Raw genomic sequence first — 56521 nt, forward strand, 5'->3', positions numbered from 1 at the left:
GCGAAGGAGTCCGTGTCCGCGCCCCGGCTCGCCGTGTTCAAGACCTACAAGCTGTACGTCGGGGGCAAGTTCCCCCGCAGCGAGAGCGGCCGGGTGTACGAGGTGACCGACTCCGAGGGCCAGTGGCTGGCCAACGCCCCGCTGTCCTCCCGCAAGGACGCCCGTGACGCGGTGGTCGCCGCGCGCAAGGCCTTCGGCGGCTGGGCGGGCAGGACCGCGTACAACCGCGGGCAGATCCTGTACCGGGTCGCGGAGATGCTGGAGGGGCGCCGCGAGCAGTTCGCCGCCGAAGTGGCCGCGGCCGAGGGCCTGTCGGCCGAGGCGGCGGCCGCCGAGGTCGACGCCGCGGTGGACCGCTGGGTCTGGTACGCGGGCTGGACCGACAAGGTCGCGCAGGTCGTGGGCGGCGGCAACCCGGTCGCCGGACCCTTCTTCAACCTGTCGGCCCCGGAGCCGTCCGGAGTGGTGGCGGTGCTCGCCCCGCAGGAGTCCTCGCTGCTCGGCCTGGTCTCGGTGCTCGCCCCGGTGATCGCGACCGGCAACACCGCCGTACTGGTCGCCTCCGCCCAACACCCGTTGCCCGCCCTGTCGTTGGGCGAGGTCCTGGCCACCTCCGACCTGCCCGGCGGTGTGGTCAACATCCTGTCCGGACGCACCCAGGAGATCGCGGGCCCGCTCGCCGCCCACAGGGACGTCAACGCACTCGACCTGACCGGAGCCGAGGACGAGCAGCTCGCCAAGGCCCTGGAGATCGCGGCGGCGGACAACCTCAAGCGGGTACTGCGCCCCGACCTCGACGCCGACTGGCACACCGACCCCGGCACCCGCCGCCTGACCGCCTTCCTGGAGACCAAGACGGTCTGGCACCCGACGGGCTCCCTCGGCGCCTCGGGCTCGGCGTACTGAGCCCAACTCCCCGCCCGTCAGGGCGCTTTGGCCAAAAGCCCCGGTTCCTCCGCTTTCCCCCGGGCGGAGGAGCGGGGGCTTCCTCGCCGCTGCGGCAAGCCGCGTTCCCGGTCAGCCCCGCGCCAGCAACTTGCCCACCACCGGCAGCTCCGACAGCGAGGCGCCCTCCGACAGCGGCCCGGTGACCGTCCTCGTACCCACCGGCTTGAAGTCGGCGACCTGGGTCTCCACACCGTTGTCCAGCGGGTCGACGCCGGTATTGGCGAGAGGGTTGATCTGCAGGCCGGTGATCGAGTCGAGCGCGGTCGGCACGTCCGGGGCGCTGACCTTCGTACCGCTGCCGCTCACGTCGCCCTTGGCCTCGGCCCCCGTCGGAGCCGCGCTCGCCCCGGCCGCACCCGCGGCGAGCGCCGCACCGGCCGCGCCGAGGGTCAGCCCCGCGCGCAGAAGGGTCCGGGCTGCGGGGGAGTTCCTGCGGGCCGCGTGTCGGGCCATGTGCTTGCCGCCTCTCGATCTGCCCCCGGGCCACCGCCGGGGATACTCGGCCCAACGAATCCCGGGCGGAGCGGTCACGCGAGACGGATCACGCCCAACCGGACCATCACACAAGCGGATTGCGTACGCGCGGACTGGCGGAGAGATCACGCGATACGGCCACGGTTCCTCCTCGGCGCCCCGCCTTTCGTACCGCGCGCCCGTGTGACACCCACTGCATTGTCCGCGGAACCGGTCCAGGGGCTCGGCCAACCGCCCAAGATGGCGCACACTGGACTCTCGTGAGTTCCCATCCCCCCATACCTACGCGCGTCGTGCTGCTCTGCGGCCCCTCCGGCTCCGGAAAGTCCTCGCTGGCCACCCGCTCAGGACTGCCGGTGCTCGCCCTCGACGACTTCTACAAGGAGGGCGACGATCCCACCCTCCCGCGGCTGACCGGCACCGACGCCGCGGACTGGGACTCCCCCGCCTCCTGGGACGAGGAGAGTGCCGTCGCCGCGATCCTGGCCCTGTGCCGCACCGGACGTACCCAGGTGCCGGTCTACGACCTCGCGAGCAGCAGCCGTACGGGCAACAGGGCGCTGGACATCGGCCGTACGCCACTGTTCGTCGCGGAGGGGATCTTCGCCGCGGAAATCGTGGAACGCTGCCGCGAACTCGGCGTCCTCGCCGACGCGCTGTGCCTGCGCGGCCGCCCCACCACCACCTTCCGCCGCCGGCTGCTGCGCGACCTGCGCGAGGGCCGCAAGTCGACCCTGCTCCTGCTGCGCCGCGGCTGGCGCCTGATGCGCACCGAACGCGCCATCGTCGCCCGGCAGACGGCACTCGGCGCCCACCCCTGCGCCCGCGACGAGGCCCTCGGCCGCCTCGCCGCCGCGGCGGCGGGCCACTGCGCGGGCGGCCGCGCCCGCAATGCCCGCACCGGCGAGGCGCCGCGCATCCCGGCACAGGCCGACGTCGAGAACGCCTCCGCCAGGGCCGCCGACTCCGTCGAGGCTCCCGGTACGGCGAGCACGGCCAGTGCAGCGAGTACGGCGGGCACGGCCGGTACGGCCAGTGCCGCCGAAGCCACGCACGCCACCGGCGCACCGCACTCCGCCAACTGAACCGGGCGGAAGCGGAAAAGGAGTCGAGCCAAAGCTGTTGGGCTGAAGCTGTTGGGCTGAAGGACCAGCAGCCCGGCCGCGACGCGGATAACCGGTCAAACTGGCCCATACTCCCGGAAAGCAACATCCGGAGAGTCCGGAAAAAGCAACAAGACCGGAAAGGCCCCCCAGCCCTCCGGTCCTGCGCTCTCCACCCCCGTGGATTCCCCCGTGTTCCCCCGGTCCCCCGTTCTTCTCCGTGTTCCCCCGATACCCCTCGGGCCGCGTCGGGCCCCCCGGCCCTCGGCATCTCGCCCGTTCTCGTCCCGGGGCAGTGACGCCACCGTTCCCCCACGAACGGCGACGTCAATTCGCCCCAGGCTCCCCCGGTTTCCCCCTGTTTTCCCCCACGCCGGGTCTCCCCGGCGCCCCCGTGTTTCCCCCGTAGACCTTCGAAGTGGGCTCAGGCAACGAGCTCTTCGAAGGACTCCTCCTCGTCACGGCCGAAGCTGAGCACCTCGTCCTCGCGCAGCCTGCGCAGCGAACGCCAGATGCTGGACTTGACCGTGCCGACACTGATGTCGAGGATGTCCGCGATCTCCGGGTCGGTACGGCCCTCGTAGTAACGCAGGACCAGCATCGTCCGCTGGAGTTCGGGCAGCCGGGCGAGCGCCTGCCACAGGACGGCGCGCAGTTCGGTGCCGCGCATCGCGTCCGTGTCGCCGGCGGTCTCCGGCAGTTCCTCGGTCGGGTACTCGTTCAGCTTGCGCCTGCGCCAGGCGCTGATGTGCAGGTTGGTCATGGTGCGGCGCAGGTATCCGCCGACGGCGGCCTTGTCGCTGATCCGGTCCCAGGCCTTGTAGGTCGAGAACAGCGCGCTCTGCAGCAGGTCCTCGGCCTCGAAGCGGTCACCGGTCAGGTGGTACGCGGTGGCGTAGAGGGAGGCGCGGCGCTCCTGGACGTAGGCCGTGAACGCCGCCTCGGCGTCCGCCCCGCCCGCGACGGTGCGCCGCTCCCCCGCGGCCTCCCCGTACGTCTGGCCCCCGCGCGTTACCCCTTCGTGTGCGTCAACCACCGTCATGTACGCGGTGTGCTGACGCCCGGTGCCGCGAGCGCACCCCCGCCCGCTCACGGCACCGGACTTCTCGGTGTTTCCAGCGGTTGTGAAGTTCGTGGAGTTCGTGGTCTTGGTGCCGGCGTTCGCAGCGGCCTTCATGGCGCTGCGCCCGACGGCGTCGTGCAGACGCGTGACAACTGCGCCAGTTGTGGTGCTGTGCAGTGTGTTCATCGTGCGCCCCCCGTCGTCGGTGTCTGCCGTTCCTCGCCTTGTGACCACAACCTTGCCGACCCCACTTCATGGCGGTGTCCGCCGACTGTCACAGGGCTGTCACAGGCCCCGGGGGCCCTTCCGGAGGTGTGGGTGCGGTGAGAGTGAACTCAGGAGGTCGAAAGACCGGCACCCCATGGGACAGAATGGCGCCGTGCCTTCCCTGTTGCTGATCGAGGACGACGACGCCATTCGTACGGCCCTGGAGCTGTCGCTGACCCGTCAGGGTCACCGTGTGGCGACCGCTGCCACGGGCGAGGACGGTCTGAAACTGCTGCGCGAGGCGCGGCCCGATCTGATCGTCCTCGACGTCATGCTGCCCGGTATCGACGGCTTCGAGGTGTGCCGCCGCATCCGGCGCACCGACCAGCTGCCGATCATCCTGCTCACCGCACGCAGCGACGACATCGACGTCGTGGTGGGGCTGGAGTCCGGCGCCGACGACTACGTGGTCAAACCCGTACAGGGACGGGTACTCGACGCGCGTATCCGCGCCGTACTGCGCCGTGGCGAGCGCGAGGCCAACGACGCCGCCTCCTTCGGCAGCCTGGTCATCGACCGGGCCGCGATGACGGTCACCAAGAACGGCGAGGACCTCCAGCTCACGCCCACCGAACTGCGGCTGCTCCTCGAACTGAGCCGACGGCCCGGACAGGCGCTGTCCCGGCAGCAGTTGCTGCGGCTCGTGTGGGAGCACGACTACCTGGGCGACTCGCGGCTGGTCGACGCCTGTGTGCAGCGCCTGCGCGCCAAGGTGGAGGACGTACCGTCCTCGCCCACCCTGATCCGCACCGTACGGGGCGTCGGCTACCGCCTGGACACCCCGTCATGAGCGAGGCACATCCAGCGAACGGCGGGGCACACCAGGCGAGTACGGCGGGCGGCCGCCGCACGTGACACAGCCGCAGGACACGACGCACGACACGTCATCCGGCAGTACGCAGGACTCCCCGGCGGACGGCACCGCGGGCAAGACGGGCGGCTGGGCCGCCGCGCGCAAGGCGATACTCGCGGGCCTGCGCTTCACCAGTCTGCGGCTGCGCCTGGTCGTGGTCTTCGCCCTGGTGGCGCTCACCGCGGCGGTACTGGCCTCCGGCATCGCGTACTGGCTGAACCGGGAAGCCGTCCTCACGCGTGCCCAGGACGCCGCGCTCAACGACTTCCAGCAGGAGATGCAGAACCACGCGAGCGCGCTGCCCACCCATCCGACCCAGTCCGAACTCCAGCGCACCGCGGGGGTGATGGCCCAGAGCAGCCAGCACTTCAGCGTGCTGCTCATCGGTACGGACGAGGACGGCAACACGGTCGTCGGCAACTCCGACCTGGACCGCTTCACGCTGGAGGACGTACCGCGGTCGCTGCGGGACGCGGTGAACCGCAAGCAGAACCTCGGCGAGCACAACTCCTCGGCGTACCACCTGTACTGGCAGCGCACCGAGGAGGGCGGTACGCCCTATCTCGTCGGCGGCGTCAAGGTGATCGGCGGCGGTCCGACCGGCTACATGCTCAAGTCCCTCGAACCCGAGGCCGAGGACCTGGACTCGCTGGCCTGGTCGCTCGCCATCGCCACCGCGCTCGCCCTGGTCGGCGCGGCGCTGCTCGCCCAGGCCGCCGCGACCACGGTGCTCAGGCCGGTGCACCGCCTCGGCACCGCCGCCCGGCGCCTCGGTGAGGGCAAGCTCGACACCCGGCTGCGGGTCTCCGGCACCGACGAACTCGCCGAACTGTCAAGGACGTTCAACCGCACCGCGGAGGCCCTGGAGAAACGCGTCGCCGACATGAGCGCGCGCGACGAGGCCTCGCGCCGGTTCGTGGCGGACATGTCGCACGAGCTGCGCACCCCGCTGACCGCGATCACCGCCGTCACCGAGGTCCTGGAAGAGGAACTCGACGCCGAGACCGGCAGCGTGGACCCGATGATCGAGCCCGCGGTACGGCTGGTGGTCAGCGAGACCCGGCGCCTGAACGACCTCGTCGAGAACCTGATGGAGGTCACCCGCTTCGACGCCGGTACGGCCCGTCTCGTACGCGACGACGTCGACATCGCGGACCAGATCACCGCCTGTATCGACGCCCGCGCCTGGCTGGACGCGGTCGAACTCGACGCGGAGCGCGGGATCATGGCGCGGATCGACCCGCGCCGCCTCGACGTGATCCTGGCGAACCTGATCGGCAACGCGCTCAAGCACGGCGGCTCGCCGGTACGGGTCTCGGTGCGCACCGAGGACGACGGGGTGGACGACGTGGTCATCGAGGTGCACGATCACGGCCCCGGCATCCCCGAAGAGGTCCTGCCGCACGTCTTCGACCGTTTCTACAAGGCCAGCGCCTCCCGGCCGCGTTCCGAGGGCAGCGGCCTCGGCCTGTCCATCGCCCTGGAGAACGCGCACATCCACGGCGGCGAGATCACGGCCGCCAACTCCCCCGAGGGCGGTGCGGTGTTCACCCTGCGCCTGCCGCGCGACATTCACCCCGAGCCGGTGGCGGGCGAGGAGAACGGCAGGGACGGCGCCGGGAGTGCGGCACGTCCGGCGGGCTCCGGCGGGGCCGACGGCACGGGCGGCGCCTCCGGGAGCGGCGGTGGTCGCGGGAGCGGCGCCGCCGGGAGTGACGCCGGGGGCAAGGGCACCGAGGGCGAGGACCAGGAGAAATGACCAGGCGAGTGCTGCCTCGGACGCGTGCTCTCTCGCGTGCCCGGGCCCTGACCGCGCTGCGCGCCGCCACGGGCGTCGCCGCCGCCGGTCTGCTGCTGGGTGCCTGTGGGATCCGGCCCACCGAGGTGCCGACCGACTTCGGCCCCGCGCCCTCGCGCGCGCCGTGCGCGCTGTCCGGTCCCGACGAGGAGGCCAAGGCCGCCCCGGAGGGCATCCCGGTCCAGGTCTTCCTGGTCTGCGCCACTCAGCTGGTGACCGTGGACCGTGCCGTACGGCTGCCCACCCGGCCCGAGTCCGCGGACCGGCTGCGGGTGGCGCAGGCCCTGCTCGGACAGCTCCGGCGGATGCCGTCCGAGGCGGAGCGCGAGGCCGGTTACAAGACCGAGGTCCCGCAGGAGACCCGGGTGAGCGGCCCGCGCGAGGGCGACCCGGACAGCGCCCTGCGGCTGAGCATCCAGCCCGAGGACCTCTCCACGTACGCGCTGGCGCAGCTGGTGTGCTCGTACACCGCCTCGGCCGCCGCCGACGAGGGCCACGGCATCGTCCTCGGCGGCCCCGATCCCGAGCCGCTGCGCCGCTACGAGTGTCCGGAGGAGCTGCGCGCCCGGCCGGGTACGCAGGTGCCGCCCGACTCGGTGGTGGAGCGGGACTGACCCGACTCCGTGGTGGAGCGGGACTGAGGGTTGGGCCCTGGCCCCTCGGGGCTCATCCGCGCCTTTCGCCGTGCGACCCGCGTACGCCGTGGGCGCGCGACCCCGGTCGCACTCCACGGTCACCCGTCCCACCTGTTGACACACTGTCTGAGACCTGCCCCGAGCAGGGAACCGATCCAGCCCGGGCGTACGTCCTTGGGGTCGTGCAGCGTCAAGGCTCGGGCGACGACAGCGTCGCGGTACCACTGCGCGCGGCGGGAGTCGTCCTCCTGGCCGCGCATCTCGCGCTCGTCGCCTGGACCAGTCTGCGCCCGGTGGACGTCGCCTGGGTCAGCGCGACGAATCTGCGTCCGCTGGAAGGCATCCGCGCCGACTTCGAGCTGGGCTGGTGGCAGGGCGCCCGCCGGGTCGTCCAGGACCTGCTGATGCTGGCGCCGCTGGGCTTCCTGCTGCCGCTCATCGGCGGACGGCTGCGCGCCTCGTGGTTCTTCTCGCTGGTGCGCTGCACGGCGGCCGGTGCCCTGGTGTCCATGTGGATCGGGCTGCTGCAGACCTACGTACCCGGGCAGGTCGTGGACATCGACTCGCTGCTGCTCAACAGCCTCGGGGTACTGCTCGCGCATCTGGCCGTGGTGCCCTGGGCCAGGTCCGCGCTGCGCAGGCGCCGCGCGGCCGGTGCGCAGGAGGTCGTTCCGGTCGCCGAGGAGGCTCAGGGTCCGACCCCGACGATTGCCGGGGTCGGGTTCGCTCCGTGGGGCGAGGCGCTGCGGCGCCCCTGACCCGTACCGTCGAAGACAGCCGACCGAACGATCCGGTCCGGAGATCCGAGGCTCAACCGTGTGCGGCTCCGAGGCTTCAACCGCCTCGAAACCGAGAAGCCTCGGAGCGTGGGCCCCGTCGACGGGCCCGCGGCAGGTCTCCGCAGAGTTGCGGCAGAGCTGCGGCAGGCGTCGACAGGCCCGCGAGACGGGACGTCGTCCTTCCGGACCCTGGACTTTTAGGAGAGCGTCATGAGTGCCCTTGTCCGCCCCAGGAACGGCCGGATGATCGGCGGCGTCTGCGCCGCCCTCGCCCAGCGCTTCGGCACCTCGACCCGCACGATGCGGCTGATCTGGGTGGTCTCCTGCCTGCTGCCCGGACCGCAGTTCCTGCTCTACCTCGCGCTGTGGATCTTCCTGCCCGACGAGTCCAAGGCCCCGGCGCCCTGGTGATCCCGGCCTTTCGGTGATCGCGGCCTTGCGCTGATCCCGGCCCTTCGGTGAGCCCGTCCCGTACGCGGGCGCAAGACGCCGGCGGGGCGCACGGCAGATGCCGAGCGCCCCGCCGCAGGGCCACGCGCCGAAAGCCCGTGGCCCGGACCGAAGTCAGCCGTCAGCCGAGCAGACCGGCGACCGGGAGGCCGCCGAGGAGCTGGCCGACCGGGCTCTGGGCGCCCATCAGCGAGTCGTCCTGCTGCTTGCCCTGCTGGCCCTGCTTGCCCTGCTGGCCCTTCTCCCCGCGCTCGGCCGCCTGCTTGCGCTCCGCCTCCTCGGCGAGGGCGCGCGTGGACTCGTAGCCGTCCTTGATCTGGTGCAGCGGAGCCGTCTCGTTCACGCCGTTCACGACGTCCTGCGGGACGCCGAGGACCTGGTTCACGCCTTCGGCCGCCGGGAGCGTCCCGGGGACCTCGGGTGCCTGGACGGCACCGGTGACGTTCCCGAGGGCGTCGGTGTCGGCCGGGGCGGCGTTGGCGGCACCCGCACCGGCGGCGGCGAAGGCGGCACCGAGCGCGGCGACACCGAGGGTCTTGACTGCAGACTGCTTCATGGTGAATGCGTCCTTGTGACGGGGAACTGAGCGGTCCAAGAACGTATCGAGGTGTTTACCCGCCCGCAAACACCGAATCGCGCTCGGAAAAACGAATCACCCGCCCCGCAACAAGGACGACAATCAGCCTTGTTCTCCGGAGAGTTACCTGGTCACGGCGGTCTGACGGAAGAGCCACTCCGACTTGAGTTCCGCATAGCCGGGCTTGATGACGTCATTGATCATGGCCAGCCTTTCATCGAAAGGAATGAAAGCTGATTTCATCGCATTGACGGTGAACCACTGCATGTCGTCGAGCGTGTAGCCGAAGGTGCCGACCAGGTGCTCGAATTCGCGGCTCATGGTGGTGCCGCTCATGAGCCTGTTGTCGGTGTTGACCGTGGCCCGGAAGTGCAGCCTGCGCAGCAGCCCGATCGGGTGCGCCGCATAGGAATCGGCCGCCCCCGTCTGGAGGTTGGAGGTCGGGCACAGCTCCAGCGGGATGCGCTTGTCGCGTACGTACGAGGCGAGCCGCCCGAGCGTGACGGTGCCGTCGTCGGCGACCTGGATGTCGTCGATGATCCGCACCCCGTGCCCGAGCCGGTCGGCGCCGCACCACTGGAGCGCCTGCCAGATCGACGGCAGTCCGAAGGCCTCGCCCGCGTGAATGGTGAAGTGGTTGTTCTCGCGCTTGAGGTACTCGAAGGCGTCGAGGTGGCGGGTGGGCGGGTACCCGGCCTCGGCACCGGCGATGTCGAAGCCGACGACGCCCGAGTCCCGGTAACGGTTGGCCAGTTCGGCGATTTCCAGGGCGCGCGCGGCGTGCCGCATCGCGGTGAGCAGGGCGCCGACGCGGATCCGGTGACCGTTCTCGCGCGCCCGCTGCTCCCCTTCCCGGAAGCCCTCGTTGACCGCCTCGACGACCTCTTCGAGGCTGAGCCCGCGCTCCAGGTGCTGCTCGGGGGCGTAGCGCACCTCCGCGTACACCACGCCGTCCTCGGCGAGGTCCTCGGCGCACTCGGCGGCGACCCGGCGCAGTGCGTCCTTGGTCTGCATGACGGCGCAGGTGTGGGCGAAGGTCTCCAGATAGCGTTCCAGCGAACCGGAGTCGGCGGCCTCGCGGAACCACAGGCCGAGTTTGTCGGCGTCCGCCTCGGGCAGCCCCTCGTAGCCCGTCTCACGGGCGAGATCCACCACGGTTCCTGGGCGCAGGCCCCCGTCGAGGTGGTCGTGCAGCAATACCTTGGGGGCTCGGCGGATCTGCTCGGCTCCCGGTCCGGAGAAAGTCTGGCTCGTCATCTCGGCACTCTAACGCCTACGCGCGTAGATCGCTTACCTCTCGCGCCCGTGGTCGATACGTAACAGTGATCGCCAGGAGGGGTGGCGTACACCGGGGCTTCTGACACTGTTCTGTCATGGGTTCAGTCAAGTCACAATCGACGGCGGCCCGTGCGGCACGGCTCTCGGGCCCGATCGGCCCCGCGCCGTCCTCGGTGAGCGGCGTGGTGCTGTTGCTGCCGGGCGGCGAGGAGGTCTCCGCGCGCAGACCCCTGCCGTTCGCCGCTGCGGGGATGCGGGCGCTGGGGCGGCATCTGGCGCGCGCCGGGCGCACGGACGGGCTCGCCGCACATGTCGTGCAGTACCACCAACGCGGCTGGAACGGCAGCGAGGCACAGCTCGCCAAGGCCGCCACCTGGGCCGCGGACGAGGCCGTACGCAGATACGGGGACGTTCCGGTGTGCCTCGCGGGCACGGACATGGGCGCCCGGGCCGCCCTGCACGCCTCGGGTCACGCCGCCGTCAACTCCGTACTGGCACTGGCGCCTTGGCTGCCCGAGGACGACGTCGCCGTACCGCCCGAACCGGTGAAGCAGTTCCACGGCCGCACCGTACTGATCGTGCACGGCACCAACGACGAACGCACCGACCCCGAACTCTCCTTCCGGCTCGCAGCCCGCGCCAAGAAGGCACACCGCGACATCGCCCGCTTCGAGGTCCACTCCGACGGCCACCGCCTGAGCCAGCACCGCAGCGAAGTCCTCGCCCTGGCCGCCGACTTCGTCCGCGGCACCCTCTTCGGCCACGCCTTCGCCCGCCCCGTCCAGGACGCCCTGGCCGCACCCCCGCCGATCGGCCTGCGGATGCCACTCGCCTCCGGGTTCGGGAGCACACTGGGCACGCCGAACGGACGAGGGAACGGACGAGGAAACGGGCGAGGGAACGGACGCCGGAAGTAACGTGCCCGTGGGGGTGGCGAGTTGGTCTCGGGCGGGCACAACACTTCCCTGCTGTTGCTGACTACTTGGCAGTCGTCGCCGCTCATCCGCCAACCACTACTTCCTATTTGCCACTTGCTCAGTGCTCGCGCAGCAGTCGGCCGCGCCGTGAGAGCAGGAAGCGTTTGAAGGCGGCCACCGGCACCGTGTCGGGGTGGCCGTCCAGCCAGGCCACACCGATCTGACGGACCGCGCGCGGCGCCGTGACGGCCAGATCGACAACTCCCGGGCGGGGAAAGGCCGGTGGCGGCAGCAGAGCCACGCCGAGTCCGGCCGCGACCAGGCCGCGCAGGGTCTCGGCCTCCTCACCCTCGAAGGCGATCCGGGGCCGGAACCCGGCCTGGCGGCACAGGTCGTCCGTGATGCGCCGCAGCCCGTAGCCGGACTCCAGGGTCACAAAGGCCTCCTCGGCCGTCTCGGCGAGACGCACCCGGCGCCGTCCGGCCAGGCGGTGGTCCTCCGGTACGACGAGGTTGAGCCGCTGCTCCCCGAGCGGGCGGGCGACCAGATCCGGGGCGTCCGGCACCGGCGAGGTGAGGCACAGGTCGAGCTCACCCGCCCGCATCCGTTCCAGCATGGCCTCGCCGTACGTCTGCACCAGGCTGAAGCGGACCCGCGGATGCTCGGCGCGGAAGGCGCGCAGCAGGCCGGGCACGGTCTCGGAACCCATGGTGTGCAGGAAGCCGAAGGCCACCTTGCCGGAGGTCGGATCGGCGTCGGCGCGTACCTCCTCCGCGGCGCGTTCCACCTCGCCGAGGGCCCGCTCCACGGAACCGAGGAAGGTCCGCCCCGCGGGCGTCAGCGACAGGGCCCGGCCCCGGCGTGCGAACAGGTCGACGCCCAGGTCCTGTTCGAGGCGTACCAGTGCCCGCGACAGGGTGGACTGCGGGACCTCCAGGTCCAGGGCGGCCCGGGTCACGTGCTCGGTGCGCGCGACTGCGGCGAACTGGGCGAGCCGGGGCGCGAGTACCGCCGCCCAGGACCCGGGTTCGAGGGCGACGGCGGAACCCGGGGCCCCCTCGCCGGACGGCGCCGCCTCCTCGGTGGCCGTTCGCCCATTCCTCCGGGAGGCGTTTCCCGTACCTTCCGACCCGCCCTCCGCACCCGCTGACCTCGGCTCATGCTTCATGGCATCGATTATGCCGATTCCATGCATTGGACGCATGAGCGGCGGCTCTCCTAGGTTCGGGGGCATGAAGCCTGCCAGTAGCCAGGCGTCCGGCAGCGGACCGGACGCCCTCGCCCCCGCCACCGTCCCCGACCCGTCGCCCGCCCACGGACAGGCCGACCGGCCGCAGGGGCCCGACACCCGGCTCGCGCCCGGCGACGCCGGCTACCGCAGGATGAGCTTCGCCCTGTTCCTCGCGGGCGTCGCGACCTTCGCACTGCTCTACTCCACCCAGGCCCTACTGCCGCTGATCTCCGCCGAGTTCGGCGTCACCGAGAGCGCGGCGAGCTGGTCCGTCTCGGCCGCGACCGGCGCCCTGGCCCTGTGCGTGCTGCCGCTCAGCGCGCTCTCCGAACGCTACGGACGGCGCACGCTGATGACCGTGTCGCTCGTGGTCGCGGTCGCGGTGGGCCTGCTGGTGCCCTTCGCGCCGAATCTCCCCGTACTGGTGGCACTGCGCGCCGTGCAGGGCGCCGCCCTCGCCGGGCTGCCCGCCACCGCCATGGCCTTTCTCGCCGAGGAGGTACGGCCGCGCGCCCTAGTCGCCGCGATCGGCCTGTTCGTCGCGGGCAACAGCATCGGCGGCATGAGCGGCCGGGTCGTCGGCGGCTGGAGCGCGCAACTGTGGGGCTGGCGCGCGGCGCTCGCGGTGATCGGACTGCTCGCCGTGGTCTGCGCCCTCGCCTTCCGCGCGCTGCTCCCCGCGCCCCGGCACTTCAGGCCCGCCCCGCTCGACCCGCGCTCGCTGGCCCGCACCGTACGCGGCCACCTCGCCAACCCGCTGCTGCGGCGCCTCTACGCGATCGGGGCGCTGTTCATGGCGGTGTTCGGCGCGAGCTACACCGTGATCGGGTACCGGCTCAGCGAGGCACCGTTCTCACTGCCGCAGGGCGTGGTCGGCTCGGTGTTCCTCATCTACCTGGTCGGTACGGGCACCTCGGCCACCGCCGGACGGATGGTGGCCCGGCTCGGCAGGCGCGGCGCCCTGTACCTGGGCGGAACCACCGCGGCCACCGGACTGCTCCTGACGCTCGCGGGCTCACTGCCGCTGGTCCTGCTCGGCCTGGTCCTGATCACCGCGGGCTTCTTCACCGGACACGCGGTGGCCTCCTCGGCGGTGAGCCGGACGGCCACCGAGGGGCGCGCGCAGGCCTCGGCGCTGTACACCTCCGCGTACTACATCGGCTCCAGCGCGGGCAGCACGCTCGGGGCGATCGCCTACCGGTCCGACGGCTGGGCGGGAACCGTCTGCCTGGGCCTGCTCGCGGTGCTCGGCGTGGTCGCCATCACGGCACTCGGCACCCGCGCCGCCCGCGCACAGCAGCTCAGGGCGGCGCGCGCCTGACCCACGCACGCCCGGGGCTCGGCGCCTCGGCCGGGGCGGCGGACTCTCCCGCCGCCCCGGCTCCCGTACGCACGCTCCCGTACTCACCGTCCGTACGGCCTGCCTGACCATCCGTACCGCGCGTTCGCCCCGGCGGTCGGGCCGCGCCAGTATCGGGGCAGGGAGCTCTTCACGGGCGGATTTCCCCACTCGGGTCGCATTGTCAGTGCCGTCCGGTAACTTCCGTGAGTGCCGCCGCCGTCCGGGGCGCCGGCCGAGCCTCCGGGGGTGTGAGTGATGACGGACACGGCGACAACCGATCTCGACCAACGGCTCGAGGAGTACCGGGTCGAGCTGACGGGCTACTGCTACCGGATGCTGGGCTCCTCCTTCGAGGCCGAGGACGCGGTACAGGAGACGATGGTGCGCGCCTGGCGCAGCCACGACCGCTTCGAGGGCCGCTCCTCGCTGCGCTCCTGGCTGTACCGGATCGCCACCAACGTCTGCCTCGACCTGCTCAACGCGGGCAACCGGAGGGCACGGCCGATGGACCTGACCCAGCCCGGGACGGCCGCCACCGCGGTCCTCCAGGAACGCGCCGAGCCGACCTGGCTGGAGCCGGTGCCCGACGGCCGCGTCCTGCCGGGCGGCGCGGACCCCGCCGAGACGGCGGTGGCCCGCGAGTCGGTACGCCTCGCCTTCGTGGCCGCCCTCCAGCACCTGCCGCCCAAGCAGCGCGCCGTGCTCATCCTGCGCGAGGTGCTGGCCTGGAAGGCCAGCGAGTGCGCCGAACTCCTGGAGACCTCGGTCGCCTCGGTCAACAGCGCTCTCCAGCGCGCCCGTTCGACCCTGGCGGCGACCGAGGTCAAGGCCAGCGACCCGGTGAACGAGATGGACGAGGAGCAGCGCAAGCTCCTCGACCGGTACGTCCGCGCCTTCGAGGGCTACGACATGAAGGAACTTGCCGCCCTGCTGCACGAGGACGCGGTCCTGTCCATGCCCCCGTTCGACCTGTGGCTGGTCGGCCAGGCCGAGATCGAGGCCTGGATGCTCGGCACCGGCTCCGGCTGCCGCGGCTCGCGCCTGGTGCCCACGGTCGCCAACGGCATGCCCGCCTTCGCCCAGTACCGCAGGGCCGAGAACGGCGACGGCTTCGAGCCCTGGGCCCTTCAGGTCCTGGAGATCTCAGAGGGCAGGATCACCGGGCTCAACTCCTTCCTGGACACCGCCAGGTGGTTCCCGCTCTTCGGGGTCCCCGAGCGGCTCGAAGGTGAAGCCGGGAGTACCGAGCAGACCGGCGAGACCCAGTAGCGTCCGCAGCCCGGGGGCGGGTCCGCGCAGGCCGATCCGCCCCCCGGCCCGGCGCGCCGTGAGCTGCAGCCGGGCCAGTACCTCGACGGCGCCGAAACCGGAGGCGTCGAGGTGGACCACGTCGCAGACGATCACGGGCGGGGCGCCCGGAGCCACCGCCTCGTCCGTCCCGTCGCGGGCCCGCGCCGTCCCGCCGGGCCCGGCCCGCATGTCACCGAGCCGCGCCTCCACCTCCCCGCACAAGCGCGCCAGTTCGCCCCGGCCGATCTCGCCCCGCAGGACCAGTGCGTCCGCTGTCGATGCCCTCGCCTCCACTGCCCTCTCATCCACGTCCGGTAGACCCGCGCCGGTCACGGAACTCATCGGCGGCGGGGCCATGCCACGGAGCGTGTCCACCGAAGGGCCGTCAGGATCTGGGCCGCCACCACTCGAACGCAGGAAGGGACGCCCCCTGAGCTGGTGTTAAACATTCAACATTGGGCCATTCGGGTGAACCGAAGCGAAAAGCTGTGATCGCAGAACCTGACCCTCCGTAGCGTCCTGTCCATGGTCACTTCATCCCATGAGGCGATGCATCGGGTCTTCCAGGAGGACCCGAACGTCTTCGCCCGGACCTTCCGCCGCTTCGGCCTGGAGTTCGGGGAGTTCGCCGACGCGGTAGTCATCTCCCCCGACCTGACGGAGATCAGGCCCGTCGAGCGGCGCACGGACACTCTCATCCGGTTCACGACCAGCGAGGGCAGAGAACTCCTGCTCCTGGTCGAGGCACAGCGACGCAAGGACATTAAGAAACCCCGGAGTTGGGCCTACTACCTGGCCTACACCCAGGCGAAGTACGAAAGCGCCGAAGCCACCCTGCTGGTCGTCTGCCAGGACCGGCGCACGGCCGACTGGGCCCGGGGGCCCTTCTCCCTGGGTCCCCCGCAGTGGGCCACGCTGAAGGTTCAGCCACTGGTCATCGGCCCGCAGAACATGCCCCTGATCACCGACGTGGCCAAGGCGGCCGAGGACATCACCCCTCGCGGTGCTCGCCGCCATCGCCCACGCCAATAGCCCGGAGCCCGCTGTCATACTCGAACCACTGTCCTCCGCCCTGGCAAAGGAGGACGAGGACACCAAGAGCACCTTCGCCGAACTCACCGAACTCGGCCTCGGCAAAGACAGCCGAGCAGGAAAGATCTGGGAGCACCTTATGGTCGTCGACCTCTCCTTCTTCCGGTCACCTACTTCGAACCGGTTGCGGGCCGAAGGACATGTGAAGGGCAAAGCAGAGGGCAAAGCGGAGGGCAAAGCAGAGGGCACGGTGCAAGGCCGCGCGGCGGCAAGCAAGGAGCACATCTTCAAGGTCTTCGACCGGCGCGGCATCCTCCTCACCGACGCGGACCGCGAACGCATCACCGCCTGCGAGGACCTCCAACAACTCGACACCTGGTTCGACCGCGCCTTGACCGCCGGCGCCCCGGCCGACCTCTTCACGACAGCCGAACCAGCCGACGCGGCCATGGCCCCGGACGAAGAGCCGACCGCCGAACAGTCCTCCGCCGAGGGGCTCTCGTGAGCGACAACGAACAGGCGACGTCCGCCAAGTCCGCCAAGGAAGCGGAGAAGCAGCCCATCGACCTCTCCTTCTTCCAGTCCCCCACGTCACAGCGCAAGCGAGCCGCCGGCTGCATGGAGTACTACATCAAGAAGGTCCTCGAGTTCAGCGAAATCGAACCCACCCCAGCGGAGTGGGAACGCCTCCACAACTGCTGGGACCTCGCTGTGCTGGGAACCTGGTTCGAGCGAAGCATGCAGGCCAGCACCTCCGCCGACATCTTTGACGAGGAGTGCCCCACACCGCGCCGCTCAGCGATCTCCTGACACTCGGGCGGCGGAAGCTCTGAGCCCCTCGGCTCAGGGCTTCCGCCGCCATCCTGCCATCGTCATTCCCTTGCACCCGATCCCACCGCCTCCCCCAACACCCCACCCCCACAAGGAAGTCACCACCCGGGCACCCCTCCTGCACCACCTCGTCCCGATGCAAGGCTCCGCGCCCAACGCCGCTATCGTGACGAGGCCATGACGGCGGGACCGGGGGCGGTCGTGGCGGTCGCAGTTGGGGGACAGAGGGGTCCAGGGGTGCGGAACAGTGCGGGCGCGGACGCGGGGCCCGAAGCGGGGCGGCTGGTCGCGGGGCGTTACCGGCTTCTCGAGCGGATCGGCGCCGGGGGCATGGGAACCGTATGGCGTGCGGGGGACGAGCTGTTGGGGCGCGATGTCGCGCTGAAGAAGCTGCACGTACCGCCGCATCTCTCGGACGGCGAGCGGGAGCGGCTGTACGAGCGGACACGGCGGGAGGCGCGCAGCGCGGCGCGGATCGCGCATCCGAACGTGATCGTGGTGCACGACGTGGTCGACGACGGCGGGCTGCCCTGCATCGTCATGGAGTACGTGCCCTCGCGCACCCTGGGCGACGTACTGAAGGAGAACGGGACGCTGTCGCCGCAGGAGGCGGCGCGGATCGGGCACCGGACGGCCGAGGCGCTGCGGGCCGCGCACGCCGCCGGGGTGCTGCACCGTGACGTCAAGCCGGGCAATGTGCTGCTCGGCGACGGCGGGCGGGTGGTCCTGACCGACTTCGGCATCGCGGTGTCCTCCGGGGCGCCGACGCTGACCCGTACCGGCGAGATCGTCGGTTCGCTCAACTACCTTTCCCCGGAACGGGTCAAGGGCGAGACGCCCGGGCCCGCCTCGGATCTGTGGGCGCTGGGCGCGATGCTGTTCGAGGCGGTCGAGGGGCAGCCGCCGTTCCGCAGGAACACGGTCCTGGAGGCCGTGTACGCGATCGCCTCCGACCCGGTTCCGGCCCCGTACGCCGCGGGTCCGCTGACCCCGCTGATCGAGCAACTCCTCGCCAAGGAGCCGCAGTCGCGGCCGTCCGCCGAGACGGTGGAGGCCGGGCTGCGCGCGTGTGCCGCGGGGGACGGTGCCGGATTCGCGGCGGACGCCTCCGGCGGTGCGCACCGGTCCGTGCCGCAGCGAGACGGCGGCTACTGGAACGGCGCCGAGGACGACAGCAGCCGTCGCGGCAGCACCCTGCCGGACCTCGGCGGCCAGGGCGGCGCCGGGAGCGGTCCGGCGGTGGGCCGGGGCGCGGCCGCCGGTCGCAAGAGCGGCACCGTGGGCGGGCGCACGCAGCGTTCACGACGGATGCGGGTGGCCCTCGCCGCCGTCGCCGTGGTGGTGGTCCTCGCCGGAGCGGCGGGCGCCGCGGTCCTCGTCATGCGCGACGACGGTACGGAGGGGCAGGCGGCCAAGGATCCCGCTCCCGGCAACTCGTCGCCCGCTCCCGCGAGTTCGCCGCCGTCCACCTCCAAGAAGCCGGACGGTTCCGCCTCGCCGACGACGGCCGAACCCACCGGCCCGGTCGAGGAGCCGCCGCCGGTGCCCGCCGGATACCAGCTGGTGAGCGAGGAGGGCGCCGGGCTCTCGCTGCCGGTGCCGGACGGCTGGACCCGCAAGGTCCTGGAGGACGGTTCGACCGGCTTCATCGACCCCGGCGGTCTGGTCCGGCTGCAGATCGGCGCCCTGGACTTCGCCAGCTCCGACCCGCTCCAGCACTGGAAGGACGACGAGCGCAAGTCGATCGCCGAGGGCAAGCTGCCGGGGTACAAGCAGCTCCGTATGCAGGGCACGACCTTCCGCGAACTGCCCGCCGCCATCTGGGAGTTCACCTTCGAGGGCCGCGCGCGCGGCTTCCGCGCCGTCGACCTGGGCTTCGGCAAGCCGGGCGGCACCGAGTACACGGTCTACCTCTCGGCGCCGGCCCTGCAGTGGGACGAGTACAAGCCGGTCTTCGACAACGTCCTGGCGGGCCTGCGCCTGCACGAGGAACCCGGCGCGTGAGAGTGCCCCGGTCCCGCAAAGGGGCCGGGGCACTGTCACAGGCGTACGAGGGCGGCCGCCGGAGGCCACCTCACCCCGACAGCCTCAGCCCGATCACTTCACGCCGATCACTTCACCCCACCCGCCGCACCGCCGCCGCGAAGGCCCCCCGGGCCAGCCGGTGCAGCAGTTCGGCGGTGGCGTCGCGGCCCGGCAGCGAGCCGGGGCGGGCCAGGTGCGGGGTGGAGTTCAGCAGGCCGAAGACGGCGTGCACGGCGGCGCGGGCGTCGGTCTCGTCGAGGTCCGCGTACACCGCGCGTACGGCCTGCACCCACAGCTCCACGTACTGCCGCTGCAGCTGGCGGACCCGCTTGCGGTCGGCGTCGCGCAGCGTGTCGAGTTCGCGGTCCTGGATGGTGATCAGGGCGCGGTCGTCGAGGGCGAAGTCGATATGGCCCGCGAGCAGGGAGTCCAGTACGCGCTCGGGGTCGCCGTCGGCCTCCTCGGTGCGGCGTCTGCCACCGAGGAAGAGGCGCTCGCTGATGCCGACGAGCAGCTCGGCGAGCATGGCGTCCTTGCCCGCGAAATGCCGGTACAGGCCGGGGCCGCTGATGCCGACCGCGGCTCCTATCTCGTCGACGCCGACTCCGTGGAAACCGCGCTCGGCGAAGAGACGGGCGGCTTCCCCGAGGATCTGTTCGCGACGGGTCGGGGCCTCGGCTCTGCTGGTCATGCGGGTAATTGTAGACACGCGGGTTAGCGTTCGTTAACCTGATCGAAGGAGTTAACGCCTACTAACAGGACCGGACGCGATCCGCCCGGCCTTGACGGGCACGAGCAAGGGGGCTCGAACAATGCAGCAGGCACCGGTGCTGAGCAGCGCCGCCGACCCGGCGTCGGAGGCCTGGCGCGCCAATGAGGCGGCGCACGAGGCACTCGGCGAGGAGCTCCGCTCCCGCCTGAACGCGGCCCGGCTGGGCGGCGGCGAACGGGCCAGGGCCCGGCACGTGGCGCGGGGCAAGCTGCTGCCGCGTGAGCGCGTGGACGCGCTCCTCGACGAGGGCTCGCCGTTCCTGGAGCTGGCGCCGCTGGCGGCCGAGGACATGTACGGCGGCGGGGCCCCGGCGGCCGGGGTGATCGCGGGCATCGGCCGGGTCTCGGGCCGCGAGTGCCTGGTGGTCGCCAACGACGCCACGGTCAAGGGCGGCACGTACTACCCGATGACCGTCAAGAAGCATCTGCGCGCCCAGGAAGTGGCCCTGGAGAACCGCCTCCCCTGCCTGTACCTGGTCGACTCCGGAGGCGCCTTCCTGCCGATGCAGGACGAGGTCTTCCCGGACCGTGACCACTTCGGGCGGATCTTCTACAACCAGGCCCGGATGTCGGGCGCGGGCATCCCGCAGATCGCGGCGGTACTCGGCTCCTGCACGGCGGGCGGCGCGTACGTCCCCGCGATGAGCGACGAGGCCGTGATCGTGCGCGGCCAGGGCACCATCTTCCTGGGCGGCCCGCCGCTGGTGAAGGCGGCCACCGGCGAGGTCGTCACGGCCGAGGAGCTGGGCGGCGGCGAGGTCCACTCGCGGGTCTCCGGTGTCACCGACCACCTCGCCGAGGACGACGCGCACGCGCTGCGGATCGTGCGCAACATCGTGGGCACCATGCCCGCGCGCGGCGAACTCCCCTGGACCGTAAGGCCGGTTGAGGAGCCGAAGGTGGACCCGCGCGGCCTGTACGGCGCGGTGCCGGTGGACTCCCGTACGCCCTACGACGTGCGCGAGGCCATCGCCCGGGTCGTGGACGGTTCGCGGTTCTCCGAGTTCAAGGCGGAGTACGGGCAGACCCTGGTGACCGGCTTCGCGCACATCCACGGGCACCCGGTGGGCATCGTCGCCAACAACGGCATCCTGTTCTCGGAGTCGGCGCAGAAGGGCGCCCACTTCATCGAGCTGTGCGACCAGCGCGGCATCCCGCTGGTGTTCCTGCAGAACATCTCCGGCTTCATGGTCGGCCGGGACTACGAGGCGGGCGGTATCGCCAAGCACGGCGCCAAGATGGTGACGGCCGTGGCCTGCACCCGGGTGCCGAAGCTGACGGTGGTCATCGGCGGCTCGTACGGCGCGGGCAACTACTCGATGTGCGGCCGCGCCTACTCTCCGCGCTTCATGTGGATGTGGCCCGGCGCGAAGATCTCCGTGATGGGCGGCGAGCAGGCCGCCTCGGTGCTCGCGACCGTCAAGCGCGACCAGCTGGAGGCGCGCGGCGAAGCGTGGTCCGCCGAGGACGAGGAGAGCTTCAAGTCCCCGGTCCGCCAGCAGTACGAGACGCAGGGCAGTGCCTACTACGCGACCGCGCGGCTGTGGGACGACGGCGTCATCGACCCGCTGGAGACCCGTCAGGTGCTCGGCCTCGCGCTGACCGCCTGCGCCAATGCCCCGCTGCCCGAAAAAGACCCCGCGGCGCCGCACTACGGCGTCTTCCGGATGTGAGTGCCGTGACGAGGGAGACCACCGCCATGTTCGACACCGTGCTCGTGGCCAACCGCGGCGAGATCGCCGTACGGGTCATCCGGACGCTGCGCGCGCTCGGGGTGCGCTCGGTGGCCGTGTTCAGCGACGCGGACGCCGAGGCCCGGCACGTCCGCGAGGCCGACACCGCGGTGCGCCTCGGTGCCGCGCCCGCCGCCGAGAGCTATCTGTCCGTGGAGAAGATCCTCGCCGCGGCCCGCACCAGCGGGGCGCAGGCGGTGCACCCGGGGTACGGGTTCCTCGCCGAGAACGCGGAGTTCGCCCGCGCCTGCGAGGAGGCGGGACTGGTCTTCATCGGGCCGTCCGCCGAGGCGATCTCGCTGATGGGCGACAAGATCCGCGCCAAGGAGACGGTCCGCGCGGCGGGCGTCCCGGTGGTGCCCGGTTCCTCCGGCAGCGGTCTGAGCGACGCCCAACTCGCCGACTCCGCACGGGAGATCGGCATGCCGGTCCTGCTGAAGCCGTCCGCGGGCGGTGGCGGCAAGGGCATGCGGCTGGTGCGGGACGCGGCCGTGCTGGACGAGGAGATCGCCGCCGCCCGGCGCGAGGCGCGGGCCTCCTTCGGCGACGACACCCTGCTCGTGGAGCGCTGGATCGACCGGCCCCGGCACATCGAGATCCAGGTCCTCGCCGACGGCCACGGCAATGTGGTCCACCTCGGCGAGCGCGAGTGCTCGCTCCAGCGCCGCCACCAGAAGATCATCGAGGAGGCGCCCTCGGTCCTGCTCGACGAGCACACCCGGGCCGCCATGGGCGAGGCCGCCGTGCAGGCGGCGCGCTCCTGCGCCTACCGGGGCGCGGGCACCGTGGAGTTCATCGTGCCGGGCGGCGACCCGTCCTCGTACTACTTCATGGAGATGAACACCCGGCTCCAGGTGGAGCACCCGGTCACCGAGCTGATCACCGGCCTCGACCTGGTCGAGTGGCAGCTGCGGGTCGCGGCGGGCGAGCAACTCCCGTACGCACAGGGCGACATCACGCTGACCGGGCACGCCGTCGAGGCGCGGATCTGTGCCGAGGACCCGGCGCGCGGCTTTCTGCCCTCGGGCGGCACCGTGCTCGCGCTCGACGAGCCCGAGGGCGAGGGCGTCCGCACCGACTCGGGGCTCAGCGAGGGCACCGAGGTGTCCAGCCTCTACGACCCGATGCTCTCCAAGGTCATCGCGTACGGCCCGGACCGGGCGACCGCGCTGCGCAAGCTGCGCGCCGCGCTCGGCCGTACGGTCACCCTCGGTGTGCAGACCAATGCCGGTTTCCTGCGCCGCCTGCTCGCCCATCCGGCCGTGGTGGCGGGCGAGTTGGACACCGGCCTGGTCGAGCGGGAGGCCGAGTCGCTGATCTCGCAGGAGGTCCCGGAGGCGGTGTACGAGGCGGCCGCGGCCGTGCGCGTGCGGCGGCCCGAGCCCGATGCGAACGGCTGGATCGACCCGTACGCGGCGGGCGACGGCTGGCGGCTCGGCGGCAGCCCGGCCCCGGTCACCCGGCATCTGCGGGTGCCGGGCCTGGACCCGGTGGCCCATGTGGCGCGCGGCAGCGCCGTGGTGGACGGTGACAGGGTGCACGTCACTCTGGACGGCGTCCAGCACCACTTCACGCACGCCGGTGACTGGCTCGGCCGGGACGGAGACTCCTGGCAGGTCCGCGACCACGACCCGGTCGCCGCCTCGCTGACCGGCGCCGCCCACGCGGGCGCGGACTCCCTGACCGCGCCGATGCCGGGCACCGTCACCGTGGTCAAGGTCGCGGTCGGCGACCGGGTCGAGGCGGGCCAGAGCCTGGTCGTGGTCGAGGCCATGAAGATGGAACACGTCGTCTCCGCACCCCACGCGGGCACCGTCACCGAACTCGACGTCAGCCCGGGCACCACGGTCGCCATGGACCAGGTGCTCGCCGTGGTCGAGCCGGACAGCACCGAAGGCGCCGAAAGCGACCCCTCGACCGAGGGAGCCGCACAGCAGGAGGCGGGGGGCTCCGTACCGGACGAGAAGGAGCCGGTGTCATGACGAACAGCGTGCGTGAACTTCCCATGGTCGTTCCCGCCGAGGGCCTGCCCGCCCGCGTCCGTGTCCACGAGGTCGGCGCGCGCGACGGACTGCAGAACGAGAAGGACGTCGTACCGACCGCGGTGAAGGCCGAGTTCATCCGGCGCCTCGCCGGGGCCGGGCTCACCACCATCGAGGCGACGAGCTTCGTCCACCCCGAGTGGGTGCCCCAACTCGCCGACGCCGAGCGGCTGTTCGCCGAGGTCGCCGACCTCGGTGTGAACCTGCCGGTACTGGTGCCCAACGAGCGCGGCATGCAGCGCGCGCTGCCGCTCGGCGTACGGCGGATCGCCGTGTTCGCCAGCGTCACCGAGTCCTTCGCCCGGGCCAACCTGAACCGGACCGTGGACGAGACGCTCGCCATCCAGCGGGCGGTGGTGGCCCAGGCCAAGTCCGAGCACGGCGTGCACGTACGCGGCTATCTGTCGATGTGCTTCGGCGACCCCTGGGAGGGCCCGGTGCCGATCGCCCAGACGGTCCGCGTCTGCCGGGCGATGCTCGACATGGGCTGCGACGAACTGAGCCTCGGCGACACCATCGGCGTGGCCACCCCCGGTCATGTCCGCGCCCTGCTCGCCGCCCTGAACGAGGCAGGGGTGCCCACCGGCATGCTCGGTGTGCACTTCCACGACACCTACGGGCAGGCGCTCAGCAACACCCTGACCGCACTGGAACACGGCGTCACGACCGTGGACGCCTCCGCGGGCGGCCTCGGCGGCTGCCCCTACGCCAAGAGCGCCACCGGAAACCTCGCCACCGAGGACCTGGTCTGGATGCTCGACGGCCTCGGCGTGGAGACCGGGGTCGACCTCGACGAACTCATCGCCACCAGCACCTGGATGGCCGAGCAGCTCGGCCGCCCGAGTCCGTCCCGTACCGTCCGCGCACTCTCCCACAAGGAGTCCTGAAGCCATGTCGATCGACCATCGTCTCTCCGCCGAGCACGAAGAACTGCGGCGTACGGTCGAGGCTTTCGCCCACGACGTCGTCGCCCCGAAGATCGGCGACTTCTACGAGCGGCACGAGTTCCCGTACGAGATCGTCCGCGAGATGGGCCGGATGGGCCTGTTCGGGCTGCCGTTCCCCGAGGAGTACGGCGGCATGGGCGGCGACTACCTCGCGCTCGGCCTCGCCCTGGAGGAGCTCGCCCGGGTCGACTCCTCGGTGGCCATCACCCTGGAGGCGGGCGTCTCCCTCGGCGCCATGCCGATCTTCCGCTTCGGCACCGAGGAGCAGAAGCGCGAGTGGCTGCCGAAGCTGTGCTCCGGCGAGATGCTCGGCGGCTTCGGCCTGACCGAGCCGGAGGCCGGTTCGGACTCCGGCGGCACCCGGACCACCGCCGTCCTCGACGAGGACACCGACGAGTGGGTGATCAACGGCACCAAGTGCTTCATCACCAACTCGGGCACCGACATCACCGGCCTGGTCACCGTCACCGCGGTCACCGGCCGCAAGGACGACGGCCGCCCGCTGATCTCCTCGATACTGGTGCCCTCGGGCACCCCCGGGTTCACCGTCGCCGCGCCGTACTCGAAGGTCGGCTGGAACTCCTCGGACACCCGTGAACTCTCCTTCCAGGACGTACGGGTGCCGCGCGCCAACCTGGTCGGCGAACAGGGCCGGGGCTACGCCCAGTTCCTGCGCATCCTCGACGAGGGCCGGATCGCCATCTCCGCGCTCGCCACCGGTCTCGCGCAGGGCTGTGTGGACGAGTCGGTCAAGTACGCCAAGGAGCGGCAGGCCTTCGGCAAGCACATCGGCTCGTACCAGGCCGTGCAGTTCAAGATCGCGGACATGGAGATGAAGGCCTACGCGGCCCGCCTCGCCTGGCGCGACGCCGCCTCCCGCCTCGTCCAGGGCGAGCCGTTCAAGAAGGAGGCGGCGATGGCCAAGCTGTACTCCTCCACGATCGCCGTCGACAACGCCCGCGAGGCCACCCAGATCCACGGTGGCTACGGCTTCATGAACGAGTACCCGGTGGCCCGTATGTGGCGCGACTCGAAGATCCTGGAGATCGGCGAGGGCACCAGTGAGGTCCAGCGGATGCTGATCAGCCGGGAGTTGGGGCTGGGCTGAGTGTCCGCCCGGGGTCCTGGGCGCCTGAGCGCCTGAGTTCTTGAGCAGTACGGCGCCGTACCGGAGCAACCGGGCTTTTACCAACGGGAGTTGACCGCCCCCGTCGCCGAGTGAGTGGCGGCGGGGGCGGACTCGTTGTCAGCTCCCGCCGCCTGCCGCGACAACGCCGCTCTTCGCGGCGGTCGTTGACGGCTCCGGGCTGGGGCCGCCCTCGCGCCGTGGTCCGGTCAGCGCGAGGACGGCCGTGGCCAGTGTGGGCAGAGCCGCCGCGACGAAGCAGAGCCAGAGCGGGCACCCGCCGAGCAGCAGTCCCGCCCCGGCGGTCCCTACCGCATACCCCGCGTTGAAGGCGCTGTTGACCCAGGTACCCACCTGGGTACGGGTTTCCGGTGTGGCGCACTCGTCCGCGTACAGATAGGCGGTGGACAGGACCGGGGCGATGAAGATCCCCGTACAGCCCGCGGCGACGGCGAGAACGATCAGGTTGGGGGCGAGCCCCGCCGTGCCGAGCACCACCGCCAGCGCGATCGCCAGCAGGGGCAGACGCTGCGCGCTGGACAGGCGCCAGGTCCTCGCGCCGTAGAGCATCCCGCCCGTCGCGCTGCCCACGGCGATCGCGGCCTGGATCCACGCCACCGCCTCGACATGGTGACGACTGTGGGCGAAGGCGACCACCAGCAGACCCATCGCACCCGTCGACGCTCCGAGCCCACCAGCCACCGCCGCGGGCACAAGCCAGCCCTTGCGGCGGAGGGACGCCCTGGCGGCCGCGTCCTCGGCGGCCTGCTCCTCGCCCCCGTCCGCGTCCGGGTCCCGGGCGGAACCGGGAGCGGCGGCCTTGCTCAGTACGGGCGAGGCCGCCATCGCCAAGCTGCCCACCAGCACCAGGACGGCGCTGATGCCCACCCCGAAGGCCGGGTTGCCGAACGTGATGCACAGGCCCGCCACCAACGGCCCTGCGACATAGAGAAGTTCCTCGACGACGGTGTCCAACGAGAAGGCGCGCTGCCGCAGTTGAGGATCGGGCAGCAGCGCACTCCACAGCGCCCGCATCACCGGTCCGAGCGGCGGTGCGCAGGCCCCGGCAAGCAGGGCCAGGGCCAGCAGCGCCGAAGGCGGGACACCCGGGCTCCAGGTGGCGGCGGTCAGCGCGACGAGGACGGCCGCATACGCCACGGCAAGGACCGGGAGCACCCGGCGCGGGCCGCGCCGGTCGATCCACCGTGCGCGCAGCGGGCCCAGAGCGGAGGCGGTGAGACCGAAAGCGGCCATGGACAGGCCTGCCCAGGCGTAGGAGCCGGTCGCCCGGCTGAGCGCGACCGTCAGCGCCACGAAGACGATGCCGTACGAGAAACGGCCGGTCAGCGCGGCGAGGAAGATCCGCGGCACATCAGGCTGACGGAGCACCGCGGAGTACGAAGGGGCCTTGTGGACAAGGGAGTTCAAGGCAGGGGTCTTCGACGCGGAAGACATCGGAATGTTCCTCACGAATGTGGTGCCCGGCGGACGGGCACGAAAGTGTGCGGGCATCGCTCAAGGCGCGGGTCCGTATCGGACGGACCGGCCTCGGCTCTTGCCTACGCACACAGAAGGAACATGCCGAGGAGTCTATGGCCTCCCCCGGCAGCACGCGAGCGTTCTGCCGACATCGGGGGCGCGGTCAGCGGTTCAGGCCGTGCCCGGCAGGATGTTGGCGTTGCGGTTGAAGACGTTGTGCGGGTCGTACTTGGCCTTGATCGCGGCCAGACGCTCGTACTTGGCCGCGCCGTACGCGGCACGGATCCGGTCCTCCTCGGACTCGACCATGAAGTTCACATAGCCGCCCGGATTCGCCGCGTGCGGCAGCATCTCCGTCCACAAAGAGCGCACCCATGCGGTGTCGGCGGTGAGCTCGTCGCGGTCGGGGGTGACGGCCGCCATCGACACCATGTACGTCGGCTCCCGGACGCCGCCGAACGCCGTGGCGTCCTCGGCGACATCGGTGAAGGCGCCACTCAGATAGAACGTCGGGCAGAACGTCATCGGTGAGCTCTTGCGCGGGAGTTGGTCGCCGAACAGGGCGATCGTGTCCTCGTCGAAACCGGTGAACGGCAGCGACTTCTCGTACGCGAGGATCCCGAACGGCGCCGCGTCGTCGAGCATGCTCTGCAGCCCGGTGTACGGCATCGGGGTACGCATCTGGAACAGGGTGGGCGGCCCCTTCGCGAGCGGGGCCACGGCTTCGGCGTGCTCCTCGGCGGTGCCGAACCCGGCGACGATGAGGGCCTGGCCGAGGGTGCCCACGTGCTCGGGCGGCACGAAGTCCTCGGGCGGTGCGCTGAGGCCGATGCCGGCGAGCACTCCGGTCTTGCGGGGCAGCGCGGGCACCGTCTCGCCGATCAGCCCAAGCGCCTCGTCGCTCTGCGCCATGTCCCAGAAGAACAGGCCGACTTGGACCTCGGGGCCCACCTCGTGCAGCCGGAAGAGGAAGGTGGTGACCACGCCGAAGTTGCCGCCACCGCCGCGCAGCGCCCAGAACAGGTCGGCGTTCTCGCCCTCGGCGGCCCGGACCACGGTGCCGTCCGCGAGGACCACCTCGGCGGCGAGGAGATTGTCCGCGGTGAGCCCGTACTGCGGGGTGAGCCAGCCGAAGCCGCCGCCGAGGGCCAGTCCGCCGACGCCGGTGTGGCTGATGGTCCCGGACGGGACGGCGAGTGCGTGCGCCTGGGTGGCCGCGTCGAGTTCGGCGAGCGTCGCGCCACCGCCGCAGCGGGCGAGCCGCTCCGCGGGGTCGACCTCGACCTTGTTCAGCGGGGACAGGTCCACGACGAGCCCGTCGGGGCAGACGGCGTTGCCCGCGAAGCTGTGGCTGCCGCCGCGCACCGAGATCTTCAGGCCCTCGGCGCGGGCGAAGTTCAGCGCGGCGGCCACGTCCTCGGATCCGGTGCAGCGCGCCACCACGGCGGGACGGTGGTCGATGGCGCCGTTCCACACACTCCGGGCCCGGTCGTATTCGGTCGCGTCGGGACCGATCAACTCCCCCTGGAAATCGCCGCGCAGGGCATGCGCGGCGTGTTCGAGCACGCTGGTCATCGGTGCCTCCGCATCGCCTGGCCCGTGCCGGATCAGGCGATGGTCCGCCACGGCTCGTGGCGCGCTCGCCGACATTGCGGCGCGGTCGGACGGTCAGGCGCAGGACAGTGCGGAAGGCATGTTCGTGCCCGGCAGCAACGGAGCGAACGTGCGCTGTCCTTTACACCGTAGACCCGCTGCCACAGGCCGACAACCGGCGCAAACGGGAGAGATGACCACACGAAAGGCCGATGTTCGGCGGGCCCAACTCACCTCATTCCAGGACGAGATGACAGACGCCACGCGACTCGCCCCGGAGTGCGGCCACACATCGCCACCCCCTCCCCCTGGACAACAACTTAGGTTAGGTTAACCTAACAACGCATTGTCGGAGCGGCCCCGCCGCGCCTCACGAAAGAGCTCTCCCATGCCCTCATCGCCTCTCTCCTCCCGGACCACCGGAGCTCTGACCTCACGCCGCAGCGTGCTCGCCGTGGGCGGCGCCCTCGGTCTCACCGGCCTGCTGGCCGCCTGCGGGGAGAGCGAGGAGAAAAAGGCGGACAGCGGCAAGCCGGGCGGCACCGACAGCGGCGGCAAGAGCGCCAAGAAGGGCCCCTGGACCTTCACCGACGACCGCAAGAAGGCGGTCAAGAAGGACGCCGTGCCCACGAACATCGTCGCCTTCACCGGTGTCGCGGCGGCCCTCTTCGACTACGGCATCAAGGTCAAGGCCGTGTTCGGGCCGACCAAAACGCAGGGCGGCAAGGCGGACGTACAGGCCGGTGACCTCGACGTCGACAAGCTGACCGTCCTCGGCAACGAGTGGGGTCAGTTCAACGTCGAGGAGTACGCGGCCCTCTCGCCCGACCTGCTGATCTCCACCATGTTCGACGGCTCCGGCACCCTCTGGTACGTGCCCGAGGAGTCCGAGAAGCAGATCCTCGGCCTCGCCGACAGCGTCGGCATCAGCGTCTACGACCGGCAGCTCACCGCACCGCTCCAGCGCATGCTCGAACTGGCTGCCTCGCTCGGCGCGGACGTCAAGGCCAAGCAGGTCACCGACGCCAAGAAGCGCTTCGAGGCGGCGGCGGCCCGGCTGCGCAAGGCGGCCAAGGCCCGCCCGGAGATCAAGGTCCTCGTCGGCTCCGCCAGCCAGGAGATCTTCTACGTCTCCGGCTCCAACCTCTCCGCCGACCTGGAGTACTTCACGTCGCTCGGTGTGAACATCGTCGAGCCGTCGGAGTCCGCGAAGAAGGCGAGCGGCGGCTGGTTCGAGAACCTGAGCTGGGAGAACGTCGACAAGTACCCGGCCGACGTGCTCCTGATGGACAACCGCACCTCCGCCCTCCAGCCCGACGCCCTCACCAAGGCCAAGCCCACCTGGAACAAGCTGCCCGCCGTCAAGGCCGGTCAGGTCGTCCCGCGCGTCACCGAGCCGATCTACTCGTACGGCAAGGTCGCCCCGATCCTGGAGGACCTCGCCAAGGCCATCGAGACGGCGAAGAAGGTCTCCTGAGTCCCGGGGCCGGGTGCGGTGTGGCGCGCCCGGCCCCGTCCTACCGTCGGGCCGGACGCCTCCCCGCGTAACCGGCCCGGCACCTTTTCCCGCACCGCTCCGGTACGTACGCGTCCCGCACCCGTCACCCGCCGACACTCACCGACCTCGCCGCGAAGGAGCCGCGATGCCGACCGCAGCCCAAGCCCCCGTCCGCGCCTTCGACTTCTTCGCGCTGCATGTGCTGCGCACCCGGCGGCTGAGCGAGTCGCTGCTCCGGGTGACCTTCGGCGGCGAGTCGCTGACCGGCTTCGCCTCCGGCGGCCGGGACCAGTCGGTCTCGCTGTTCCTGCCGCAGCCGGGCCAGTCACGGCCCGAGGTGCCGGTGGAGGAGGGCGAGGGCTGGTGGCAGGCGTGGCGCGAACTGCCGGACACGGTACGGGCGGTGATGCGCTCGTACACGGTGCGCGAGCAGCGCCGGGAGCCGGACGGGCCCGGCGAGATCGACATCGACTTCGCCCTGCACGGCGACGGCGGACCGGCCTCCCGCTGGGCCGCCCGCGCGCTCCCGGGAGACCAGGTGCTCGTCCTCGGCCCAACCGCCGCCGACAACACCGCCGTTCGCTTCCGCCCGCCCGCGGACACCGACCTGGTCCTGCTCTACGCGGACGAGACCGCCCTGCCCGCCGCCGCGGCCATCCTCGGCCAACTCCCCGAGGACACCCGCGTGCACGCCTTCCTGGAGGTCGAACACCCCGGCGACCGGCTGCCGTTGACGGCTCCCGCCGGTGCGGAACTGACCTGGCTGGTACGTACCGAGGGCGCTCCCCCGGCCCACGAGGCCGTACGCGCCGCCGAGTTGGCTCCCGCCGACGCTCCGTACGCCTGGATCGCCGGTGAGTCGGGCAGCATCAAGGAACTGCGGCGTCATCTGGTCCGCGAGCGGGCGATCGACCGGCGCCGGGTCACCTTTGTGGGGTACTGGCGGCGGGGGCTGAGTGAGGAGCAGTTGCGTGAGGTGGGGGAGGAGTAGGGGGCCTGCGCGTCAGCGCAGAGACTCGATCGCGTGCAGGACCAGCGCCCTGGCTTCCGCGCCATAGACAGCCATGTGGCGCAGCTGCTCAAACGCCCTCACGTACATGGCGACTTCGGAGGGCTGCGTCACCCGCACTCTGGCGGACATCAGCTCCACGGACACCATCTGATCGTCGTAGATGTGGAACAGCTCTTGCGGCCACAAGGCCCGCTGGCGCGTGGCCTTGGGAATTATGCCGAGCGAGACCGAGGGCAAGGCGCCCGCAGTAAGGAGATAGCCGAGCTGTGCGGCCATGGCCTCGGCATCTGCCAACTGGTAGTGCAGGACGCTCTCTTCGATGACCATGACGAACCGGTGCCCCGGCTCATGCACGATCTTCGATCGCTCCAAGCGTGCGGCTGCCGCCTGGTCCGCGTCATTGGGGATCTCCAGCAACTCGGCGACACCGGACAGTACGCCGCGTGCGTAACCTTCCGTCTGGAGAAGACCGGGGACCAGGGTCGGCGAGTAGATCCGGAACAACTCGGTCGCCCGGTACAGGTCGACGTAGCTGTTCTGAAGCCGCTTCAGGCCCGCGCGCACTTGCCGTCGCCACTCCAGGTACGCGGACTCGGCGTCCCGGGACTGGGCAATAATGTCCTCGGCCTGGCCCTCGGCACCGCACGCCTGGCACCAGCGGCGGATGTCGTCGGGGGTGGGTGGTGTGCGCGCATTCTCCAGACGTGACGTCTTGGGGTGGGTCCAGCCGCAGAGTGCGGCCAACTCCGAGCCGGTCAGACCGGCGTCAGCGCGGAGGTCACGCATCCGTCGTGCGACGCGGTCTCGGGCGTCCTGGGCCGATGAGGACGGGGAGGTGGCCATGCGCTGCGACTGAACCCTTCGCTCTAGCTGATCTTGTACTCGTCGTGCGGAATCGCCCGGGTCCACACCGACTCGAAGGCTGTGGCACACAGCCGGGCCGCCGCCGGGGCTTCGCTGATCTCCCCGGGTGCGCTGGCTCCTGCGCCGGTGAAGTGGTTCCAGCGGATGAGGCGCCCGTCAATCAGCCAGAAGTCGTTGCCCGGGAGGGCGATGTCGCTGGCCTGACGGCGAGGCAGCCATCGCACCTGTTCACCGACAGCCACATTGACGAGAGTTCCGGCGTGCTCGTACCGGATGTACTCACTCACCGGCTCGGAAACAATACGGGCCCGCCGCACCGAGACGCCTCGGGCTCTCGTACGGCGGATGAGTTCCGACCATGGTGCCCAGTACGCGGAGTCCGGGTCGGCATCGACTTCCCCGCTCGCCAGCCACCGGGCGAAGCCGTCGGATTCACCGGCGACTCCGTACACATCCCGCATCTCCAGGTGAACGGCCGACTCCTGCGCACCGTCGAGTAGTTCGGCGTAGCTAGGCACGTTCTGCGGCATCACACGCCTCCCTCAAGATCGGCACCATGCGGACCGGAATGCGGACCACCGTCTCGTGGTCGGGGATGCCCACCGCATGACCGGGCACCGTGAACTGCGCGCACTCCGCCTCGGTCTCCGCGTCGGGCCTCCAGCCCTGGATGACCAGCTCGCGCTTGCTCTCGTCGACCCAGACGGTTGGGCTTTCGCCCTGCCCGGTACTGGGATCAATTCCGATGAACCGTAGTGGCATCGCAGCCTCCAGCGCTCGCGGCGTACATGGATGTGCACAATCTCGACCCCTGAAGGCTGACTGGTCAAGCCCCAAAGCAGACAACAGCAATGGCCACCCCTGACTGCGAACATTCGTGAACATCGCTGGAAAGTGGTGGACGCACGTCCTTAGCGTCAGTCGGGACGACAAGCCAGAGACCGTTGCCGTCTTCGCCGTGGTTCTCGGCACGACGTCACAAGCAACCGACCGTGGCCAGCACGCTCACGCGAAGGAGCCTTCCATGCCCGCTCTTGCCACCGAATCCCGCCAGGGCCGGGACCTCATCGAGCCCGGGCTGTTCACCCGCCTCGCCACCTTCGTGGCGAACGAAGAGAAGATCACCACCGAGCGCGCCGAACGCGTAGTGGACCAGGCGCTGGCCTTCCTGCACATGTCGGCCATGCGCGACGAGCAGCTGTCGCCCTCCAAGGCCGTGGACCCCGGCTGGCACGCCTTCATGCTGCACACCCGTGAGTACGCCGACTGGTGTCAGGAGCGGTTCGGCCGGTTCATCCACCACAACCCCTTCCCCGTACCGCAGTTGTTCGACGGCGCCCGGATGCGGGCCACCGTCGACGCGATCCGCGAGGCCGGATTCACCGTGGACCCGGACCTGTGGGGCACGGCCGCCGACTGCAACCCGCCCGCCTGCTGCGGAGACGGCGGAGGCTGCGGCGGCAGCGAGTAGCTGGTCGTCCACCCTCCCCCGGGCGTGGGCCGCCGCCCCCTGACGACCCACACCCATCCACAGGACCGGAGGCGCCAATGCCCCCTGCGGAAACGGTCTCAGCCATCAGCCGCCTCACCCTGTTCCCCCTGGAGGAACTGACCGTCGCCTACACGACCCAGTCCAGCGACTCACGCGGACTCGGTGACATCGCCATCGTGTGCGTCGCCGAGCCCAACACAGTGCCGGGCGAGCGACTGTGGCAACTCGCCGCGACCATGTACGCCAACACCCCCACCACCATCACCCTGGCCCGCTGGATCCTCACCCAGTGCTCCCGCGCACGCATCTGCCGCTCCGCCCAGCACCCGGACCAGCCCCACACCAAATGGACGGCCGAACTCACCCGCACCGTGCACCTGGACGCCCTCTTCGCGAACCACGAGGCCCTACGGACGGGGCAGATCACGCTCCACTGAGGTCCCGCCCACGCCCCACGAGCTCCCTGCCCCCAGCACCATGGAGGCGCTCGCGATGCCGAGGACCGCGCCCGCGACCACATCCCCCGGGTAGTGCACGCCGGTGTGGACCCGGGAGTACCCCACGGCCCCCGCCAGGAGGCCGAGCGGCACCGCGACCACGGGCAGGACGCCTCCGGTGGCGGTGGCGAAGGCTACGGCCGAGGCGGTGTGCCCGGAGGGGAACGAGGCCGAAGTCGGCATGGGTACGTGCCGGTCCACGGCCACCCGGGCCGCCTCGCGGTCGGGGCGGCGCCTGGGGATCACGCGCTTGCCGACCAGGTTGGCCGCGGCGGAGGCCACCGCGATCGCCGCGACTCCCGCGAGCGCCGCCCTGCGCGGGCGGCCGGGGGTGATGGCGAGCGTCGCGGCCAGGGTGAGCGAGATCTTGGAGTGGTCGGCCGCCATGGACAACCGCCGAAGTGCCTTGTCCAGGGCAGGTGTTGGGGTGGCGGCGACAGCCGCGTACACGGCACCGTCGACCGTGCGCAGGTCGTGCAGCGCGGCGGCGACCGTACTCCGCAGGGCACGGGTGCGCGCGCCGGGACCCGTAGAGAAACCCTTGCCCGGATCCGCCGAGGGACCCTCACCCGGACCACCGGTAGAAGGGCCCTCGCCCGGACCCGTGGAGCGGCCCTCGCCCGGAGGCCCCGCCGAGGAACCCTCGCCGGAACCCCGAGCGCCATCGGACGCCTCACCGCTGCCGCGCTCCCCCCACCGGCCCCTCACCGGACACGTCCCAGAGCGAGTGCCGCGATCCACCGCCAGTTCAGGGGCGAGCTGGGTGCCTTGGTGCCCGGCCGGGAGCGGGGGACCAGGACGCGCAGGGCGCGGCGGCGGACGGTGCAGACCACGGGCGAGGGCAGGATCAGTGCCTCGCCGTCCACCGCGACCGGCATGGTGTCGGACTCGGCGGTGACCTCCACCGCGCGCGCGGTGAGGAAGTTGAGGCCCTCCGAGCGCCTGCCCCATACGGCGAGTTCGGCCGCCCGGGCGGCGCCCTCCACCCGGACCGCGATCACGCCGAGCTTTCCGCGGTCGAGTCGGGCGCGCATGCTGGTGGCGAGGACGTCGGGCGCGGCGTAGGGGTTGTTGCTGACGAGGATCGCCTGCTGGCCGGTGAGGTGCCGGTCCCCGGCCCTGGCTTCCAGGCGCGGGCCCTCCTCCCCCAGCAGATCGGGCAGCAGGCTGAGCGCGGTTCCGGTCTTGGCCTCGCGGTACTCGGGGCGCTGGACGATATCGGCGTACGCCCCGAAGGACACGGTGTTGACGAAGGCCCGGCCGCTGACCGTGCCCAGGTCGACGCGGAGTTCCTCGCCGTCGGTCAGGGCGTCGAGGCAGGTGGCCGGGTCCGCGCGGTCCAGGCCGAGGTCCATGGCGAAGTGGTTGCGTGTTCCGGCGGAGATCACCAGGAACGGCAGTCCGTACTCGGCGGCCACGCCCGCGACCAGTGCCTGGGTGCCGTCGCCGCCCGCGACGCCGAGCAGGTCGGCCCCGTTCTCGGCGGCCTGCCGGGCCAGTTCCTCCACGTCGGTCGCGCTCTGGGTGTCGAGCAAGTGCACTTCGGCACCGAGCTGTTGGGCTCGTTCCACCAGGTCGAAGTGGCCGACCTTTCCGTCGCCCGACTTCGGGTTCATGATCAGGAAGGCCCGGCGCGGGGGCGCGCCGAATTTGCCGCGCATCACATAGGACTTGCCGGTGGCGCGCAGGGCGGACCGGCCGAAGACCAGGGCCACGCCGTACAGGGCGAGGGCGACCAGCGCGTTGTCCCAGACGCCTTCGCGGATGTAGTGGACCAGTACGCCCGCGGGCGCGCCGACGGCGAGGAGCGCGCCGAGCAGCCGGAGCAGTCCGCGCCTGGCGAGCAGCCACCACAGGCCGACGGCCGAGACGACGATTCCGCCGAGCCCGGTCAGGAAGACCGCGGGGCCGACCTCGACCAGGGCGAGGACCAGGACGACGAATCCGGCCGCCACCGCGAGCAGCGCACAGCGCGCCAGTATCCGCGCCGTGCCGCGCGCGCTCTGCCGCGTACTGGTGGAACCACCCACCCGAGCCACCTCCGCCCCGGATTCCCGTCCGGCCGTGCACGGCGTCCCGGAACATGTGTCCGCGAGCCGTTACGACCAGGACCTCTCGTTGGCATCCGGTCCGGGTGCCGCCCGGTGGTGTCTGCCCCCGGACCGCCCGGTCATGCACCGTCGCCATGCGCCGTCATCATGCCCGGTCGGCGGCGGTTCCGGCTTCCTTCGCCGACGCGGCGGCCGCCTCCGCTCCGGCCTTGGCGCCGGACGTGTAGGCGCCGGACGCCTGACGCACCGTACACACAAGGGAGTTGTCGCGTACGTCGGCGACGAGGGTGTCCCCGGGTCCGGCCTCGCCCGAGATGATCAGCGAGGCGATGCGGTTGTCCAGTTCCGTCTGTACGGTCCTGCGCAGCGGGCGGGCGCCGAACTCGGGCTGGTGGCCGTGTGCGACGAGGAGTTTCCTGGCCGCGTCGGTGATCTCCAGGTCCATGTCCTGGGCGCGTACGCGGCGCCTGCTGTGGTCGAGCAACAGGTCGACGATCTCGGTGAGTTCGTCGGCGCCGAGGCCGTGGAAGACGACCGTCTCGTCGATCCGGTTGAGGAATTCGGGGCGGAAGCGCTGGTGCAGGTCCGCCATCAGCTCGTCCTTGATCTGCGAGACGTCGCCGCGGTGCGCCAGGATGCGCTGGGCGCCGACGTTGGAGGTCATCACGACGATGGTGTTGCGGAAGTCGACGGTGCGGCCCTGCCCGTCGGTCAGCCGTCCGTCGTCCAGTACCTGGAGCAGTGCGTTGAAGACGTCGGGGTGCGCCTTCTCCACCTCGTCGAAGAGCACCACGCTGTAGGGCTGGCGGCGGACCTTCTCGGTGAGCTGGCCCGCCTCCTCGTGGCCCACGTATCCGGGCGGGGCGCCGACGAGGCGGGAGACGGTGTGCTTCTCCTGGAACTCGCTCATGTCGAAGCGGATCAGCCGGTTCTCGTCGCCGAACAGCAACTCGGCCAGTGCCTTGGCGAGTTCGGTCTTTCCGACGCCGGTGGGGCCGAGGAAGAGGAAGGAGCCGACGGGGCGATCCGGGTCGCCCATTCCGGCCCGTGAGCGGCGGACCGCCTCACTGATCGCGACCACGGCCTCGTCCTGGCCGACGACCCGGCCGTGCAGCGCCTCCTCCAGCTTCATCAGGCGCTGTTTCTCGCCCTCGGTGAGCTGGGCGACGGGGATGCCGGTGCGCCGGGAAAGGACGTCCGCGATGTCGTCGACGGTGACCTTCATGACGCCCTCGCGCCGTTCGGCGATCGCCGCCAACTCCGCCTCGGCGCGGGCGATTTCGTCCTTGAGAGCCTGCGCCCTCTCGAAGTCCTCGTGCGCTACGGCCTCGTCCTTCTCGCGGGTCAGCCGGGTCAGCGCGTCCTCCTTGGCCACCGCCTCGGTCGACTTGCCGAGCGAGCGCAGCCGTACCCGGGCGCCCGCGGTGTCCATCAGGTCGATCGCCTTGTCCGGCAGGAACCGGTCGGTGACGTACCGGTCGGACAGCTCGGCCGCGGCGCCCAGGGCCTCGTCGCTGTAGCGGACCTGGTGGTGCGCCTCGTAGGAGTCGCACAGGCCCTGGAGGATCTGTACGGTCTCGGCGACCGTGGGCTCGGGCACCACGACCGGCTGGAAGCGGCGCTCCAGGGCGGCGTCCTTCTCCACGTAGCGCCGGTACTCGTCCAGGGTGGTGGCACCGACCACGTGCAACTCGCCCCGGGCCAGGGCCGGTTTGAGGATGTTCCCGGCGTCCATCGCGCCCTCGCCGCCGCTGCCCGCGCCCACCACGGTGTGCAGCTCGTCGATGAACAGGACCGTCGCGTCGGCGGCCGCCTTCACCTCGTCGATGACGTTCTTCAGGCGCTCCTCGAACTCCCCGCGGTACTTGGACCCGGCGACCATGGCGCTCAGGTCGAGCTGGACCACGCGCTTGCCCTCCAGGGACTGCGGTACGTCGCCGGAGACGATGCGCTGGGCCAGGCCCTCCACGATCGCGGTCTTGCCGACGCCGGGTTCGCCGATCAGGACGGGGTTGTTCTTGGTGCGCCGGGACAGCACCTCGACGGTCTGCTCGATCTCCTCGGCCCGGCCGACCACCACGTCCAGGGAGCCGGCCCGCGCCTCGTCGGTGAGGTCGCGTCCGTACTGGTCGAGGGTGGGCGTACGGCTCTCGGCGCGGGCGGACTCGCGCACCTCGCCCTGCTCGCTCCCGGCGCGCAGCAGGCCCCGGGTCTCCACGCCGTGCGCGCGCAGCAGCTTCGCGGCGGCCGAGTCCTCGTCGGCGGCGAGCGCGAGCAGGATGTGCTCGGGGCCGATGTAGGTGCTGTCCGAGGCCTGCGAGAGGGCGTGCGCGCGCAGCAGCGCCCGCTTGGCCGCCGGGGTGAGGTCCGGGCTCGCGGAGGTCTGCGGCCCCTCGCCGGGCAGGGCCCCGGCGATGTCCTCGGCGAGCCGGTCCGGGTCGGCGCCCGCCTCTTCGAGCAGGCCACGGGCGGCCTCGTTGTGGGTGCAGGCCCACAGCAGGTGCTCGGTGTCCAGGTCCATGCTGCCGTCGGCCGTGGCCCGCTGCGAGGCGGTCGCGATCAGCTCCTGCGCCGACTGGGTCAGCAGCCGTCCGATCGGTACGCGCTGCACCGCGGGCGGCGAGGACTGGGGCGAGGTGCCGAAGAAGCGGCTGAGCAGATCACCGAAGGGATCCGAGGATCCGTAGGAGCCGAAGGGGGAGAGCGACATGCCGAGCAGCCTCCTGAGCGCCGTCCCTGCCGGGCGCAGGGCTGTGTGCCGCGGCAGCCTTCGCCCCCGCGCAGCGGCTTCCCTCACACGGAAACAGCTCGGAGGTGGGGCCGCAACGCAAGGGCGTCCAAGGCGGGACCGCCGCCGCGGGCACCGGTCGGCGCCACGGAGGCGGAACGGTTCGGCCCAGTTTCGCCGTGTCCGGGCGGATGCCCGGCGTGCGCCGGCCCACATCGCGGTGCCGTCCCGGCCGAAACCTTTGCAGATTGAACTTAGGTTAGGCTAACCTAAGTTCATTCCCGCGGCCCTTCCCCGTCCTTTTCGACGGGTGCCGCCAAGTCCCCTCGACCGGAGGACCGTTCATGCGTTCGCACCTGCTCAACGACACGACCGCGGAGCGCTACCGACGCCACGCGACCGAGAGCATCGAACGAGTGGCCGCCAAACTCACCGCCACCAAGCGGCCGTTCACCGGAGTCACGGTGGACGCGCTCGCGCCCCTGGTCGAGGCGGTCGACCTGGACAGCCCGCTGCACGACACCTCCGCCGCCCTCGACGAGCTGGAGGAGCTGTACCTGCGGGACGCCGTCTACTTCCACCACCCCCGCTACCTCGCCCACCTCAACTGCCCGGTGGTCATCCCCGCGGTGATCGGCGAGGCCGTCCTGTCGGCGGTGAACTCCTCGCTCGACACCTGGGACCAGTCGGCCGGCGGCACCCTGATCGAGCGGCGGCTTGTCGACTGGACCGCCCGGCGCATCGGCCTCGGGTCCACCGCCGACGGGGTGTTCACCTCCGGCGGCAGCCAGTCCAACCTCCAGGCGCTGCTCCTTGCCCGCGAGGAAGCCGCGGCGGCCGGGCACACGGACCCGTCGAAACTGCGCGTCTTCGTCTCCGAGGCCGGGCACTTCAGCGTGCAGAAGTCGGCGAAACTGCTCGGGCTCGACCGCGAGGCGGTGGTCGCCATTCCCTGCGACAGCGACCGGCGGATGCGCACCCTGGCCCTCGCCCGGGAACTCCAGCGCTGCGCCGCTCAGGGCCTGGTGCCGATGGCCGTCGTCGCCACCGCGGGCACCACCGACTTCGGCTCCATCGACCCGCTGCCGGAGATCGCCGCACTCTGCGCCAACCACCGGGTGTGGCTGCACGTCGACGCCGCCTACGGCTGCGGGCTACTGGTCTCGAACAAGAACCGGCACCTGCTCGACGGCATCGAGTACGCCGACTCGGTCACCGTCGACTACCACAAGTCCTTCTTCCAGCCGGTGAGTTCGAGCGCCGTCCTGGTCCGGGACGCGAGCGCCCTGCGGCACGCGACCTACCACGCCGACTACCTCAACCCGCGCCGGATGGCCGAGGCCCGTATCCCCAACCAGGTCGACAAATCGCTGCAGACCACCCGCCGCTTCGACGCGCTGAAGCTGTGGCTGACGCTGCGCGTGATGGGTGCCGACGGTGTGGGCGAGCTCTTCGACGAGGTGTGCGCGCTCGCCCACGAGGGCTGGCGGATGCTCGCCGCCGACCCGCGCTACGACGTGGTCGTCGAGCCGCGGCTGTCCACCCTGGTCTTCCGCTACATCCCGGCCGAGGCCGGTGACCCCGCCGACATCGACCGCGCCAATCTGCACGCCCGCGCCGCCCTGTTCGCCTCCGGGGACGCCGTCGTCGCGGGCACCCGGGTGGACGGCCGCCACTACCTCAAGTTCACCCTGCTCAACCCCGAGACCACGGTCGCCGACCTGGCCGCCGTACTCGATCTGATCGCCGGCCACGCCGAGCAGTACCTGGGAGAGAAGAACCTTGACCGCGCTTCCTGAGACCTCCGCCCGGCCGGGGCGGCACGACTTCATAGGCATCGGACTCGGCCCCTTCAACCTCGGCCTCGCCTGCCTCACCGAACCGCTCGACGAACTCGACGGGGTCTTCCTGGAGTCCAAGCCCGGCTTCGACTGGCACTCCGGGATGTTCCTGGAGGGCGCGCACCTCCAGACGCCCTTCCTGTCCGACCTGGTCACCCTCGCGGACCCGACCTCGCCGTACTCCTTCCTCAACTACCTCAAGCAGTCGGGGCGGTTGTACGCCTTCTACATCCGCGAGAACTTCTATCCGCTGCGCACCGAGTACAACGACTACTGCCGTTGGGCCGCCGGGCAGTTGACCAACGTGCGCTTCAACTCCCCGGTCGCCGAGGTGACTTACCAGGAGGCCGACAAGCTCTACACGGTGCGCACCGCGAGCGGCCAGAGCTACCGGGCGCCGCGCCTGGTCCTCGGCACCGGCACTCCCCCGTACGTCCCCGAGGCGTGCGCGGATCTCGGCGGCGACGTCCTGCACAACTCGCGCTACCTCGACCACCGCGAGAAGCTGCTCGGCAAGAAGTCGATCACGATCGTGGGCAGCGGCCAGTCCGCCGCCGAGATCTACCACGACCTGCTCGGCGGCATCGACACCCACGGCTACCGCCTCGACTGGGTGACCCGCTCCCCGCGCTTCTTCCCGCTCGACTACACCAAGCTGACCCTGGAGATGACCTCCCCGGAGTACGCCGACTACTTCCACGCCCTGCCCGAAGCCACCCGGCACCGCCTGGAGAAGCAGCAGAAGCCGCTGTTCAAGGGGATCGACGGGGCGCTGATCGACGAGATCCACGAACTGCTCTACCGCAAGAGCCTCAGCGGCCCGGTGCCGACCCGACTGCTCACCAACTCCGCGCTCCGGTCGGCCAGTTACGACGAAGTGAGCGGTACGTACACCCTGGGACTGCGCCAGCAGGAGCAGGAGCGGGACTTCGAGCTGAGCACCGAGGGGCTCGTCCTCGCCACCGGCTACGAGTACCGGGTCCCGGAGTTCCTCGAACCCGTGCGGGAGAGACTGCGCTTCGACTCCAGCGGACGCTTCGACGTGGCGCGCAACTACGCCGTCGACGTCACCGGTGCGGGCGTCTTCCTGCAGAACGCCGCCGTGCACACGCACAGCGTCACCAGTCCGGACCTCGGGATGGGCGCGTACCGCAACTCCTGCATCCTGCGGGAGATCCTCGGCCGCGAGGTCCATCCGGTCGAAAAGTCCATCGCCTTCCAGGAGTTCGGCGCCCCGGGAGGCACGGCATGAGCGAGTTCCTGCACCACACGCACTTCCCCGCCACGGGCACCTTCTCGGTCGGACGGCTCGACCCGCTGATCCACTCCACGCTGCTGCACTCCTGGGTCACCCACGACAAGGCCGGTTTCTGGCTGATGCAGCACCTGCGCCTGGAGGAGGTCGAGCGCGAGTACCTCGGTATCGCCGCGCACCCCCACCACGACGCCTACCTCGGCTACTTCGAGGGCGTGCCCGCCTTCCTGGTGGAGCGCTACGACCCCGGGCACGTCGAGCTGAAGGGCCTGTACGAGCCCCAACAGGGCGATATCGGCATGCACTTCCTCACCGCGCCCTCCGAACGCCATGTCCCCGGTTTCACCCGGGCGGTGATCACCACGGTGATGGAGTTCCTGTTCGCCGACCCTGCCGTGCGCCGGGTGGTGGTCGAGCCCGACGTGCGCAACAAGGCCGTGCACACGCTCAACGAAGTCGTCGGCTTCGTGCCCGCCCGTGAGATCGACAAGCCCGAGAAGCGTGCCCTGCTGAGCTTCTGCACCCGTGCGCGGTTCGAGGCCGCGCGAGGAGCCGCCGTATGACGCAGACCACCACCCCCCACTCCCCCGCCGCGCCCGCCCCTTGCCCCCCGGACGCCGTGGAACACCTCACCCCCGCGCACTGGGCGCGGGCCAACCGGCTCCTGATCCGCAAGGCGCTCGCCGAGTTCAGTCACGAGCGGCTGCTGTGGCCCGCGCCGGAACGGGACGGTACGTACACGGTGGTGAGCGACGACAAGAGCGTGCGCTACCGGTTCGGCGCCCGTGTCTTCGAGCTGGACCACTGGCGGATCGACGCCGACTCCCTTACCCGCACCCGTACCGAGGACGGCGGTCAACTCCCGCTCGCCGCACTGGACTTCTTCATCGAGCTGCGCGACACCCTGGGGCTCGGCGAGGCCATCCTGCCGGTGTACCTGGAGGAGGTCTCCGCGACCCTGGCGGGCATCTGCTACAAACTCGGCAAACCGGCGCTGAGCGCCGCCGAACTCGCCCGCTCCGGCTTCCAGGCCATCGAGACCGGGATGACCGAGGGCCACCCCTGCTTCGTCGCCAACAACGGCCGCCTCGGCTTCGGCGGCCACGAGTACCACGCGTACGCGCCCGAGGCGGCCAGCCCCGTCCGGCTGCTCTGGCTGGCCGCGCACCGCGACCGCACCACGTTCACCTGCGGCGCGGGCCTCGACTACGACGCGCTGCTCGACGCCGAACTCGACGACGCGACCCGCGAGAGCTTCGCGGCGCGACTGCGCGAGCGCCAACTGGACCCGGCCGACTACCTGTTGATCCCGGTGCACCCCTGGCAGTGGTGGAACAAGCTCACCGTCACCTTCGCCGCCGAGATCGCCGAACGGCGCCTGGTCTGCCTCGGCGAGGGCCCCGACGCCTATCTCGCCCAGCAGTCGATCCGTACCTTCTTCAACACCTCCGACTCCTCGAAGCACTATGTGAAAACGGCGCTCTCCGTGCTCAACATGGGCTTTATGCGCGGACTTTCGGCCGCCTACATGGAGGCCACGCCCGCCATCAACGACTGGCTCGCCGAACTCGTCGCCACCGACCCGGTGTTGCGGGACACCGGCCTGTCCGTGATCCGTGAACGCGCCGCCGTCGGCTACCGCCACAAGGAGTACGAGGCCGCCACCGACCGCTACTCGCCGTACCGCAAGATGCTCGCCGCGCTGTGGCGCGAGAGCCCCGTACCGGCCCTCGGCGAGGGCGAGAGCCTCGCCACCATGGCCGCTCTGCTGCACACCGACCGGGACGGCAACTCCCTTGCCGCCGCCCTGATCTCACAGTCGGGACTGACACCCGCCGAGTGGCTGCGCGGCTATCTGCACGCCTACCTGACCCCGCTGCTGCACAGCTTCTACAAGTACGGGCTCGTCTACATGCCGCACGGCGAGAACGTCATCCTCGTCCTCAAGGACGGGGCGGTGCGGCGGGCCGTGTTCAAGGACATCGCCGAGGAGATCGCGGTGATGGACCCGGCGACCCAACTCCCGCCGGGCGTCGACCGGATCAAGGTGGACGTGCCCGAGGACAAACAGCTCCTGTCCCTCTTCACCGATGTCTTCGACTGCTTCTTCCGGTTCCTGGCGGCGGACCTCGCCGCCGAAGAGGTCATGGGCGAACGGGAGTTCTGGGCCGCGGTCGCCGAGTGCATCCGTACGTATCAGGAGTCGGTGCCCGAACTCGCCGCCAAATTCGAGAAGTTCGACCTCTTCGCGCCCGTGTTCACGCTGTCCTGCCTGAACCGGCTCCAGCTCCGGGACAACAAGCAGATGGTCGATCTGTCCGATCCGGCGGGCGCGCTCCAACTGGTCGGCAACCTCAAGAACCCGCTGGCGGCCGTCTGAGTCCGACGGTCCACCGGCACCGTCGTGGCCCGGCCACGGCGGCCCAAGAACGGGACGCCCCGGAGATACGGTCCTCCGGGGCGTCCCTCTTGTCGCGGGTACTTCAGGCTTGTCACAGGTACTTCGGGAACTGCGTAGCTCCCGAACTCCCTTGCCGCTGTTGGGCGTTGCTCGTGGCGTCAGCCCTGCGGCCAGTCCACCTGCGGCGACTTGTAGTAGCCGATACCGAGGGAGTCCCAGCGCGGGGCCTCGGCGGCGAGGCGCTCGCGGTAGCTCTCCCAGTCGTGCGCGGAGGCCGGGGACCAGCCCAGCTCGGCGATACCGGGCAGGCGCGGGAAGACCATGTAGTCCAGGTGCGCGGAGGTGGACAGGGTCTCCGTCCACACCGGCGCCTCGACCCCGGCGACCGACTCGGGCGGCAGGCCCTGGAGGTAGTTGCCCGGGTCCCAGTCGTAGGAGCGCTGCACCTCGACATAGCCCGCCCAGGACAGGCCGAGCGGGGTGTCCTTGGTGTACTTCATGTCGAGGTAGGCGCGGTCGGCCGGGGAGAGGATCACCTTGGCGCCCCTCTTCGCCGCGTCCACCACCTGCTGGCGCTCCTCCGGCTTCGTGGCGTCGTAGCCCCAGTACTGGAGGGTCGCGCCCGGCGCCGGCTCGGCACCCGCCAACTGGTGCCAGCCCAGCACCTTCTTGCCGTACTTGGCGACCACCGGCTGCACCTTCTTCATGAAGGCGACGTAGTCCTCGTGGCTGGTGGAGTGCGCCTCGTCACCGCCGATGTGGATGGTGTCCCCGGGCGTGAGCTCGGCGATCTCGCGGATCACGTCGTCCACGAAGTCGTAGGTCACGTCCTTGTTCACGCACAGCGAGCTGAAGCCGACCTCGGTGCCGGTGTACAGCGGAGGCGCGACGCCGTCGCAGTTCAGCTCGGCGTAGGAGGCGAGGGCGGCGTTGGTGTGGCCGGGCAGGTCGATCTCGGGGACGACGTCCATCTGCCGGGAGGCCGCGTAGTTCACCAGGTCCTTGTACTGGTCCTTGGTGTAGTAGCCGCCCTTGCCGCCGCCGACCTGGGTGGAGCCGCCGTACTCGGCCAGGCGCGGCCAGGAGTCGATCGCGATCCGCCAGCCCTGGTCGTCGGACAGGTGCAGATGCAGTTTGTTGATCTTGTAGAGGGCGGCCTGGTCGATGAGGCGCTTGACCTGGTCGGGAGTGAAGAAGTGGCGTGAGACGTCGAGCATCAGGCCGCGGTGCGCGTAGCGCGGCACGTCCTCGATGCTGCCGCCCGCCACCAGCCACGGGCCGGGCTGCTCGGAGCGCTGCTCCACGGCCGTCGGCAGCAGTTGACGCAGGGTCTGCACGCCGTGGAAGAGCCCGGCCGCCTTGCGGGCGGTGATGGTGACCGAGCCGGGCTTGCTGCTCAACCGGTAGCCCTCGTCACCGAGTTGGGCCTCGGCGGGGGCGAGCCGCAGCCGGATGCCGTCCCGGCCGTCGCGTTCGGTGAGCGGGAGCGCGTAGCCGGTGGCCGGGCGCAGCAGTCCGGCGAGGTAGCCGCCGACGCTCTCGGCGTCCTCGCCACCACTCACCCGGATCGGGGTCCGGTCGGTGAGGCGGTACGGCTTGCCGCCCGGCTCGACCGAGGAGGGCGCCGGGATCACCTGACCCAGCGGGCGGGGCTCGGCCGCTGCGCGGGCGGAGCCGGCGGCGGAGTGCGAGGGCAGGGCGGCCGCCGCGAGGACGCAGGCGAGAGCCGGGGCGAGCAGCAGCGCACCGATAACTCGGCGCTTGCGGCGATGGGTTGAGAGGTGCTGTCTCACAAACGGTCCCTTCGGCAGGAGCATCTGGGGGTGGGGAACAGCGGGTGGCCACATGAGTATCGGCCGTACGGCAATTGGTCAAGACCACTGCATACGATTGGGGCCTCGGAGCGCGCGGCGACGGTGCGAGAATCGCCGTATGGCAGAGATCATCCAGCGCGACGGCACCTGGACCTTCGACGGCGAAACCCTGCGCATCGTGCCCGGCCGGGACAAGAGCGTCTCGCTGCTGCGCAGCACGCTCGGTGAACTCGCCGTCCCGCTCGACGCGTTGGCGGGCATCTCGTTCGAGCCGGGCAAGAAGTCCGGACGGCTCAGACTCCGGCTGCGCGAGGGCGCCGACCCGCTGCTCCAGGTGGCGGGCGGCAAACTGCCCGAGGCCTCGGACCCGTACCGGCTGACCGTCGAGGCGGACCGCGCCGGGGTGGCCGAGTATCTGGTGGACGAGGTGCGCCGGGCCCTGCTCCTGGACGAGGTGCCGGAGGGCGGCACCGACAGGTATCTGCTGCCGGGGCCCGCGGTGCCGATATCCGTCTCGGCCGGGGACGGCACCGCGCACTTCGACGGCGAGCGGGTGCGCCTGGAGTGGAACTGGAAGACGGAGGAGTCCAAGGCCGCCTCGGGCACCCACACGCTGGCGCTGGCCGATCTCACCGGGGTCCAGTGGGTTCCGGCCGGCGGCCTGGAGAACGGCCACCTGCGGTTCCAGCCGCGCACGGGCGGGACCAAGGCACCCGCCAAGTACGACCCGCACTCGGTGGAACTCTGGGGCTTCAAGAAGGACCCGCTGATGGCGCTCGTCGCCGCCGCGGTACAGGCCCGGCTCCCCCATCCGGCGGCGCCCGCACCGGCCGGGGCCACGCCCGCCCCCGCGCCCGCGGCGGTGCCCGCCGAGGACCACGACACGCTGCTGCGGCGGCTGCGCGAACTCGGTGAACTGCACCGCGAGGGAGTGCTCACCGACGAGGAGTTCGCGGCGGCCAAGCGGGCGGTACTCGCGCGGATGTAGCGGATGCAGGGGATGTAGCGGATGCAGGGGGTGGCCGAGCAGCGGGCGCGGCAGCGTGCGGGCGCAGAGGCGCGAGGCCTCCCGGAACGAACAACCCGAAATGCACCAAAACCACCCCACGTCGAGCGCGCACACCCCCGCCCGCACACCCTCGCCCGCACGCCCCCTTCGGCCGGAACGTCGAATTCCACCCCGCCTCGGCCGAATTCTGTGCCCGGATTCGGGCAGGATATTTGCGAAACCCCTCCGTCTCCCCCAGGATCGATCCGTGCACGAGGACCTTGTCGATCATCTGACCCGCAGCACGCCGCTGAACCGCGGTGAGTCGCTGCGGGTGATCCAGGATGTGCTCGCGTACTTCGACGAGACGGCCGAGGACTTCGTCCGTCGCCGCCACCGCGAACTGCAGGGCCAGGGCCTTGTCAACGCGGAGATCTTCGAACGGATCGAGGCGGATCTCGGATACCGCGCGGTCGCGCCGCCCCAGTTCACGCTGAGGCAGCTGCGCCGCATCGTCTACGGCTGACCGGGCCGCCACCCGCGAACAGCCCTACGTACTACCGGCAAGGGGAGCCCGAAAACCATGTGCGGAATTGTGGGATACATCGGCCGACGCGATGTCGCGCCGCTGCTGCTCGAAGGTCTGCAGCGACTGGAGTACCGCGGCTACGACTCCGCCGGAGTCGTGATCACCGGACCGAAGTCGGCCGGGCTCAAGATGATCAAGGCCAAGGGCCGGGTACGGGACCTGGAGGCCCGTATCCCCAAGCGCTTCGCCGGCACCACCGGTATCGCCCACACCCGCTGGGCCACCCACGGCGCCCCGTCCGACGAGAACGCGCACCCGCACCTGGACCGCGAGGGCAAGGTCGCCGTCGTCCACAACGGCATCATCGACAACGCCGCCGAGCTGCGCGCCAAGCTCATCGCCGAGGGCTTCGAGTTCGCCTCCGAGACCGACACCGAGGTGCTCACCCACCTGATCGCGCGCTCGGACGCCGAGAAGCTGGAGGACCGCGTCCGCGAGGCGCTGCGCCTGATCGAGGGCACCTACGGCATCGCCGTCCTGCACGCCGACTTCCCGGACCGGATCGTGGTCGCCCGCAACGGCTCCCCGGTCGTCCTCGGCATCGGCGAGAAGGAGATGTTCGTCGCCTCCGACGTCGCCGCGCTCGTCACCCACACCCGCCAGGTCGTCACCCTCGACGACGGCGAGATGGCCACCCTCAAGGCGGACGACTTCCGCACCTACACCACCGAGGGCACCCGCACCACGGCGGCGCCGACCATGGTGGAGTGGGAGGCCGAGTCGTACGACATGGGCGGCCACGACACCTATATGCACAAGGAGATCTTCGAGCAGGCCGACGCGGTGGACCGCGTCCTGCGCGGCCGCATCGACGACCGCTTCTCCACGGTGCGCCTGGGCGGGCTCAACCTGGACGCGCGGGAGGCGCGCGCGGTGCGCCGGGTGAAGATCCTCGGCTGCGGCACCTCGTACCACGCGGGCCTGATCGGCGCGCAGATGATCGAGGAGCTGGCCCGCATCCCCGCGGACGCCGAACCGGCCTCGGAGTTCCGCTACCGCAACCCGGTCGTCGACCCGGACACCCTCTACATCGCGGTCTCCCAGTCCGGTGAGACCTACGACGTGCTCGCCGCCGTCCAGGAGCTCAAGCGCAAGGGCGCGCGGGTCCTCGGTGTGGTCAACGTGGTCGGCTCGGCGATCGCGCGCGAGGCCGACGGCGGGGTGTACGTGCACGCGGGCCCCGAGGTCTGCGTGGTGTCCACGAAGTGCTTCACCAACACCACGGTCGCCTTCGCGCTGCTCGCCCTGCACCTGGGCCGCACCCGCGACCTCTCGGTGTCCGACGGCCGCCGGATCATCGAGGGCCTGCGCAGGCTGCCCGGGCAGATCGCCGAGATCCTGGAGCAGGAGGCCGAGATCAAGGAGCTGGCGGCCGAGTACGCCGAGGCCCGCTCGATGATGTTCATCGGCCGGGTCCGCGGCTACCCCGTCGCGCGCGAGGCCTCGCTCAAGCTGAAGGAGGTCTCGTACATCCACGCCGAGGCCTACCCCGCCTCCGAGCTGAAGCACGGACCGCTCGCGCTGATCGAGCCCGCGCTGCCGACGGTCGCGATCGTGCCCGACGACGACCTCCTGGAGAAGAACCGTGCCGCCCTGGAGGAGATCAAGGCCCGTAGCGGCCGGATCCTCGCCGTCGCGCACCAGAAGCAGGAGAAGGCCGACCGTACGGTGGTCGTGCCGAAGAACGAGGACGAGCTGGACCCGATCCTGATGGGCATCCCGCTCCAGCTCCTCGCGTACCACACGGCCCTCGCCCTCGGCCGGGACATCGACAAGCCGCGCAACCTGGCGAAGTCGGTGACCGTCGAGTAGTCGGCGCGGCCACTGGTCCCCGGCCTTCGGCGCACGGCAAGTCCGTGCGCCGGGGCGGGAGTTGAGAGCCGGGGCCGGGAGCCGCCGAGGGCCGGGAGTCCCTTCGGGGCCCCGGCCCCTTCGGCATCCGTCGGAGGCGGTTACGGGCGGGCCGACGTCAGGCGATGACGTCAGGCGATGACGTCAGGCGATGACGTCAGGGGATGGTGACGACGGGCCGCTGTGCCTTGCGGGTCAGACGCCCGGCCACCGAGCCGAACAGGCGGCCCACCAGGCCGTGGGTGGAGCCGACCACGATGGCGTCGGCCTCGTACTCCCGGCCCACTTCCTCGAGTTCGTGGCAGATGTCGCCGCCGCGCTCGACCAGGATCCAGGGGACCTCGGACAGGTAGTCCGCGCAGGCGAGTTCGAGGCCGAGCACCTCGGTGCGGTGGTCGGGGACGTCCACGAAGACCGGGGGCTCGCAGCCCGCCCAGACCGTCGTGGGCAGTCTGTTGGCGACATGGACGATGATCAGCCCGGAGCCCGAGCGCTGCGCCATTCCGATCGCATAGGCGAGGGCGCGCTCACTGGAGGTCGAGCCGTCGAATCCGACGACGACTCCGTGCCGGAAGGCGGGGTCGCAGGCATGGCGTGGATCCGCCCTCGGCAGGGGCTCACCGGAGTGGTCGGCGAGCTGCCGCTTGCGGTCCGCGGGTTCAGGGAGTTCGTGACCGGCCATCGAAGTCTCGGCTAAGAAGTTCCTCGTTCTGAGGGGCGAGGGTCGGGATGCGAAGGGTTCCGGGATGCACTGTGGTTACCAGGAGTAAGACTCCGCACGCACAGCGTACGGGACGGGGGCGGAAAGAACGCCGGACCTCAGTGTCCGGGAATCGTCTTCCCCGGCCCATACCCCCAAGGGTACGGCTGCACTCCTCTCCTGCCCAGGTCGATCAGGCCCCGTATACGGCGTTTTCGGGAGCATGCACGAGCCCGCGCCGGATCGCAACGGTCGCTGGCGTGTACAGCCGGTTTCGCCCGCCGTTCACCCGTGGTGCATGCAACCACCGGGGCAGGACCGGGCAGACGGCACAGAGACGATCAACCGCCCGAGCAGCGGCGGAAGTACGGGCGGGCGCTTTCCGGACGTCCGGCACCCTAGTGCGACGGCGCGACGGGGGCGCACGGAAGCGTTGGCCCCTACCGAAAGAATCGCGCCGGGCGGTACGGTGCACCGCATGTGCGCCCCAGCAGTTTTCGGCCAACTTCCTTGAGAAGAAAGAGGCTTGTACGAGTCGGTCGAAGTTCCCCGTCCGACCGGCCGGGTTGTCCTTCGCAAGCGCTTTACGATGCGCTCAGGGACCACGAAGACGCGCCATTTAAGCCGGACATACAACGCCCGTGGACGCGCAATCGGGGCGCATCCCGAACGATCGCTTCACGCCAGGCAGCCATGTCGACATTGCTCCGGGTGCTGAACTGGTCACGCTTGCACCACGGGACGCAGTAGATTCGATCATGACTGTAATACGGCGGGGGACTCGTGCAGGACCGAGGGGAAACGTGCAGGAGCGAAGCAACCGAGGAGCCGCGACCACCGAGGGGGGCTTAGCGTCATGAGCCACGACTCCACCGCTGCGCCCGATTCGACGGGCAGGAAACTGTCCGGAAGGCGCCGCCGCGAAATAGTCGCCGTACTGCTGTTCAGCGGCGGTCCCATCTTCGAGAGTTCCATACCGCTCTCGGTGTTCGGGATCGACCGACAAGACGCGGGCGTACCGCGCTACCGCTTGCTGGTGTGCGCGGGCGAGGACGGAGCACTGCGGACGACGGGCGGTCTGGAACTGACCGCCCCGTACGGACTCGACGCGATCTCGCGCGCCGGGACCGTCGTCGTACCCGCCTGGCGCTCCATCACCGCGCCACCACCCGAGGAAGCGCTGGAAGCGCTGCGCCGGGCCCATGAGGAAGGAGCGCGCATCGTCGGTCTGTGCACCGGCGCCTTCGTGCTCGCCGCCGCCGGACTGCTCGACGGCAGGCCGGCCACCACCCACTGGATGTACGCGCCGACGCTGGCCAAGCGCTATCCGTCCGTGCACGTCGATCCGCGCGAACTCTTCGTGGACGACGGCGACGTACTCACCTCCGCGGGCACGGCCGCGGGCATCGATCTGTGCCTGCACATCGTGCGCACGGACCACGGCAACGAGGCGGCGGGCGCGCTCGCCCGCAGGCTCGTGGTGCCGCCGCGCCGCAGCGGCGGCCAGGAGCGCTATCTCGACCGGTCGCTGCCGGAGGAGATCGGCGCGGACCCGCTGGCCGAGGTGGTCGCGTGGGCCCTGGAGCATCTGCACGAGCAGTTCGACGTGGAGACGCTCGCCGCCCGTGCGTACATGAGCCGCAGGACCTTCGACCGCCGCTTCCGCTCCCTGACCGGAAGCGCGCCGCTGCAGTGGCTGATCACCCAGCGGGTGCTCCAGGCACAGCGGCTCCTGGAGACCTCCGACTACTCGGTCGACGAGGTGGCGGGCCGCTGCGGCTTCCGCTCCCCCGTCGCCCTGCGCGGCCACTTCCGCCGCCAGCTCGGCTCCTCCCCCGCCGCCTACCGGGCCGCCTACCGCGCCCGCAGGCCGCAGGGCGAGCGGCAGCCCGAGCCGGTCGCACCGGTGGCGCTGCCGGAGTCTCCGGTGCCGTTGCAGTCCAGGCGTACGGCGGCGGCCAGCTCGCTGGGTCCGAGCGCCTCGATGCCGACGGACGCGCGGCCCCCGGAGTCGTACGTCCCGCACGCTCTGGGCCGCCCGAGTCTGCCGGGCCAGCGGAGTGCGCCGTAGGGTGAGCGTATGAACGATCGCATGGTGTGGATCGACTGCGAGATGACCGGTCTCTCGCTGGCGAACGACGCGCTCATCGAGGTGGCCGCACTGGTCACCGATTCGGAGCTGAACGTACTCGGCGAAGGTGTGGACATCGTGATCCGCCCGCCGGACGCGGCACTCGAGACCATGCCCGAGGTGGTGCGCGCCATGCACACCGCCTCGGGCCTGCTCGACGAACTGGCGGGCGGTACCACGCTCGCCGACGCACAGGAGCAGGTCCTCGCCTACATCCGCGAGCACGTGAAGGAGCCCGGCAAGGCCCCGCTGTGCGGAAACTCCGTGGGCACCGACCGCGGCTTCCTGCTGCGGGACATGCCCGAGCTGGAGGGCTGGCTGCACTACCGCATCGTCGACGTCTCCTCCGTCAAGGAGCTGTCGCGGCGCTGGTACCCGCGGGCCTACTTCAACAGCCCGGAGAAGAACGGGAACCACCGGGCGCTGGCCGACATCCGCGAGTCGATCGCGGAGCTGCGCTACTACCGCGAGGCGATCTTCGTCCCGCAGCCCGGCCCGGACTCGGAAACCGCGCGCACGATCGCGGCCAAGCACGTCCTTCCCGCGGAGCCGCAGAAGCCCGCGGACGCGGCGAAGTAGATCCGGCGGCGGGCCGCCCTGGGGCGTACGTCCAGGGGTGGCCTGCGGCCGGGGCTCGCGCCGCGGGTGCGCGCTCCGCGCGGCGGTGGCAAGGCAGTAGAGGCAGGGCGTGGAGAGCGCGGCAGGCACCCGGAGAAAAGGCGGGCGCGAGCACCCTCCCGGACCCTGTACACTTTTTCTCGGCCGGTAGGGGACTCCCCAGGGAGATCCAAGCCAGTCGTGGTGGGTGTAGCTCAGCTGGTAGAGCACCTGGTTGTGGTCCAGGAAGTCGCGGGTTCAAGTCCCGTCACTCACCCTGAATGATCAAGGCCCGGTCTGCGAAAGCAGACCGGGCCTTCGTCGTTCCTCAAACCGTGGGAACACGCACCCTCTGAACACCCGTACATTCAGGGCATGGCGAGCATCGTGGAACGCCCCACGAAGAGCGGGGCATCACCTATCAGGTGAAGTGGCGAGAAGGCGGCGGGCGCACAGACCCGGGCCAAACCGAGAAGTTCGGCGACCGAGACAGCGCCGAAGCCTTCAAGAAACTCGTAGACGCTCACGATCAGCACTGGCCACCCGGGTGGGTCCGAGGACAGGGCTTCATGGAGCAGCCCGCCGTCCCCGGGGACATGCCTCTCACCGCGTGGGCCCACCGCACGTTGAGAACCTCACCGGCATCGATGAGCGCACCCGCGACGACTACCGCCGTGACGTCGACCTTCACCTCTCCCTGCTGGAGCACCAGGCGTTGACGCAGCAGACTGCTGTGCCCGCGACGATCTGCAACCTCACACAGGAGGACGTGAACGCTTGGGTGCGCGTCGAGGAGAAGGGCGAGCACAACCCCGATAAGGAGGGCGCGTGGCTGCGCCGTAAGGCCGACCCGAAGTCGATTCGGAACCGGCACGGCCTCTTGTACTGCATCGTGCAGGCCGCGGTGGAGTCCACGCCTCAACTCCGTACGCAGAACTGCTGCACGAAGACCCGGCTCCCGCGCGAGGACGATCACACTGACGAGGAGATGACGTTCCTCGAACGGGACGAGTACACCCGCATCGCCGCCGAGATCACCGATCCGGCTGCCCGGGACCTCGCCGACTGGCTCGCGGGCACGGGCATGCGCTGGGGCGAGGCCACCGCGCTGAAAGTCTCGGACGTGAACCTGACCGCAGAGGTGCCCACGGTGAGCGTTCAGCGGGCGTGGAAGCGCTCACCAAAGGGGCAGACGCCGAGCTTCTTCCTCGGCCCACCGAAGACCCGCAAGGCGCGCCGGACGCTCGCCCTGTCCCCGCTCCAAGTCGACATGCTGCGGCGGCTGGTGACGGGTCGACGGCCGGACGGCTTCGTGTTCCGTGCGGCCATAGGCGGCGAGTGGCGGCACGTCAACTTCTACAACCGGAAGTGGATACCCGCCGCGCAGGCCGCAGTTGCCAAGGGGTTGCCGAAGCGCCCGAGGATTCACGACTTGCGGCATACGCACGTGGCGTGGCTGATCGCCGCGAGGATCCCGCTGCCTGCGATCCAGGCCCGGTTGGGCCATGAGTCGATCCAGACGACCGTGGACCGGTACGGGCACCTGGTGCGCGGCCTCGATGCGGAGATTACTGCCGCGGTCGAGGCCGCGATGGCGGTGCCGGTGCAGCGTGTTGGGCTGCGGCCGGTGTCCTCGGCTTAGCCGTGCTGGGGCGGCTGGGGGCGCCGCCCCAGTTCTGCACCCACAGTTCGCCGACGACGATGGCGTTGAGGTGTGCCCTCATCTCGGTGCGGGCTTGCTCGGACAGGTGGCCGTGGATGACCAGCCATGTGAAGCGGCCTTCGCTCTCTACGGGCATCACGGCAGGGAGTCCACGAACTCGAACTCAACTCTGTGACCGGCTGGACCGAAGACCCGTCGATGGACGCCCCGGACGGGCATCGCTCGGAGCGCCCGGCGCCGGACGACTGCCCGAACTGCCCCTGCCACACCGCCCGTGTCTGCGCGCAGCGCGCGTGGGCCGAGGCGCACCGGCCGACCTACCCGGACGGCACCCCGTACACGAAACCGTGCCCGTGCGAGACCGACACGGCCTGACCACAGACCCCGGGGCGGCCCGCGCCTGCCAGCTACCGGCCGCCCCGGATCTCTATCCCGCACACACGAGACAGGAGCCCCATCGCGGCACTCCGCAAGAGCATCCGAATCGCCGAACTGCGCGACCGCCTCACCCCCGAACAGGAAGAGCGAAACCGAGTCGACTACGACCCCGAGCGCGGCGGCTGGTACCGGCCCGCCAAAGAAGACCAGGAAGTGACAACGCGCGCCAACGTAGACCAACGAGCGCCACCGTGCGCTCGTGAAAGGCATCGAAGCCTGCTCCCACTGCCGCCCGACAGCGCCCTCCGCCTGCTCGACTGAACCGGCGGTCACGGCGGCCAGAGGGGACTGCCCAGTCGGGGCCGCTCTACCGTCTCGTCTCAAAATCTGAACAGATAGCGCAAATTAGGGTGCCTGCACCTCAAATACACCTCAAGGACATTGCGGTCCCCAACGTCACCCTGTCAAGGTCTAGAGGTGTAGACCAAAGGTGCCCCTCGACTGACCTAGGGGGGCACAACTACCTGGCTTCTTCGCTTGGGGGAACATCTTGAACTACTCGCACAGATCTCGTCGCCTTCGACGTGTTTCCGTCACCATTGCGGCGGTTACCGCAATGTCTCTCTTCTCGGTCAGTGTCGCTGAAGCTCAATCAAGTATGGGCGCCGAAGGCTCTCCAGGCGTCAGTGCCGACGCAGTGGAATTTGAAGTTCCTGCGGAAGACGCGGCGGCATTGGAAGTAACCGCAGAAGAAGAGAAGGCTGCCGAGAAAGTAGCTAGTGCAATATCTAGCCTGCCGGTGAGTGAATCCAACCTTCTCACGTTTATGGAACTGGCGGCCGAACATCCGATACCGGCCGATCAGATCGAAAGACGCCTCGCGAAGGTACCCGAAAGCGCTACGGCGGAACAAGTAGCGAAAGCTCTCTATCCGGACAATGAGTCCGCGCAGAATTCCCTAAAGCCCATATTGGAATCGACGAGCGCGTCCCCTAAGAGTGGCGCAGCAAGCATTGCTGGCTTCGACTGGGGCGACACCTGGAAGTGGATCAAGTTCGGCGCCAAGTGCGGCGGGGCCATCGGCACGCTGGTGCTATCCCTGGTTCCCGCAGGGGCTACGGTCAAGGTGACTCGCGCAATCGCACTGATCAAGAAGTATGGAACCAAGAAGGCTGTCAATATCCTTTGGCGCTTCGCCAAGGGTAAGGGTCTTGATTCCAAGCAGCGGGCATTTGCGAAGGTTCTGATCGGCATCACCTCTATTTCCATCGCTTGCACACCGTAAAGGAGTCACGTGAAGATGCCACCAATAGGCGAACTCCTTGCCGTCATTGCCATAGTTGTGAACGTGGGGCTGATGTTCGCGGCATGGGCCGGGGCGAACAGGCGCGCTGTTGCTCACTCGCGCAAGCAAGCCCCGCCACTGCACGCAGAGGATCACCCCAGCCGGGCCAGCTTCTGGATGTTTGGGATCGCTGCGACCGCCACAGCAATTTCAGCCGCCGCGCAAGCGCAGTCCTGGGATTTGACCTTCCCCAACATCGCGCAACTGGCGTTCTTCGGAGCGACCGTTGCTGGTATGGCAGG

At 70.5% G+C, this 56521-nt stretch carries 51 protein-coding genes, 1 tRNA gene and 2 pseudogenes (1 of these 54 only partly in view); 36 read left to right on the plus strand and 18 right to left on the minus strand.

The window, feature by feature from the left end; genetic code table 11:
- Window positions 1-12 precede the first annotated feature (12 nt).
- On the plus strand, window positions 13-906 hold the full coding sequence (locus HUT18_RS09595; RefSeq protein WP_254878959.1) for an aldehyde dehydrogenase family protein: 894 nt from the start codon (window positions 13-15) through the stop codon (window positions 904-906).
- A gap of 111 nt (window positions 907-1017) precedes the next feature.
- Here the strand turns inward: HUT18_RS09595 and HUT18_RS09600 are convergent, their stop codons facing one another.
- Complete coding sequence (locus HUT18_RS09600; protein WP_176099564.1) at window positions 1018-1401, minus strand: hypothetical protein; 384 nt, start codon at window positions 1399-1401, stop codon at window positions 1018-1020.
- A gap of 281 nt (window positions 1402-1682) precedes the next feature.
- On the opposite strand from HUT18_RS09600, the pseudogene HUT18_RS09605 reads away from it, so the two are divergent.
- Window positions 1683-2288: pseudogene (locus HUT18_RS09605) on the plus strand (ATP-binding protein); the annotation flags it as partial.
- A 661-nt stretch (window positions 2289-2949) separates the two neighbouring features.
- On the opposite strand, the gene HUT18_RS09610 reads toward HUT18_RS09605, so the two are convergent.
- Entirely contained in the window at window positions 2950-3774 is an 825-nt protein-coding gene (locus HUT18_RS09610) for a SigE family RNA polymerase sigma factor (RefSeq protein ID WP_176099565.1), read from the minus strand.
- 193 nt (window positions 3775-3967) lie between these two features.
- Here HUT18_RS09610 and afsQ1 point away from each other — a divergent pair, with 193 nt between their 5' ends.
- The 5 genes from afsQ1 to HUT18_RS09635 all read left to right on the plus strand — a co-directional run bounded on the left by afsQ1 (window position 3968) and on the right by HUT18_RS09635 (window position 8331).
- The gene (afsQ1, locus tag HUT18_RS09615) at window positions 3968-4645 is read left to right on the plus strand and encodes a two-component system response regulator AfsQ1 (RefSeq protein WP_176099567.1); all 678 of its coding nucleotides are present in this window, start codon (window positions 3968-3970) and stop codon (window positions 4643-4645) included.
- A 172-nt stretch (window positions 4646-4817) separates the two neighbouring features.
- The gene (locus tag HUT18_RS09620) at window positions 4818-6467 is read left to right on the plus strand and encodes a cell wall metabolism sensor histidine kinase WalK (protein WP_254878960.1); all 1650 of its coding nucleotides are present in this window, start codon (window positions 4818-4820) and stop codon (window positions 6465-6467) included.
- Window positions 6464-7120, plus strand: coding sequence for a hypothetical protein (locus HUT18_RS09625; protein ID WP_254878503.1), 657 nt, complete (start codon window positions 6464-6466; stop codon window positions 7118-7120). Before HUT18_RS09620 ends, HUT18_RS09625 begins: the two co-directional genes overlap by 4 nt.
- Window positions 7121-7323: 203 nt before the next feature.
- Window positions 7324-7899, plus strand: a complete 576-nt coding sequence (locus tag HUT18_RS09630; RefSeq protein ID WP_176099571.1) for a VanZ family protein — start codon at window positions 7324-7326, stop codon at window positions 7897-7899.
- A gap of 231 nt (window positions 7900-8130) precedes the next feature.
- On the plus strand, window positions 8131-8331 hold the full coding sequence (locus HUT18_RS09635; RefSeq protein ID WP_176099573.1) for a PspC domain-containing protein: 201 nt from the start codon (window positions 8131-8133) through the stop codon (window positions 8329-8331).
- A 160-nt stretch (window positions 8332-8491) separates the two neighbouring features.
- On the opposite strand, the gene HUT18_RS33620 is transcribed toward HUT18_RS09635, so the two are convergent.
- On the minus strand, window positions 8492-8926 hold the full coding sequence (locus HUT18_RS33620; RefSeq protein WP_254878504.1) for an ATP-binding protein: 435 nt from the start codon (window positions 8924-8926) through the stop codon (window positions 8492-8494).
- 144 nt (window positions 8927-9070) lie between these two features.
- Entirely contained in the window at window positions 9071-10204 is a 1134-nt protein-coding gene (locus tag HUT18_RS09645; protein ID WP_176099574.1) for an adenosine deaminase, read from the minus strand.
- A gap of 116 nt (window positions 10205-10320) precedes the next feature.
- Between HUT18_RS09645 and HUT18_RS09650 the strand changes: the two genes are divergently transcribed.
- The gene (locus HUT18_RS09650; RefSeq protein WP_176099576.1) at window positions 10321-11142 is read left to right on the plus strand and encodes an alpha/beta hydrolase; all 822 of its coding nucleotides are present in this window, start codon (window positions 10321-10323) and stop codon (window positions 11140-11142) included.
- Between the two features lie 118 nt (window positions 11143-11260).
- Here the strand turns inward: HUT18_RS09650 and HUT18_RS09655 are convergent, their stop codons facing one another.
- Entirely contained in the window at window positions 11261-12310 is a 1050-nt protein-coding gene (locus tag HUT18_RS09655) for a LysR family transcriptional regulator (RefSeq protein WP_176099577.1), read from the minus strand.
- Window positions 12311-12374: 64 nt separating this feature from the next.
- Here HUT18_RS09655 and HUT18_RS09660 point away from each other — a divergent pair, with 64 nt between their 5' ends.
- Both HUT18_RS09660 and HUT18_RS09665 read left to right on the plus strand, forming a co-directional pair.
- Window positions 12375-13694 carry an MFS transporter gene (locus HUT18_RS09660; protein WP_176099579.1) on the plus strand — a complete coding sequence of 440 codons (1320 nt, stop codon included), beginning with the start codon at window positions 12375-12377 and terminating at the stop codon, window positions 13692-13694.
- Between the two features lie 276 nt (window positions 13695-13970).
- Window positions 13971-14984: a sigma-70 family RNA polymerase sigma factor gene (locus tag HUT18_RS09665; protein ID WP_176099581.1), complete on the plus strand. Its 1014-nt coding sequence runs from the start codon at window positions 13971-13973 to the stop codon at window positions 14982-14984.
- Window positions 14985-15023: 39 nt separating this feature from the next.
- Here the strand turns inward: HUT18_RS09665 and HUT18_RS09670 are convergent.
- Window positions 15024-15362: pseudogene (locus tag HUT18_RS09670) on the minus strand (hypothetical protein); the annotation flags it as partial.
- 168 nt (window positions 15363-15530) lie between these two features.
- Between HUT18_RS09670 and HUT18_RS09675 the strand changes: the two are divergent.
- The 4 genes from HUT18_RS09675 to HUT18_RS09690 all read left to right on the plus strand — a co-directional run bounded on the left by HUT18_RS09675 (window position 15531) and on the right by HUT18_RS09690 (window position 18872).
- Window positions 15531-16037, plus strand: coding sequence for a hypothetical protein (locus HUT18_RS09675; protein ID WP_176099583.1), 507 nt, complete (start codon window positions 15531-15533; stop codon window positions 16035-16037).
- Window positions 16009-16542, plus strand: a complete 534-nt coding sequence (locus HUT18_RS09680) for a hypothetical protein (protein WP_176099585.1) — start codon at window positions 16009-16011, stop codon at window positions 16540-16542. Before HUT18_RS09675 ends, HUT18_RS09680 begins: the two co-directional genes overlap by 29 nt.
- The gene (locus HUT18_RS09685; protein ID WP_176099587.1) at window positions 16539-16847 is read left to right on the plus strand and encodes a hypothetical protein; all 309 of its coding nucleotides are present in this window, start codon (window positions 16539-16541) and stop codon (window positions 16845-16847) included. The genes HUT18_RS09680 and HUT18_RS09685 overlap by 4 nt, the downstream gene beginning before the upstream one ends.
- Before the next feature lie 258 nt (window positions 16848-17105).
- The gene (locus HUT18_RS09690) at window positions 17106-18872 is read left to right on the plus strand and encodes a serine/threonine-protein kinase (protein ID WP_254878506.1); all 1767 of its coding nucleotides are present in this window, start codon (window positions 17106-17108) and stop codon (window positions 18870-18872) included.
- Window positions 18873-18984: 112 nt separating this feature from the next.
- Here the strand turns inward: HUT18_RS09690 and HUT18_RS09695 are convergent, their stop codons facing one another.
- Window positions 18985-19584: a TetR/AcrR family transcriptional regulator gene (locus tag HUT18_RS09695; RefSeq protein WP_176099590.1), complete on the minus strand. Its 600-nt coding sequence runs from the start codon at window positions 19582-19584 to the stop codon at window positions 18985-18987.
- 121 nt (window positions 19585-19705) lie between these two features.
- Between HUT18_RS09695 and HUT18_RS09700 the strand changes: the two genes are divergently transcribed.
- The 4 genes from HUT18_RS09700 to HUT18_RS09715 are packed head-to-tail and all read left to right on the plus strand — an operon-like array spanning window position 19706 to window position 25494.
- Window positions 19706-21337, plus strand: a complete 1632-nt coding sequence (locus HUT18_RS09700) for a carboxyl transferase domain-containing protein (RefSeq protein WP_176099592.1) — start codon at window positions 19706-19708, stop codon at window positions 21335-21337.
- A gap of 26 nt (window positions 21338-21363) precedes the next feature.
- Window positions 21364-23379 carry an acetyl/propionyl/methylcrotonyl-CoA carboxylase subunit alpha gene (locus tag HUT18_RS09705; RefSeq protein WP_176104399.1) on the plus strand — a complete coding sequence of 672 codons (2016 nt, stop codon included), beginning with the start codon at window positions 21364-21366 and terminating at the stop codon, window positions 23377-23379.
- Entirely contained in the window at window positions 23376-24326 is a 951-nt protein-coding gene (locus tag HUT18_RS09710; RefSeq protein ID WP_176099593.1) for a hydroxymethylglutaryl-CoA lyase, read from the plus strand. Before HUT18_RS09705 ends, HUT18_RS09710 begins: the two co-directional genes overlap by 4 nt.
- A gap of 4 nt (window positions 24327-24330) precedes the next feature.
- On the plus strand, window positions 24331-25494 hold the full coding sequence (locus tag HUT18_RS09715) for an acyl-CoA dehydrogenase family protein (protein WP_176099595.1): 1164 nt from the start codon (window positions 24331-24333) through the stop codon (window positions 25492-25494).
- 138 nt (window positions 25495-25632) lie between these two features.
- On the opposite strand, the gene HUT18_RS09720 is transcribed toward HUT18_RS09715, so the two are convergent.
- The gene (locus HUT18_RS09720) at window positions 25633-26967 is read right to left on the minus strand and encodes an MFS transporter (protein WP_176099597.1); all 1335 of its coding nucleotides are present in this window, start codon (window positions 26965-26967) and stop codon (window positions 25633-25635) included.
- Between the two features lie 195 nt (window positions 26968-27162).
- Window positions 27163-28566 carry an FAD-binding oxidoreductase gene (locus HUT18_RS09725; protein WP_176099599.1) on the minus strand — a complete coding sequence of 468 codons (1404 nt, stop codon included), beginning with the start codon at window positions 28564-28566 and terminating at the stop codon, window positions 27163-27165.
- 406 nt (window positions 28567-28972) lie between these two features.
- On the opposite strand from HUT18_RS09725, the gene HUT18_RS09730 reads away from it, so the two are divergent.
- Window positions 28973-30061, plus strand: a complete 1089-nt coding sequence (locus tag HUT18_RS09730; protein ID WP_176099600.1) for an ABC transporter substrate-binding protein — start codon at window positions 28973-28975, stop codon at window positions 30059-30061.
- 166 nt (window positions 30062-30227) lie between these two features.
- Window positions 30228-31073, plus strand: coding sequence for a siderophore-interacting protein (locus tag HUT18_RS09735; RefSeq protein ID WP_176099602.1), 846 nt, complete (start codon window positions 30228-30230; stop codon window positions 31071-31073).
- A gap of 12 nt (window positions 31074-31085) precedes the next feature.
- Here the strand turns inward: HUT18_RS09735 and HUT18_RS09740 are convergent, their stop codons facing one another.
- Genes HUT18_RS09740 through HUT18_RS09750 form a run of 3 tightly spaced genes read right to left on the minus strand, consistent with a single transcriptional unit; the run spans window position 31086 to window position 32720 of the window.
- Window positions 31086-31937 carry a helix-turn-helix transcriptional regulator gene (locus HUT18_RS09740; RefSeq protein WP_176099603.1) on the minus strand — a complete coding sequence of 284 codons (852 nt, stop codon included), beginning with the start codon at window positions 31935-31937 and terminating at the stop codon, window positions 31086-31088.
- A 23-nt stretch (window positions 31938-31960) separates the two neighbouring features.
- Window positions 31961-32488, minus strand: a complete 528-nt coding sequence (locus tag HUT18_RS09745) for a DUF6879 family protein (protein WP_176099605.1) — start codon at window positions 32486-32488, stop codon at window positions 31961-31963.
- Entirely contained in the window at window positions 32469-32720 is a 252-nt protein-coding gene (locus tag HUT18_RS09750) for a hypothetical protein (RefSeq protein ID WP_176099607.1), read from the minus strand. The genes HUT18_RS09745 and HUT18_RS09750 overlap by 20 nt, the downstream gene beginning before the upstream one ends.
- Before the next feature lie 262 nt (window positions 32721-32982).
- Here HUT18_RS09750 and HUT18_RS09755 point away from each other — a divergent pair, with 262 nt between their 5' ends.
- Both HUT18_RS09755 and HUT18_RS09760 read left to right on the plus strand, forming a co-directional pair.
- On the plus strand, window positions 32983-33429 hold the full coding sequence (locus HUT18_RS09755) for a hypothetical protein (RefSeq protein WP_176099608.1): 447 nt from the start codon (window positions 32983-32985) through the stop codon (window positions 33427-33429).
- A gap of 77 nt (window positions 33430-33506) precedes the next feature.
- Complete coding sequence (locus HUT18_RS09760; protein ID WP_176099610.1) at window positions 33507-33887, plus strand: hypothetical protein; 381 nt, start codon at window positions 33507-33509, stop codon at window positions 33885-33887.
- Here the strand turns inward: HUT18_RS09760 and HUT18_RS09765 are convergent.
- The 3 genes from HUT18_RS09765 to HUT18_RS09775 all read right to left on the minus strand — a co-directional run bounded on the left by HUT18_RS09765 (window position 33858) and on the right by HUT18_RS09775 (window position 38708).
- Window positions 33858-34451, minus strand: coding sequence for a phosphatase PAP2 family protein (locus HUT18_RS09765; RefSeq protein ID WP_176104400.1), 594 nt, complete (start codon window positions 34449-34451; stop codon window positions 33858-33860). The two genes, HUT18_RS09760 and HUT18_RS09765, sit on opposite strands and share 30 nt — an antisense overlap.
- A gap of 200 nt (window positions 34452-34651) precedes the next feature.
- Window positions 34652-35977 carry a diacylglycerol kinase family protein gene (locus tag HUT18_RS09770; RefSeq protein WP_176099612.1) on the minus strand — a complete coding sequence of 442 codons (1326 nt, stop codon included), beginning with the start codon at window positions 35975-35977 and terminating at the stop codon, window positions 34652-34654.
- A gap of 166 nt (window positions 35978-36143) precedes the next feature.
- Window positions 36144-38708 carry an ATP-dependent Clp protease ATP-binding subunit gene (locus HUT18_RS09775; RefSeq protein WP_176099614.1) on the minus strand — a complete coding sequence of 855 codons (2565 nt, stop codon included), beginning with the start codon at window positions 38706-38708 and terminating at the stop codon, window positions 36144-36146.
- Window positions 38709-39070: 362 nt separating this feature from the next.
- Here HUT18_RS09775 and HUT18_RS09780 point away from each other — a divergent pair, with 362 nt between their 5' ends.
- From HUT18_RS09780 to HUT18_RS09795, 4 genes are read left to right on the plus strand one after another with little or no spacing between them, the layout of a single operon-like run.
- Complete coding sequence (locus HUT18_RS09780) at window positions 39071-40525, plus strand: aspartate aminotransferase family protein (protein ID WP_176099616.1); 1455 nt, start codon at window positions 39071-39073, stop codon at window positions 40523-40525.
- On the plus strand, window positions 40509-41819 hold the full coding sequence (locus HUT18_RS09785) for a lysine N(6)-hydroxylase/L-ornithine N(5)-oxygenase family protein (RefSeq protein ID WP_176099618.1): 1311 nt from the start codon (window positions 40509-40511) through the stop codon (window positions 41817-41819). The genes HUT18_RS09780 and HUT18_RS09785 overlap by 17 nt, the downstream gene beginning before the upstream one ends.
- Complete coding sequence (locus HUT18_RS09790; protein ID WP_176099620.1) at window positions 41816-42385, plus strand: GNAT family N-acetyltransferase; 570 nt, start codon at window positions 41816-41818, stop codon at window positions 42383-42385. The genes HUT18_RS09785 and HUT18_RS09790 overlap by 4 nt, the downstream gene beginning before the upstream one ends.
- Window positions 42382-44202 (plus strand): IucA/IucC family siderophore biosynthesis protein, encoded by a 1821-nt coding sequence (locus HUT18_RS09795; RefSeq protein ID WP_176099622.1) that lies wholly within the window; start codon window positions 42382-42384, stop codon window positions 44200-44202. Before HUT18_RS09790 ends, HUT18_RS09795 begins: the two co-directional genes overlap by 4 nt.
- Window positions 44203-44381: 179 nt before the next feature.
- Here the strand turns inward: HUT18_RS09795 and HUT18_RS09800 are convergent, their stop codons facing one another.
- On the minus strand, window positions 44382-46040 hold the full coding sequence (locus HUT18_RS09800; RefSeq protein ID WP_176099623.1) for a beta-N-acetylhexosaminidase: 1659 nt from the start codon (window positions 46038-46040) through the stop codon (window positions 44382-44384).
- Between the two features lie 115 nt (window positions 46041-46155).
- Between HUT18_RS09800 and HUT18_RS09805 the strand changes: the two genes are divergently transcribed.
- The 3 genes from HUT18_RS09805 (at window position 46156) to glmS (ending at window position 49426) form a co-directional block, all read left to right on the plus strand.
- A complete protein-coding gene (locus HUT18_RS09805) occupies window positions 46156-47025 on the plus strand; it encodes a DUF4429 domain-containing protein (RefSeq protein WP_176099625.1) in 870 nt (289 codons plus the stop codon).
- A 268-nt stretch (window positions 47026-47293) separates the two neighbouring features.
- Window positions 47294-47551 carry a hypothetical protein gene (locus tag HUT18_RS09810; RefSeq protein WP_176099626.1) on the plus strand — a complete coding sequence of 86 codons (258 nt, stop codon included), beginning with the start codon at window positions 47294-47296 and terminating at the stop codon, window positions 47549-47551.
- A gap of 57 nt (window positions 47552-47608) precedes the next feature.
- Entirely contained in the window at window positions 47609-49426 is a 1818-nt protein-coding gene (glmS, locus tag HUT18_RS09815) for a glutamine--fructose-6-phosphate transaminase (isomerizing) (RefSeq protein WP_176099628.1), read from the plus strand.
- A 196-nt stretch (window positions 49427-49622) separates the two neighbouring features.
- On the opposite strand, the gene HUT18_RS09820 is transcribed toward glmS, so the two are convergent.
- Window positions 49623-50147, minus strand: a complete 525-nt coding sequence (locus tag HUT18_RS09820; RefSeq protein ID WP_176099630.1) for a universal stress protein — start codon at window positions 50145-50147, stop codon at window positions 49623-49625.
- A gap of 874 nt (window positions 50148-51021) precedes the next feature.
- On the opposite strand from HUT18_RS09820, the gene HUT18_RS09825 reads away from it, so the two are divergent.
- The 3 genes from HUT18_RS09825 (at window position 51022) to HUT18_RS09835 (ending at window position 53170) form a co-directional block, all read left to right on the plus strand.
- Window positions 51022-52236: a helix-turn-helix domain-containing protein gene (locus tag HUT18_RS09825; protein ID WP_176099632.1), complete on the plus strand. Its 1215-nt coding sequence runs from the start codon at window positions 51022-51024 to the stop codon at window positions 52234-52236.
- A gap of 9 nt (window positions 52237-52245) precedes the next feature.
- Window positions 52246-52875, plus strand: coding sequence for an oligoribonuclease (orn, locus tag HUT18_RS09830; RefSeq protein WP_176099633.1), 630 nt, complete (start codon window positions 52246-52248; stop codon window positions 52873-52875).
- 222 nt (window positions 52876-53097) lie between these two features.
- Window positions 53098-53170, plus strand: a tRNA-His gene (locus HUT18_RS09835).
- Between the two features lie 91 nt (window positions 53171-53261).
- Here the strand turns inward: HUT18_RS09835 and HUT18_RS33625 are convergent.
- On the minus strand, window positions 53262-53420 hold the full coding sequence (locus tag HUT18_RS33625) for a hypothetical protein (RefSeq protein WP_254878507.1): 159 nt from the start codon (window positions 53418-53420) through the stop codon (window positions 53262-53264).
- Between the two features lie 83 nt (window positions 53421-53503).
- On the opposite strand from HUT18_RS33625, the gene HUT18_RS09840 reads away from it, so the two are divergent.
- From HUT18_RS09840 to HUT18_RS09855, 4 genes are all read left to right on the plus strand, one after another.
- The gene (locus tag HUT18_RS09840; RefSeq protein ID WP_254878508.1) at window positions 53504-54535 is read left to right on the plus strand and encodes a site-specific integrase; all 1032 of its coding nucleotides are present in this window, start codon (window positions 53504-53506) and stop codon (window positions 54533-54535) included.
- A gap of 192 nt (window positions 54536-54727) precedes the next feature.
- Complete coding sequence (locus tag HUT18_RS09845; RefSeq protein WP_176099635.1) at window positions 54728-54931, plus strand: hypothetical protein; 204 nt, start codon at window positions 54728-54730, stop codon at window positions 54929-54931.
- A 553-nt stretch (window positions 54932-55484) separates the two neighbouring features.
- Complete coding sequence (locus tag HUT18_RS09850; RefSeq protein ID WP_176099637.1) at window positions 55485-56219, plus strand: hypothetical protein; 735 nt, start codon at window positions 55485-55487, stop codon at window positions 56217-56219.
- Between the two features lie 9 nt (window positions 56220-56228).
- A protein-coding gene (locus tag HUT18_RS09855; RefSeq protein WP_176099639.1) for a hypothetical protein crosses the window boundary here: on the plus strand, window positions 56229-56521 show its 5' portion. The gene runs 127 nt beyond the window's last position; only the first 293 of its 420 coding nucleotides appear in the window; its start codon is at window positions 56229-56231; its stop codon lies beyond the right edge, outside the window.

Source organism: Streptomyces sp. NA04227, from assembly GCF_013364195.1.
Lineage (GTDB): Bacteria > Actinomycetota > Actinomycetes > Streptomycetales > Streptomycetaceae > Streptomyces.

Coding starts and splice junctions, on each gene's coding strand:
- HUT18_RS09600 (WP_176099564.1), bottom strand. CDS start 1,401: ATGGCCCGACACGCGGCCCGCAGGAACTCCCCCGCAGCCCGGACCCTT.
- HUT18_RS09610 (WP_176099565.1), bottom strand. CDS start 3,774: ATGAACACACTGCACAGCACCACAACTGGCGCAGTTGTCACGCGTCTG.
- HUT18_RS09625 (WP_254878503.1), top strand. CDS start 6,464: ATGACCAGGCGAGTGCTGCCTCGGACGCGTGCTCTCTCGCGTGCCCGG.
- HUT18_RS09635 (WP_176099573.1), top strand. CDS start 8,131: ATGAGTGCCCTTGTCCGCCCCAGGAACGGCCGGATGATCGGCGGCGTC.
- HUT18_RS33620 (WP_254878504.1), bottom strand. CDS start 8,926: ATGAAGCAGTCTGCAGTCAAGACCCTCGGTGTCGCCGCGCTCGGTGCC.
- HUT18_RS09645 (WP_176099574.1), bottom strand. CDS start 10,204: ATGACGAGCCAGACTTTCTCCGGACCGGGAGCCGAGCAGATCCGCCGA.
- HUT18_RS09650 (WP_176099576.1), top strand. CDS start 10,321: ATGGGTTCAGTCAAGTCACAATCGACGGCGGCCCGTGCGGCACGGCTC.
- HUT18_RS09655 (WP_176099577.1), bottom strand. CDS start 12,310: ATGAAGCATGAGCCGAGGTCAGCGGGTGCGGAGGGCGGGTCGGAAGGT.
- HUT18_RS09660 (WP_176099579.1), top strand. CDS start 12,375: ATGAAGCCTGCCAGTAGCCAGGCGTCCGGCAGCGGACCGGACGCCCTC.
- HUT18_RS09665 (WP_176099581.1), top strand. CDS start 13,971: ATGACGGACACGGCGACAACCGATCTCGACCAACGGCTCGAGGAGTAC.
- HUT18_RS09675 (WP_176099583.1), top strand. CDS start 15,531: ATGGTCACTTCATCCCATGAGGCGATGCATCGGGTCTTCCAGGAGGAC.
- HUT18_RS09695 (WP_176099590.1), bottom strand. CDS start 19,584: ATGACCAGCAGAGCCGAGGCCCCGACCCGTCGCGAACAGATCCTCGGG.
- HUT18_RS09700 (WP_176099592.1), top strand. CDS start 19,706: ATGCAGCAGGCACCGGTGCTGAGCAGCGCCGCCGACCCGGCGTCGGAG.
- HUT18_RS09705 (WP_176104399.1), top strand. CDS start 21,364: ATGTTCGACACCGTGCTCGTGGCCAACCGCGGCGAGATCGCCGTACGG.
- HUT18_RS09710 (WP_176099593.1), top strand. CDS start 23,376: ATGACGAACAGCGTGCGTGAACTTCCCATGGTCGTTCCCGCCGAGGGC.
- HUT18_RS09715 (WP_176099595.1), top strand. CDS start 24,331: ATGTCGATCGACCATCGTCTCTCCGCCGAGCACGAAGAACTGCGGCGT.
- HUT18_RS09720 (WP_176099597.1), bottom strand. CDS start 26,967: ATGTCTTCCGCGTCGAAGACCCCTGCCTTGAACTCCCTTGTCCACAAG.
- HUT18_RS09725 (WP_176099599.1), bottom strand. CDS start 28,566: ATGACCAGCGTGCTCGAACACGCCGCGCATGCCCTGCGCGGCGATTTC.
- HUT18_RS09730 (WP_176099600.1), top strand. CDS start 28,973: ATGCCCTCATCGCCTCTCTCCTCCCGGACCACCGGAGCTCTGACCTCA.
- HUT18_RS09735 (WP_176099602.1), top strand. CDS start 30,228: ATGCCGACCGCAGCCCAAGCCCCCGTCCGCGCCTTCGACTTCTTCGCG.
- HUT18_RS09740 (WP_176099603.1), bottom strand. CDS start 31,937: ATGGCCACCTCCCCGTCCTCATCGGCCCAGGACGCCCGAGACCGCGTC.
- HUT18_RS09745 (WP_176099605.1), bottom strand. CDS start 32,488: ATGCCGCAGAACGTGCCTAGCTACGCCGAACTACTCGACGGTGCGCAG.
- HUT18_RS09750 (WP_176099607.1), bottom strand. CDS start 32,720: ATGCCACTACGGTTCATCGGAATTGATCCCAGTACCGGGCAGGGCGAA.
- HUT18_RS09755 (WP_176099608.1), top strand. CDS start 32,983: ATGCCCGCTCTTGCCACCGAATCCCGCCAGGGCCGGGACCTCATCGAG.
- HUT18_RS09760 (WP_176099610.1), top strand. CDS start 33,507: ATGCCCCCTGCGGAAACGGTCTCAGCCATCAGCCGCCTCACCCTGTTC.
- HUT18_RS09775 (WP_176099614.1), bottom strand. CDS start 38,708: ATGTCGCTCTCCCCCTTCGGCTCCTACGGATCCTCGGATCCCTTCGGT.
- HUT18_RS09780 (WP_176099616.1), top strand. CDS start 39,071: ATGCGTTCGCACCTGCTCAACGACACGACCGCGGAGCGCTACCGACGC.
- HUT18_RS09790 (WP_176099620.1), top strand. CDS start 41,816: ATGAGCGAGTTCCTGCACCACACGCACTTCCCCGCCACGGGCACCTTC.
- HUT18_RS09795 (WP_176099622.1), top strand. CDS start 42,382: ATGACGCAGACCACCACCCCCCACTCCCCCGCCGCGCCCGCCCCTTGC.
- HUT18_RS09800 (WP_176099623.1), bottom strand. CDS start 46,040: ATGCTCCTGCCGAAGGGACCGTTTGTGAGACAGCACCTCTCAACCCAT.
- HUT18_RS09805 (WP_176099625.1), top strand. CDS start 46,156: ATGGCAGAGATCATCCAGCGCGACGGCACCTGGACCTTCGACGGCGAA.
- glmS (WP_176099628.1), top strand. CDS start 47,609: ATGTGCGGAATTGTGGGATACATCGGCCGACGCGATGTCGCGCCGCTG.
- HUT18_RS09820 (WP_176099630.1), bottom strand. CDS start 50,147: ATGGCCGGTCACGAACTCCCTGAACCCGCGGACCGCAAGCGGCAGCTC.
- HUT18_RS09825 (WP_176099632.1), top strand. CDS start 51,022: ATGAGCCACGACTCCACCGCTGCGCCCGATTCGACGGGCAGGAAACTG.
- orn (WP_176099633.1), top strand. CDS start 52,246: ATGAACGATCGCATGGTGTGGATCGACTGCGAGATGACCGGTCTCTCG.